55 protein-coding genes and 1 pseudogene (2 of these 56 only partly in view) are annotated in these 56,024 nt (G+C 67.4%); 36 read left to right on the forward strand and 20 right to left on the reverse strand.

Annotation, left to right across the window (positions count from 1 at the left end; translation table 11 throughout):
* From cobN to BLW38_RS03120, 4 genes are all read left to right on the forward strand, one after another.
* Window positions 1-51, forward strand: the final stretch of a protein-coding gene (cobN, locus tag BLW38_RS03105) for a cobaltochelatase subunit CobN (RefSeq protein WP_092814095.1). The gene continues 3,912 nt to the left of window position 1, outside the view; the window shows 51 of its 3,963 coding nt (coding positions 3,913-3,963); its start codon lies beyond the left edge, outside the window; the stop codon is at window positions 49-51.
* Window positions 41-835, forward strand: coding sequence for a precorrin-8X methylmutase (locus BLW38_RS03110; protein ID WP_092814098.1), 795 nt, complete (start codon window positions 41-43; stop codon window positions 833-835). Before cobN ends, BLW38_RS03110 begins: the two co-directional genes overlap by 11 nt.
* The gene (locus BLW38_RS03115; protein ID WP_092815581.1) at window positions 832-1,689 is read left to right on the forward strand and encodes a cobalt-precorrin-7 (C(5))-methyltransferase; all 858 of its coding nucleotides are present in this window, start codon (window positions 832-834) and stop codon (window positions 1,687-1,689) included. Before BLW38_RS03110 ends, BLW38_RS03115 begins: the two co-directional genes overlap by 4 nt.
* 179 nt (window positions 1,690-1,868) lie before the next feature.
* Window positions 1,869-2,837 (forward strand): CbiX/SirB N-terminal domain-containing protein, encoded by a 969-nt coding sequence (locus BLW38_RS03120; protein ID WP_092814101.1) that lies wholly within the window; start codon window positions 1,869-1,871, stop codon window positions 2,835-2,837.
* A 138-nt stretch (window positions 2,838-2,975) separates the two neighbouring features.
* Here the strand turns inward: BLW38_RS03120 and BLW38_RS03125 are convergent, their stop codons facing one another.
* Window positions 2,976-4,358, reverse strand: a complete 1,383-nt coding sequence (locus tag BLW38_RS03125) for an MFS transporter (RefSeq protein ID WP_218143023.1) — start codon at window positions 4,356-4,358, stop codon at window positions 2,976-2,978.
* A 142-nt stretch (window positions 4,359-4,500) separates the two neighbouring features.
* The gene (gene purB / locus BLW38_RS03130; protein ID WP_092814104.1) at window positions 4,501-6,024 is read right to left on the reverse strand and encodes an adenylosuccinate lyase; all 1,524 of its coding nucleotides are present in this window, start codon (window positions 6,022-6,024) and stop codon (window positions 4,501-4,503) included.
* Between the two features lie 165 nt (window positions 6,025-6,189).
* Here purB and BLW38_RS03135 point away from each other — a divergent pair, with 165 nt between their 5' ends.
* The 16 genes from BLW38_RS03135 to BLW38_RS03210 all read left to right on the forward strand — a co-directional run bounded on the left by BLW38_RS03135 (window position 6,190) and on the right by BLW38_RS03210 (window position 24,269).
* Window positions 6,190-7,782, forward strand: a complete 1,593-nt coding sequence (locus BLW38_RS03135) for a formyltransferase family protein (protein ID WP_092814107.1) — start codon at window positions 6,190-6,192, stop codon at window positions 7,780-7,782.
* Between the two features lie 108 nt (window positions 7,783-7,890).
* Window positions 7,891-9,825, forward strand: a complete 1,935-nt coding sequence (locus BLW38_RS03140) for a flippase activity-associated protein Agl23 (RefSeq protein ID WP_092814110.1) — start codon at window positions 7,891-7,893, stop codon at window positions 9,823-9,825.
* 186 nt (window positions 9,826-10,011) lie between these two features.
* On the forward strand, window positions 10,012-11,211 hold the full coding sequence (locus BLW38_RS03145; protein WP_092815584.1) for a 5-(carboxyamino)imidazole ribonucleotide synthase: 1,200 nt from the start codon (window positions 10,012-10,014) through the stop codon (window positions 11,209-11,211).
* Between the two features lie 76 nt (window positions 11,212-11,287).
* On the forward strand, window positions 11,288-11,902 hold the full coding sequence (gene purE / locus BLW38_RS03150) for a 5-(carboxyamino)imidazole ribonucleotide mutase (RefSeq protein ID WP_092814113.1): 615 nt from the start codon (window positions 11,288-11,290) through the stop codon (window positions 11,900-11,902).
* A gap of 186 nt (window positions 11,903-12,088) precedes the next feature.
* Window positions 12,089-12,505 carry an NADH-quinone oxidoreductase subunit A gene (locus tag BLW38_RS03155; protein ID WP_092814116.1) on the forward strand — a complete coding sequence of 139 codons (417 nt, stop codon included), beginning with the start codon at window positions 12,089-12,091 and terminating at the stop codon, window positions 12,503-12,505.
* On the forward strand, window positions 12,502-13,203 hold the full coding sequence (locus tag BLW38_RS03160) for an NADH-quinone oxidoreductase subunit B (protein WP_092814119.1): 702 nt from the start codon (window positions 12,502-12,504) through the stop codon (window positions 13,201-13,203). The genes BLW38_RS03155 and BLW38_RS03160 overlap by 4 nt, the downstream gene beginning before the upstream one ends.
* Entirely contained in the window at window positions 13,200-14,882 is a 1,683-nt protein-coding gene (locus BLW38_RS03165) for an NADH-quinone oxidoreductase subunit D (RefSeq protein WP_092814122.1), read from the forward strand. Before BLW38_RS03160 ends, BLW38_RS03165 begins: the two co-directional genes overlap by 4 nt.
* Window positions 14,882-15,976, forward strand: coding sequence for a complex I subunit 1/NuoH family protein (locus BLW38_RS03170; protein WP_092814125.1), 1,095 nt, complete (start codon window positions 14,882-14,884; stop codon window positions 15,974-15,976). Before BLW38_RS03165 ends, BLW38_RS03170 begins: the two co-directional genes overlap by 1 nt.
* The gene (locus BLW38_RS03175) at window positions 15,973-16,434 is read left to right on the forward strand and encodes a NuoI/complex I 23 kDa subunit family protein (protein ID WP_039400544.1); all 462 of its coding nucleotides are present in this window, start codon (window positions 15,973-15,975) and stop codon (window positions 16,432-16,434) included. Before BLW38_RS03170 ends, BLW38_RS03175 begins: the two co-directional genes overlap by 4 nt.
* A gap of 64 nt (window positions 16,435-16,498) precedes the next feature.
* The gene (locus BLW38_RS03180) at window positions 16,499-16,762 is read left to right on the forward strand and encodes an NADH-quinone oxidoreductase subunit J (protein ID WP_092814128.1); all 264 of its coding nucleotides are present in this window, start codon (window positions 16,499-16,501) and stop codon (window positions 16,760-16,762) included.
* The gene (locus BLW38_RS03185) at window positions 16,759-17,151 is read left to right on the forward strand and encodes an NADH-quinone oxidoreductase subunit J (protein WP_321166942.1); all 393 of its coding nucleotides are present in this window, start codon (window positions 16,759-16,761) and stop codon (window positions 17,149-17,151) included. The genes BLW38_RS03180 and BLW38_RS03185 overlap by 4 nt, the downstream gene beginning before the upstream one ends.
* A gap of 2 nt (window positions 17,152-17,153) precedes the next feature.
* Window positions 17,154-17,456, forward strand: a complete 303-nt coding sequence (nuoK, locus tag BLW38_RS03190; RefSeq protein WP_218143024.1) for an NADH-quinone oxidoreductase subunit NuoK — start codon at window positions 17,154-17,156, stop codon at window positions 17,454-17,456.
* 1 nt (window position 17,457) lies between these two features.
* Window positions 17,458-19,509 (forward strand): NADH-quinone oxidoreductase subunit L, encoded by a 2,052-nt coding sequence (gene nuoL / locus BLW38_RS03195; protein WP_092814134.1) that lies wholly within the window; start codon window positions 17,458-17,460, stop codon window positions 19,507-19,509.
* Window positions 19,506-21,029, forward strand: a complete 1,524-nt coding sequence (locus BLW38_RS03200; protein WP_177167408.1) for a complex I subunit 4 family protein — start codon at window positions 19,506-19,508, stop codon at window positions 21,027-21,029. Before nuoL ends, BLW38_RS03200 begins: the two co-directional genes overlap by 4 nt.
* Entirely contained in the window at window positions 21,029-22,594 is a 1,566-nt protein-coding gene (locus tag BLW38_RS03205; protein ID WP_092814137.1) for an NADH-quinone oxidoreductase subunit N, read from the forward strand. Before BLW38_RS03200 ends, BLW38_RS03205 begins: the two co-directional genes overlap by 1 nt.
* Window positions 22,595-22,676: 82 nt before the next feature.
* Entirely contained in the window at window positions 22,677-24,269 is a 1,593-nt protein-coding gene (locus tag BLW38_RS03210; RefSeq protein ID WP_092814140.1) for a DHH family phosphoesterase, read from the forward strand.
* A gap of 33 nt (window positions 24,270-24,302) precedes the next feature.
* Here BLW38_RS03210 and BLW38_RS03215 read toward each other — a convergent pair whose 3' ends face one another.
* Window positions 24,303-24,656, reverse strand: coding sequence for a helix-turn-helix transcriptional regulator (locus BLW38_RS03215; RefSeq protein WP_092814143.1), 354 nt, complete (start codon window positions 24,654-24,656; stop codon window positions 24,303-24,305).
* Between the two features lie 25 nt (window positions 24,657-24,681).
* On the reverse strand, window positions 24,682-25,485 hold the full coding sequence (locus tag BLW38_RS03220) for an NRDE family protein (protein WP_092815593.1): 804 nt from the start codon (window positions 25,483-25,485) through the stop codon (window positions 24,682-24,684).
* Between the two features lie 247 nt (window positions 25,486-25,732).
* Here BLW38_RS03220 and BLW38_RS03225 point away from each other — a divergent pair, with 247 nt between their 5' ends.
* Both BLW38_RS03225 and BLW38_RS03230 read left to right on the forward strand, forming a co-directional pair.
* Window positions 25,733-26,077: a glutaredoxin family protein gene (locus BLW38_RS03225; protein ID WP_092814146.1), complete on the forward strand. Its 345-nt coding sequence runs from the start codon at window positions 25,733-25,735 to the stop codon at window positions 26,075-26,077.
* Window positions 26,078-26,255: 178 nt separating this feature from the next.
* Window positions 26,256-26,825 (forward strand): DUF7110 family protein, encoded by a 570-nt coding sequence (locus BLW38_RS03230; RefSeq protein WP_092814149.1) that lies wholly within the window; start codon window positions 26,256-26,258, stop codon window positions 26,823-26,825.
* Window positions 26,826-26,995: 170 nt separating this feature from the next.
* On the opposite strand, the gene BLW38_RS03235 is transcribed toward BLW38_RS03230, so the two are convergent.
* From BLW38_RS03235 to BLW38_RS03250, 4 genes are all read right to left on the reverse strand, one after another.
* A complete protein-coding gene (locus tag BLW38_RS03235; protein ID WP_092814154.1) occupies window positions 26,996-28,012 on the reverse strand; it encodes a presenilin family intramembrane aspartyl protease PSH in 1,017 nt (338 codons plus the stop codon).
* Window positions 28,009-28,239, reverse strand: coding sequence for an H/ACA ribonucleoprotein complex subunit GAR1 (locus BLW38_RS03240; protein ID WP_092814157.1), 231 nt, complete (start codon window positions 28,237-28,239; stop codon window positions 28,009-28,011). The genes BLW38_RS03235 and BLW38_RS03240 overlap by 4 nt, the downstream gene beginning before the upstream one ends.
* The gene (gene srp19 / locus BLW38_RS03245; protein WP_092814161.1) at window positions 28,236-28,520 is read right to left on the reverse strand and encodes a signal recognition particle subunit SRP19; all 285 of its coding nucleotides are present in this window, start codon (window positions 28,518-28,520) and stop codon (window positions 28,236-28,238) included. The genes BLW38_RS03240 and srp19 overlap by 4 nt, the downstream gene beginning before the upstream one ends.
* Window positions 28,521-28,618: 98 nt before the next feature.
* Window positions 28,619-29,779: a PGF-CTERM-anchored ABC transporter substrate-binding protein gene (locus tag BLW38_RS03250; protein WP_092814164.1), complete on the reverse strand. Its 1,161-nt coding sequence runs from the start codon at window positions 29,777-29,779 to the stop codon at window positions 28,619-28,621.
* Between the two features lie 59 nt (window positions 29,780-29,838).
* Between BLW38_RS03250 and btuC the strand changes: the two genes are divergently transcribed.
* Together btuC and BLW38_RS03260 are read left to right on the forward strand one after the other, a co-directional pair.
* Window positions 29,839-30,945: a vitamin B12 ABC transporter permease BtuC gene (btuC, locus tag BLW38_RS03255; protein WP_092814167.1), complete on the forward strand. Its 1,107-nt coding sequence runs from the start codon at window positions 29,839-29,841 to the stop codon at window positions 30,943-30,945.
* Window positions 30,946-30,968: 23 nt separating this feature from the next.
* Window positions 30,969-32,315 (forward strand): heme ABC transporter ATP-binding protein, encoded by a 1,347-nt coding sequence (locus BLW38_RS03260; RefSeq protein WP_092814170.1) that lies wholly within the window; start codon window positions 30,969-30,971, stop codon window positions 32,313-32,315.
* A 4-nt stretch (window positions 32,316-32,319) separates the two neighbouring features.
* Here the strand turns inward: BLW38_RS03260 and BLW38_RS03265 are convergent, their stop codons facing one another.
* The 8 genes from BLW38_RS03265 to dph5 form a co-directional block, all read right to left on the reverse strand.
* A complete protein-coding gene (locus BLW38_RS03265; RefSeq protein WP_092814173.1) occupies window positions 32,320-32,826 on the reverse strand; it encodes a hypothetical protein in 507 nt (168 codons plus the stop codon).
* A gap of 8 nt (window positions 32,827-32,834) precedes the next feature.
* A complete protein-coding gene (locus BLW38_RS03270) occupies window positions 32,835-33,398 on the reverse strand; it encodes a DUF7342 family protein (RefSeq protein WP_092814176.1) in 564 nt (187 codons plus the stop codon).
* A 108-nt stretch (window positions 33,399-33,506) separates the two neighbouring features.
* Complete coding sequence (locus BLW38_RS03275; RefSeq protein ID WP_092814179.1) at window positions 33,507-34,160, reverse strand: metal-dependent transcriptional regulator; 654 nt, start codon at window positions 34,158-34,160, stop codon at window positions 33,507-33,509.
* 181 nt (window positions 34,161-34,341) lie between these two features.
* On the reverse strand, window positions 34,342-35,052 hold the full coding sequence (locus BLW38_RS03280) for a phosphoglycerol geranylgeranyltransferase (RefSeq protein WP_092814182.1): 711 nt from the start codon (window positions 35,050-35,052) through the stop codon (window positions 34,342-34,344).
* Window positions 35,053-35,193: 141 nt separating this feature from the next.
* The gene (locus BLW38_RS16780; protein ID WP_092814186.1) at window positions 35,194-35,706 is read right to left on the reverse strand and encodes a carboxymuconolactone decarboxylase family protein; all 513 of its coding nucleotides are present in this window, start codon (window positions 35,704-35,706) and stop codon (window positions 35,194-35,196) included.
* Window positions 35,707-35,907: 201 nt separating this feature from the next.
* Window positions 35,908-38,628, reverse strand: coding sequence for a DNA topoisomerase I (locus BLW38_RS03290; protein ID WP_092814189.1), 2,721 nt, complete (start codon window positions 38,626-38,628; stop codon window positions 35,908-35,910).
* Window positions 38,629-38,862: 234 nt separating this feature from the next.
* Complete coding sequence (locus BLW38_RS03295; RefSeq protein ID WP_092814193.1) at window positions 38,863-40,149, reverse strand: threonine synthase; 1,287 nt, start codon at window positions 40,147-40,149, stop codon at window positions 38,863-38,865.
* A gap of 99 nt (window positions 40,150-40,248) precedes the next feature.
* Window positions 40,249-41,049 carry a diphthine synthase gene (gene dph5, locus BLW38_RS03300; RefSeq protein ID WP_092814197.1) on the reverse strand — a complete coding sequence of 267 codons (801 nt, stop codon included), beginning with the start codon at window positions 41,047-41,049 and terminating at the stop codon, window positions 40,249-40,251.
* 206 nt (window positions 41,050-41,255) lie between these two features.
* Between dph5 and BLW38_RS03305 the strand changes: the two genes are divergently transcribed.
* From BLW38_RS03305 to BLW38_RS03315, 3 genes are all read left to right on the forward strand, one after another.
* Window positions 41,256-42,506 (forward strand): RNA-guided endonuclease InsQ/TnpB family protein, encoded by a 1,251-nt coding sequence (locus BLW38_RS03305; protein ID WP_092814200.1) that lies wholly within the window; start codon window positions 41,256-41,258, stop codon window positions 42,504-42,506.
* 238 nt (window positions 42,507-42,744) lie between these two features.
* The gene (locus BLW38_RS03310) at window positions 42,745-43,869 is read left to right on the forward strand and encodes a hypothetical protein (RefSeq protein WP_143040790.1); all 1,125 of its coding nucleotides are present in this window, start codon (window positions 42,745-42,747) and stop codon (window positions 43,867-43,869) included.
* 75 nt (window positions 43,870-43,944) lie between these two features.
* On the forward strand, window positions 43,945-45,720 hold the full coding sequence (locus tag BLW38_RS03315; protein WP_092814206.1) for a DUF7504 family protein: 1,776 nt from the start codon (window positions 43,945-43,947) through the stop codon (window positions 45,718-45,720).
* A 247-nt stretch (window positions 45,721-45,967) separates the two neighbouring features.
* Here the strand turns inward: BLW38_RS03315 and BLW38_RS16785 are convergent.
* A pseudogene (locus tag BLW38_RS16785) lies at window positions 45,968-46,075 on the reverse strand (restriction endonuclease); the annotation flags it as partial.
* Window positions 46,076-46,128: 53 nt separating this feature from the next.
* Here BLW38_RS16785 and BLW38_RS03320 point away from each other — a divergent pair.
* The 5 genes from BLW38_RS03320 (at window position 46,129) to BLW38_RS03340 (ending at window position 50,263) form a co-directional block, all read left to right on the forward strand.
* A complete protein-coding gene (locus BLW38_RS03320; protein ID WP_092814209.1) occupies window positions 46,129-47,412 on the forward strand; it encodes an NAD-dependent epimerase/dehydratase family protein in 1,284 nt (427 codons plus the stop codon).
* A complete protein-coding gene (locus tag BLW38_RS03325; protein WP_092814212.1) occupies window positions 47,409-48,401 on the forward strand; it encodes an NAD-dependent epimerase/dehydratase family protein in 993 nt (330 codons plus the stop codon). Before BLW38_RS03320 ends, BLW38_RS03325 begins: the two co-directional genes overlap by 4 nt.
* A 203-nt stretch (window positions 48,402-48,604) precedes the next feature.
* Window positions 48,605-49,588, forward strand: coding sequence for an NAD-dependent epimerase/dehydratase family protein (locus BLW38_RS03330; RefSeq protein WP_092814215.1), 984 nt, complete (start codon window positions 48,605-48,607; stop codon window positions 49,586-49,588).
* 74 nt (window positions 49,589-49,662) lie between these two features.
* The gene (locus tag BLW38_RS03335) at window positions 49,663-49,896 is read left to right on the forward strand and encodes an antitoxin VapB family protein (protein WP_092814218.1); all 234 of its coding nucleotides are present in this window, start codon (window positions 49,663-49,665) and stop codon (window positions 49,894-49,896) included.
* A complete protein-coding gene (locus tag BLW38_RS03340; RefSeq protein WP_092814221.1) occupies window positions 49,877-50,263 on the forward strand; it encodes a PIN domain-containing protein in 387 nt (128 codons plus the stop codon). The genes BLW38_RS03335 and BLW38_RS03340 overlap by 20 nt, the downstream gene beginning before the upstream one ends.
* A gap of 31 nt (window positions 50,264-50,294) precedes the next feature.
* Here BLW38_RS03340 and BLW38_RS03345 read toward each other — a convergent pair whose 3' ends face one another.
* The gene (locus BLW38_RS03345) at window positions 50,295-51,152 is read right to left on the reverse strand and encodes a TrmB family transcriptional regulator (RefSeq protein ID WP_092814225.1); all 858 of its coding nucleotides are present in this window, start codon (window positions 51,150-51,152) and stop codon (window positions 50,295-50,297) included.
* Window positions 51,153-51,324: 172 nt separating this feature from the next.
* Here BLW38_RS03345 and BLW38_RS16645 point away from each other — a divergent pair, with 172 nt between their 5' ends.
* Window positions 51,325-51,447 (forward strand): hypothetical protein, encoded by a 123-nt coding sequence (locus BLW38_RS16645; RefSeq protein WP_281241159.1) that lies wholly within the window; start codon window positions 51,325-51,327, stop codon window positions 51,445-51,447.
* Between the two features lie 142 nt (window positions 51,448-51,589).
* Here the strand turns inward: BLW38_RS16645 and BLW38_RS03350 are convergent, their stop codons facing one another.
* Complete coding sequence (locus tag BLW38_RS03350; protein WP_092815596.1) at window positions 51,590-52,030, reverse strand: universal stress protein; 441 nt, start codon at window positions 52,028-52,030, stop codon at window positions 51,590-51,592.
* A gap of 219 nt (window positions 52,031-52,249) precedes the next feature.
* Here BLW38_RS03350 and BLW38_RS03355 point away from each other — a divergent pair, with 219 nt between their 5' ends.
* A complete protein-coding gene (locus BLW38_RS03355; protein WP_092814228.1) occupies window positions 52,250-53,020 on the forward strand; it encodes a diphthine--ammonia ligase in 771 nt (256 codons plus the stop codon).
* A gap of 121 nt (window positions 53,021-53,141) precedes the next feature.
* On the opposite strand, the gene BLW38_RS03360 is transcribed toward BLW38_RS03355, so the two are convergent.
* On the reverse strand, window positions 53,142-54,116 hold the full coding sequence (locus tag BLW38_RS03360) for a sugar phosphate nucleotidyltransferase (protein ID WP_092814231.1): 975 nt from the start codon (window positions 54,114-54,116) through the stop codon (window positions 53,142-53,144).
* Between the two features lie 130 nt (window positions 54,117-54,246).
* On the opposite strand from BLW38_RS03360, the gene BLW38_RS03365 reads away from it, so the two are divergent.
* On the forward strand, window positions 54,247-54,555 hold the full coding sequence (locus tag BLW38_RS03365; RefSeq protein WP_092814234.1) for a transcriptional regulator: 309 nt from the start codon (window positions 54,247-54,249) through the stop codon (window positions 54,553-54,555).
* Between the two features lie 34 nt (window positions 54,556-54,589).
* Window positions 54,590-56,024 carry the 5' portion of a sensor histidine kinase gene (locus tag BLW38_RS03370; RefSeq protein ID WP_245710036.1) on the forward strand. Its footprint extends 272 nt past the window's final position, so the window shows 1,435 of its 1,707 coding nt (coding positions 1-1,435); it begins with the start codon at window positions 54,590-54,592; the stop codon falls past the right edge of the window.

Raw genomic sequence — 56,024 nt, forward strand, 5'->3', positions numbered from 1 at the left:
ACACGTGCCGGCGACGAGCCGGTTCCGGAGGTGTCGAGCGATGACGACTGAGAACGCAGCCGGTACTGGCGGTCCGGACCGGGAATACGCCGACCTCGGCGCGACCACCGAGAACGCGATGGCGATCGCCGAGACGAGTATGGACCGGGTCCGGGAGATCGTCCCCCACGAGACGCTCGCCGACCGGATCCGGGGGAAGTCGGTTCACGCCACCGGCGATCCGGAGTTTCAACACCTGATCCGGTTTACGGGCGCAACTGATGACGACGAGCTGGCCGCCGATGCGGCGATCGCCGACGGCGGGCCGGCCGACGCGGACGACCAGCCGGTCCGCGCCGGCGCGCGGGCGGTCCTCGACTCGCGACCGATCGTGACCGACATCACGATGGTGAAGGCCGGGATCACCGGCCGCGGCCACGACTGTCCGGTCCGGAAGGCGATCGGGAACGGGACCGAACTGGCCGAGCGAACCGGGATGACCCGCACCGCGGCCTCGGTCCTCGAGCTCGACCGGGATGGCGTCTACGACGACGCGATCGCGGTCGTGGGGAACGCGCCGACCGCCGCGCTCGCGCTCGCCGACTGCATTGAAGACGGGACTCGCCCTGCGGTCGTCGTCGCCACGCCGGTCGGGTTCGTCAAGGCCGCCGAGAGTCGGGCCCGCCTGCGGGAGGTCGCGGCCGCACACGGCGTCCCGACCATCACGAACGTCGGGCGCCGCGGCGGCAGCGGGCTCGCTGCCGGCCTCACGAACGAGCTGATCCACGTCGCCAGCGACGTCCGACAGGGGGCGATCGACGCCGCGTGGGTGCCGGAGTCGCCGGAGACATCGTGAGCGATCCGTACGACCTCGAGACCGGTCCGGACCCGGCGACGCTGGCGGCCGCCGAACCGGAACCCGACGGCACTCCCGAAGCCGACGGAGCCGTCTCGGACGAATCGGCGACCGGCCCGACGGACCCCGGCGTTCCTCCGGTCTACGCGGTCGGGATCGGTCCGGGAAACCCGGAATACCTGACCCCCCGTGCGCGCCGAGCGGTCCGGGAGGCGGACGTCGTGGTCGGCTTCGAAACCGTCCGTTCGTTCCTGACCGACGCGATGTCGGTCGACGCCGAGGTCCTGTCCTGCGGCTACCGCGACGAAGCCGACACGCTGGCCGCGTTCGCCGACCGCGTCGCCGACGGCGCGGCCGGAACCGCCGTCCTGATGGGTGATCCGAACCACTCCGGCTACCAGTTCGTCGGGAAGGTCCAGTCGGCCGTCGATCGACCGGTGCGAGTGATACCCGGAATCTCCTCGTTACAGATCGCGGCGAGCCGGGCACGGACGCCGATGGAGGCGACGACGTTCGTAACGCTGCACAAGAGCGGCGACGTCGACGAGGACCTCGCGCGGTTGCGGGATGACGTCGGTGACCGACATCTGCTGGTGCTTCCCCGCCCGTTCGATCTGATGCCCGAAGACGTCGCGGCGGACCTCCTTGAGACGGCCGACGCCGATCCGTCGCTCGAGGCCCTCGTTCTCGAGCGGCTCACTCATCCGGACGAGCAGATCACCCGAACGACGCTCGGCGAACTCGCCGCCGCCCGAACCGATGGAAGCGCAGCGAGTGAAACCGGGGAGGAGGGAAGTGCCACCTCTACGTTCTCCGATCTCTCCGTCCTCGTGGTCCGGGCGCCGATCGGGTGAGGGCCTCCTTCGAGCGTGGACCGTCGTCCGGTTGATCCGTCCGGTTGATCCGTCCGGTCGACCCGTCCGGCTGACCGGTCCGGTCAACCTGCCCGGCGCGACCACAACCTATTTGGGGTCCGTGACCCTCGCCTTTAGCAAGTTGAATTGGTGTAGATAAAGTTAATTTGTAGAAACCAATGAGATCTGAAACACTTCTGCTCATCGGTCGTGACACGCGCGGTGCCCGCGAAACCTTCCGCGTACACGCCGATCGGCTCGCCGATCGCACCGGTATCGACGTCGAGATCGCCCGTTACGCCGAGGAACCCGGGCGGGAACTCCGCGATCGGTTCCGTAACATCGACGCCGACGTGACGTACGCGGTCCCGATGTGTGCCGCTCATGGCTACGACACCGTCGACGCCATCCCGGCGGCGCTGTCCGCGATCCCCGGCGACGTCAGGTACTGTGACCCCGTCGGAACGAGCCCGGCAACGACGGACGTGATCGCGGCGCGCGCCGACGCGGCACGATCGCGGGCGGGGGCATCGACCGCTGCAGGTCGCGGTTCCACGGACGCGCATTCGGACGCGGCTGCGGACCCGGACGTCTCGCTGGTGCTCGTGGCGTTCGGCAGCAGCTCGAAGCCACACGGACGCCGGATGGCGGAGTATCACGCGAACCGACTTCGCTCCCGATCGGCGTACGCCGAGGTCGTCCCCTGTTACCTCCTGCAGAATCCCGCCGTCGAGTGCGTGCGGTACGCCGTGACCGGCGATCACATCGTCGCCGTTCCGCTGTTCGTGAGCCGGTCGGCGGCGACGGAGGACCGGATCCCGGCCGAGCTCGAACTCGATCGCGGCGGGATCGCCTACGGAGACCCCTTCGGCGACCATTCCCGATTCACCGACGCGATCTACGCCGAGGTCGAGAGACAGCGCGCGCTCACGGCACAGGATTCGGAGGATGCATCCACCGATCAACCCACCGATCAACCCACCGATCAACCCACCGATCAACCCACCGACGAGCCCAACCGATCGTCGATGCTCAGATCCTCGACGACGAAACCGCCGATCGTCACCGACGGTGAGGGCACGCGGGACTCCCGAACGCCCCCCGACTCCGAGGACCCATCGCGTTTCGGACCGGTCGATCGACGATAGCGGTCCGTGTGGTCGTCGCGGTCGTTGTGGTCGTCGCGGTCGTTGCGGTCGTCGCGGTCGTGATCGACGGACCGTCCATAACGAGGATCGAGTCCCGGGTTCTCCACGGGCAAGACGATCTCTTCGTCGGATGTCCCCTCAGGCATACGCCTCGAACTCCTCGCCGAAGACGAGGAAGTAACCGGTGCCGACCACTCCGATCGCGGCCGCGATCGTGAACGCGACCTCCGGGCTGACGAACTCCCAGAGAGTGCCCCCGAGCGCGGCGCTCGGGATCACGATCGTGTTCCGCAGGAGGTAGTACGTCCCGGTGACGCGCCCGCCGGAGCCCTGCTCGGCGGGACCGACGATCAGCGCCTTGTGCGAGGGCAAGCCCGCGAACCGAAGCCCGGAGAACGCGAAGACAAGCACCATTGCCCACTGGAGCGGGACGAGGGGTGCGAGCACCCCGGGCGCGCCGATGAGAATGACCGGAAAGAGCACGTAGACCGCAAATCCCAGCGCGACGACCGGCTTGAGCCCGACGCGCTCGGCCGCCTTGGCCGCCGGGATCATCGAGCCGAGCGCGATCAACATCTCGACGCCGAGCAGATAGCCGAAGAAGGCGGCCGGCGAGAGATCGATCGCGTACGAAAAGCCGGCCAGCGAGACCGTCGTCTCGAACCCGACCGCGTAGAACCGCGTTATCACCAGCACGAAGAAGACGTACACCATCCCGTTCGCGAACCGGACGAGCGTGTCGCCCACGAGCAGCGGACGCAGCGGACCGGGCATTTCGCGCAGATCTCGCTGGATCCGCCCGATCCCCTCGAACGAACCGCCGATGGAATCCGCATCGGCCGCATAGAGAACGTGCTGGGCGACCGTGCCGACGACCCCGAAGACGACCGCCACGGCGAGGACGTACTGAAAGCTCACCGTGAACGCCGGATGGAAACCGATCAGCACGGCCGCGAGTACCGGTCCGACGAGGAACGCCGTCCGACGGAACGTCTCGGTGCTCGCGAACCCGGCAGCCAGCCGCGACGGATCGGTGGCCTGCTTGACGACCGCGAACGTCGCACCGAGGCCGAATGACTTCCAGGCCTGTGCGAGGACCAGCCCGACGAAGATCCAGATCCACGGCTCGATCGTGACGCCGCCGACGCCGATCGGGCCGAGACCGGGCGCCACGAGCCAGACGAGAAAGCCGAGCGTCGACAGCAACCCGAACAGGGTCAACGCGTACCGTGACCCGATCCGGTCGGAGATCGCCCCGCCGGGATAGGGGTACACGGCCGAGATCACGTTCCCGAAGGTTCCGAACAGTCCCACGACGAAGCCGCTCGCGCCCAGCGCGACCATGTACTCCGGGAGGTACCGGTTCGTCATCTGGAACCCGAGACTGAAGGCGAACATCGCCAGCGACAACACGAGCACGTCCCGCTCGAGGGCGAGAAATCGACGGAACGGTCCGAACGCATCGGACCACCCCTCGTCCCGAGTGGTCTCGTCGTCAGGGGAACCCCCGTCGCGTGTCACCGTGTTCCTCCCACTATACGGTCAGTTCGCGGATGGGGGGTAAAAGCGTCACGCCGATCGGACACCCGAATTGTCCCGGAGTTTTCGGTCTTCCGAACGATCCGTGATTCGCTATCGTCGTGTACGGTTTATCTCCGGAGCGTCACTCGCGGACGTCCGCGTCGACCTCGTCCACGAGGTCCGCGCCGAGGCCGACGTACCCGGCCGGTGTCAGGGCGTTCAGCTCCTCGCGGACGGACTCGTCGACGTCGAGGTCCGCGAACAGGTCCCGGAAGTCCGCGAGCGTGACCGTCTTCCCGCGGGTGAGTTCCTTGACGCGCTCGTACGCGTCCGTGTCCCCTTCCCGCCGGAGGATCGTCTGGACCGCCTCGCCGATGATCGCCGGCGTCGCCTCGAGCTCCTCGCGCATCACCTGCTCGTTCGGAACCACCTTTCCCAGTCCGTCGGCGGCCTTCGAGTAGCCGATCAGGCTGTGGGCGAGGGCCGCGCCGACGTTGCGTTTGACCGTGGAGTCCGAGAGGTCACGCTGGAGCCGGGACGTGGTGACGTAGTCGGCGAGGAACGTGAGGTCGGCGTTGGCCTTCGAGAGGTTCCCCTCGCTGTTCTCGAAGTCGATCGGGTTCACCTTGTGGGGCATCGTCGAGGACCCGGTCTCGCCCGCGACGGTCTCCTGGCCGAGATAGCGGTCGGAGACGTAGAGCCAGGCATCCAGATCGAGGTCCCGAAGGACGTTGTTCACTCCGCGGATCGCGTCGAAGACGGCCGCGATGTCGTCACAGGGGTTGACCTGGGTCGCGAGCGGGACGTGTTCGAGCCCGAGATCCGCCACGAACGTCCGGGAGAACGCTCGCCAGTCGACGTCCGGGTAGGCCGCCTCGTGGGCGGCGTAGGTTCCCGAGGCACCGGCCAGCTTGCCGGCGATCGCGTCCGTCTCGCGCCGGAGCCGACCGAGCGCCCGCCCGAGCCGCGCCGCGTAGACCGCCATCTCCTTGCCGAAGGTCGTGGGCGTAGCCGGCTGGCCGTGGGTGCGCGCGAGCATCGGAACGTCCCGGTACTCGTGGGCCAGATCGACGAGCTCGTCGCGAACCTCGCGGATCGCCGGCACGAGCACGTTCTCGACGGCGGGTTTCACGAGCAGCCGATGTGCGAGGTTGTTGACGTCCTCGCTGGTCAGCCCGAAGTGGATCCACGGGAAGAGCGTCTCGGCGTCGTCGATCGGGGGATCTCCGGCTTCACCGTCAGTCGATGCCGCATCCACCGCACCCACCGCATCCGTCGCCTCGGTCAGTCGGATCCGGAGGAAGTACTCGACCGCCTTCACGTCGTGGTTCGTGGCGTCGTATCCCCTCGCACCCCGGACCTCGAGGTTCTTGATGAGTCGAGCGTCGTCGGCGTCGAACGTCCGGTACGTCGCCCGGATCGCGGCACGGGCGTCGGCGTCGAGATCGATCGGCGTCGCCTCGAGGTCGGCCAGCGCGATCAGGTACTCCGCCTCGACCCGCGTTCGAGCCCGCATCAGCGCCGCCTCGCTCGCGTACGGCGAGAGCGGTTCGGTTCGGCGCGCGTATCGTCCGTCGAGCGGCGAGACGGCGGCGAGGGGGTCCTCGCGGGACAGTCCCGCGATCCCTCGATCGTCGTCCGTCGCCGACCGAGACTCGTCGGTCATACCCGTTGCTGTCCGGGGACGGCGCAAAAGCGTGTCGATGGTCGTGCACGGGTGTGGATATATCCGGCCACCACAGCGCTGTCGATGCCCAAATATATCCGTGTTCGTGGATACATACCGACAGCGGACCGCAATTCATATACTCCATCGCGCGGACCCTCGCGTATGAAGATCGCCGGGTTAGCGAGCAATCGCGGACGGAACTTGCTGCACATCGACGACGTGGCGCCGGGTGGCGCCGAGCTGTCCGTCGCGTTGACCAACCAGGAGGGCGCGCCGATCGTCGAAGCGGCCGCCGAGCGGGGGAGCCCGACCGAGGTCGTCGTCCGGGCGGACGACGAGTCGCGGGCCGACCACGAACGGCGCATCCTTGATCGGCTCGGGAACTACGACGTCGACCTCGTCTGTCTGGACGGCTATATGCGAGTGCTGACCGAGACGTTCCTCGAGAACGCGCCGACGACGATCAACGTGCACCCGTCCCTGCTGCCGGCCTTCCCCGGATCGGACGCGCACGAGCAGGTCCTCGAGGCGGGCGTTCGGACGACCGGGTGCACCGTCCACGTGGCGACCGAGGACGTCGACGCCGGTCCGATCCTCACCCAGGAACCGGTTCCCGTCTACGAGGACGACGACGCGGCGAGCTTAAAGCAAAGAGTGCTATATGAATCCGAGTTTACGGCCTACCCGCGGGTCGTTCGGTGGTTCGCGGAGGGACGCGTCGACATCGACCACGAGGCCGAGACCGTCTCGATCGAGGGCGACACCGGCGGTGACTTCCCGACGCGCCGGCTCGTCTCCGAGGATCGGGGCGAGCAGCTCCGGTACGGCGAGAACCCCCATCAGGACGCCGCGCTGTACGTCGACGACGCCTGCGAGGAGGCATCGGTCGTCGGCGCCCCCCAGCTGAACGAGGGCGCGAAGGGAATGGGGTATAACAACTACAACGACGCCGACGCCGCGCTTTCGCTCGTCAAGGAGTTCGACGAGCCGGCGGCGGCGGTGATCAAACACACGAATCCGGCGGGCTGTGCCACGAGCGACACGCTCGCGGACGCCTACGACCGGGCGCTGCGAACGGACGCGAAGTCGGCGTTCGGCGGGATCGTCGCGCTCAATCGCGAGTGTGACGCCGAGACGGCCACCGCGATCACCGATTCCTTCAAGGAGGTCGTCGTCGCGCCCGGCTACACCGACGCCGCGCTCGACGTGCTCCGGGAGTCGGAGAACCTGCGCGTGCTCGACGTCGGACCACTCGGGGAGGGAGAGGACCGGTTCAGCGAACCGTTGACCGAAAAGCCGCTCGTTGGCGGTCGACTCGTGCAGGAACGTGACCATCAATCGCCGACCGCCGACGATCTGGAGATCGTTACTGAACGTGAGCCCACCGACGCGGAGATCGAGACGATGCTGTTTGCCTGGAAGACGCTCAAACACGTCAAATCGAACGGGATTCTCTTTGCGACCGGCACCGAGACGGTCGGGGTCGGGATGGGGCAGGTCTCCCGCGTCGACGCCGTCACGCTCGCCGCGATGAAGGCCGAAAAGGACGCGGACGGGAAGTCCGCCGACGGAGCCGTGATGGCCTCGGACGCGTTCTTCCCGTTCCCGGACGGGATCGACGAGGCGGCCGATGCCGGGATCGAGGCCGTGATCCAGCCCGGCGGGTCGGTCAACGACGAGGACGTCATCGAGGCGGCCAACGACCACGGGATGGCGATGGCGTTCACCGGATCCCGGAGCTTCCGGCACGACTGACCGGACTGACGTCGGTGTTCGGGCTGCAGTCGTGGCGGAGCGGGAACACGGTGGTGCCGATTCGAACCGGAACACAAGAATTGTAACCTCGCACACGGACCCTCGGGTATGTCGCCACCGGAGCACCGGGACGGAGTCGATCAGACCGATCGGACCGATCGGACTGGTCGTGCCGACGCCGCGGGGCGACGTACGCTCGGGGCACTCGCGGCCGTCACGATCCTCTCGCTCGTGCTCCGGCTGTACGATCTCGGCGGGCGGGTCTTCCACTGGGACGAGGGGCGCGTTGGGTACTGGACGCTCCGGTACGTCGAAAGCGGCCATCTGGAGTACGAGCCGATCATCCACGGCCCGTTCCTCCGGATCGTCAACGCGGCCGTCTTCGGCGTCCTGCCGCCGACTGATGCGTCAGCACGGCTGGTCGTGGCCCTCGTCGGCGGCCTCCTCCCGCTTTCGGTCTGGCTGTTCCGGGCGCACCTCGATCGGTGGGAGCTCGTTTCGGTCGCCGGGCTGCTGGCGTGTTCTCCCCTGTTGGTCTACTACTCGCGGTTTATGCGCAACGACGTCCTCGTGGGCGGATTCGCGTTCGTCGCGCTCGGGTTCACGGTTCGGGCGATCGACACCCGCCGTGCCCGGTACCTGTACCCCGGTGCGGTTGCGCTGTCGCTGTCGCTCGCGACCAAGGCGAACACGATCCTCTACGTCCTCTGTTTTCTGGGAGCGGGCGCGCTGATCGCGGATCATCGGATCGTCCGCCGCGTCATAGAGAACGTCGGCGCCGACGGCGAGGTGGGCTCGGCGTCCGGGAACGGCCCGACCGCTGGGAACGGATCGGTGTCCGGGAACGGACCGGCCGCTGGGACCGATCGCGGCCGGGCGATTCGACGTGACGTGGCGGCCTGGATCCGTGCGCGGTGGCGTGGCGTTGCGACCGTTTCCGGACGGTGGCATCCGGTCGGCTATCTGCTGGGTCACGCCGTCGGCGTCGTCGTCGCCTTTCTCGCCGTCACGGTGTTCTTCTACGCGCCGCGGCCGCTCCTTCACGAAGCGGTCGGATCGCCGGGTCTCTGGCCGACCGTTCTCCACGAGGCCACGGTGGGGTCAGCCGAGAAACTGGCCGACCTCTGGCTCACCGGCGAGATGCAGGATAATCCCTACCTGCAGTTCCTCCACCACGAGCTCGAGACGCTCACGTACACGGCACCGGTCACGCTCGCCTTCGCGGTCGTCGGATTCCTCGTCGACGGCCACGTTCGTGGTCGCGGGAGGGTCCCCGCCGGTCGCCGTCGCGCGCTCGTCGCCTTCGCGACCTACTGGGGACTCGCGAGCCTGGTCGGCTATCCGGCCGCGACCGACATCAACGCACCCTGGTCGGCCGTCCACATCGTGCTCCCGTTGACGATTCCCGCGGGCGTGGGCCTCGCGTACGTCGCCCGGGAGGGGTGGGCGGCGGTCGAGCGACCGTCGACGCCGTGGTCCGCTCCGCGGGTCATCGATCGGGAGACGGCGATCCTCGCGGTGTTCGTCCTGCTGGCCGCGACCGCCGGCGTGATCGCGCCGACGGCGACCTACTGGAACTCCACGAACCCCGACCACACCGCGGCGGTCCAGTGGGCCCAACCGCACAACGATGCGCGATCGACGATCGCGGACGTCGAGGCGGTCGCGGCGGCTCACGACGACGGGGTCGATATTCTGTTCGTCGGGACGCACACCTCGGACCGGGAGAACGTGATGTACGTCGGCAACGAGTCGGCAGCCGATCGGGACGGTGCGCCCGGCGGGTGGTACGACCGGCTTCCGTTGCCGTGGTACTACGAGCGCGCGGGCGCGACCGTCGACAGCGTGAGCGCCGACGCCGACCGGGCTACGGCGTTGGCGGATCCGCCGCCGGTCGTGATCGTTCACGAATCGGGCCGGGCCGCCGTGGCCCCCCATCTCGAGGGCTATCGCGTCACCGCCCACGAGTTCCGGCTGTGGAACTTTCGGCTCGTCTTCTTCATCGAGGAGGCGGCACTCCGTGAGGCCGGTCGGCTCGAGTGATCGGTCCGCATATCGACGTGTCTCGAATACGCTGACCGGTCGGCGTACCGACTTGTCTGACCGGTCGGCGTACCGCGTGTGATCGATCCACAGGAGTGATCATTTTTTCCCCGAATTCGGGACGATCGATCCAGCTATTCGGCGTATGTGGTAATCCTTATGCGGTCCCGTTCGAAAGCCCCGCGCGTGACAGTCACGCTACCAGGACCGACGATCGGGATCGTCGGCGGCGGACAGCTCGGGCGGATGATCGGCGAGGCCGTCGCCCGCCGCGGGATCGAGGTCGTCGTACTCGACCCGACGCCGGAGTGTCCCGCGGCGCCGGTGGTCTCCGAGCAGATCGTCGGTGCCTTCGACGACGAGGCGGCGATCCGGGAGCTCGCCGATCGGGCGGACGTGCTCACCTACGAGATCGAGCTGGCCGACCCGGACGTGCTCGAGACGGTTGCGGCGGAGCACGACCTGCCGGTCCATCCCGATCCCGACACCCTTCGGACGATCCAGGACAAACTCGTCCAGAAGTCGGCGCTGGCGGACGCCGGGATCCCGGTCCCGCCGTTCGAGGCGGTCTCCTCGGCGGCCGACCTGGAGTCCGCGCTCGACCGGTTCGGTGAGGTGATGCTCAAGGCCCGCACGGGCGGGTACGACGGGCGCGGGAACCGCCCCGTGACGGAGGTCGGAGCGATCGATGCGGCGCTCGAGGAACTCGGCACGAACGCGATGGCGGAGGCGTTCGTTCCCTTCGAACGCGAACTCTCGGTCATCGGCGTCGTGGGCGCCGACGACGTTCGGACCTACCCGGTGACGGAGACGATCCACCGCGAGGAGATCCTTCGGGAGAGCGTGACGCCGGCACGGACCGACGACGGCGTCATCGATCGGGCGGAGACGGTCGCTCACGACGTGCTCGAGTTCCTGGACGGGCGCGGCGTCTACGGCATCGAACTCTTCGAGACGCCGGACGGGGAGATCCTCGTCAACGAGATCGCGCCGCGGCCGCACAACTCCGGCCACTGGACGATCGAGGGCGCGCGAACGTCCCAGTTCGAGAACCACGCCCGCGCGGTTCTCGGCTGGCCGCTCGGACCGACGGACCTACGCGAGCCGACGGTCACCGCGAACGTCCTCGGTGACGTCGACGGAACGGGGCCGGCACGGCTTCGCGGCGTCGACACGGTCCTCGAGGCGCCGGACGTCGACCTTCACTGGTACGGCAAGGACGACGTCCGCCCGCTCCGGAAGATGGGTCATCTGACCGTGACGGGCGTTCCGGGATCACGCGTCGACGCCGACGCGATCTCAGCTCGCTCGGAGCGACTGGATCGCGCACGCGACCTCCGTAACGCTGTGACGTTCGCATCCGTCGACACACCTGATACCGAGTGATCGACGACACCCGATACCGAGTGACCGACCGCGAACACCAACCGACCGCGAAACCGATCGACGCCGACCCGACACAATGACGACCCCACAGGACCTCATCGACCGACTCGAGACGGAGGCTGCACAGGACGCCGACCCGGAGACGACCCCGGACGTCGGCATTATCATGGGATCGGATTCGGATCTGCCCACGATGGAGGGGGCCTACGAGGCTCTCAACACCCTCGGGTTCGCCGAACAGACCGACTTCTCGGACCCGCCGTCGAGCCGCTTCACCTACGAATCGTACGTCGTTTCGGCCCACCGGACGCCGGAGCTAATGTATGCGTACGGGGAGACCGCCCGTGATCGGGACCTCGACGTCATCATCGCGGGTGCCGGCGGCAAGTCCGCCGACCTGCCGAACATGACCGCCTCGATAGCCTACCCGATCCCCGTGATCGGCGTGCCCATCCAGGAGAAGTCTGTCGACTCGGTCATCGGGATGCCGACCGGCGCGCCGATCGTCGCCGTCGACGCCGGCAAATCGTTCAACGCGGCTCTCTCGGCCGCACAGGTGCTCGCACGTGAGCACGACGCCATCGAGGATCGGCTCATCGAGTACCACGAGGATCTCACTACCGACGTCGCGGACGTCTCGATGGCTCTCCACGACCTCGGGATCGACGGCTTCCGCGATCGGGACGCCTGACCGCTCCGGAGATCAGGACGTCCGACCGTTCCGGCGATCGAGTGCGGATCGATCAAGGGGTGGACGACGATCGAACGGGCGACGATCGAACACGCCAGCCCGTGAACCTGCGTCTCACACCCGCGCGTACGAGAATCAACGCTTATGTAGGGTCCAACCAAACCCACGCACGTTACGGAGACCTGTATGAGTGATTGGATAGCTATCGGCGCATTGGCGGTTGTCGGGATCGGCATCCCGCTGGGGATGATGGGGGTCTCGGCGTTGCTCCGTCCAAGCGTGCCGGAACAAGGCAAACGAACCATCTACGAGTCCGGGGAGGTACCGACCGGCAGCGCGCACATCCGGTTCAACATCCAGTACTATATGGTCGCGCTGTTGTTCCTCGTGTTCGACATCGAGACGGTCCTGCTGTTCCCGTGGGTCGTCATCTATCGTCCCGCGCTCGAGGCGGGGATCCCGATGGCACGGCTGCTGGCACCGATGTTGGCATTCGTCGGCATCCTTACCGTCGGACTCGTGTGGGCGTGGCGCAACGGCGCGGTCGAATGGATGCGCAGTCCCCGTGCAACGCGCCGAAAGACGAAACGTAACCAACCATGAGCAGCGATCAACCATTTATCACGGACGATTCCGCGGTGGTGACAGAGACCCGCGACGCTCGGATGGGCGAGGGCCGCGGCGACCGATTCAACTCGCGGCTTCGGGAGGCGTTCGGCTCCTCGCCGTTCATCCTCACGAAGTTCGACAAGTTCCTCAACTGGGCCCGTGGGTCATCGATGTTCATGCTGCAGTTCGGGATCGCCTGCTGCAGCATCGAGATGATGCACACCTACGCGGTCAAACACGACCTGGACCGGTTCGGGTCCGGCGTCCCCCGCGCGTCGCCGCGGCAGGCGGACGTGATGATCGTCCCTGGGACGATCGTCTCCAAGTTCGCCCCGCGAATGAAGCGCGTCTACGACCAGATGCCCGAGCCGAAGTTCGTCGTTGGGATGGGCTCGTGTACCATCTCCGGCGGCCCGTTCCAGGAGGGCTACAACGTGATCAAGGGTGCCGAGGAGGTCATCCCGGTCGACATCCACGTCCCGGGTTGTCCCCCGCGTCCGGAGGCGCTCGTCTACGGCGTCGCCAAGCTCCAGGAGCGTATCGCCAACGGCGAGGCAAGCCCGGTCACGGTCAAACCCTACGAGCTCGAGCAGTTCTCCGACCTCGAACAGGACGAGCTCGTCGAGCATCTGACCGACCAGATCGACGAGGACGACCTCGTGATGCGATACAACTTCGCTGATTCGCCATGAGCTTACAGAACCCCGACGGGGACCTCGATCCGGCCGACGAGGCGTCGGTCGTCGCCCAACGAGACCCCGACGAACTCGCCGAACTCCTGGGCGATGCGGTCATCGGCCGCGAGGAGCACCTCAACGCACCCGGCTTCGTGATCCGCCCCGATGCGGTCCAGGACGTCCTCTCGACGCTCAAGGAGGCGGCCGGCTACGACCACCTCTCGGTCGTCACCGCCCAGGAGTACGAGAACCGCTATGAGTCGATCTACCACCTGAAGAAGTTCGCCGACCCGACCCAGGAGGTCAGCGTCGTCGTGCCCGCGGACAAGGAGGACCCGGTTTCACAGTCCGCCGAACCGGTCTTCCGGACCGCCGACTGGCACGAGCGAGAGGCGTATGACCTCGTCGGGATCGAGTACGACGACCACCCGGACCTGCGACGCATCCTCCTGCCGGAGACCTGGCAGGGGCATCCGATGTCGATGGACTACGACAAGGACCAGCCGCAGGTCGTTTCGCTGCGTGAACACGCCAACCCGCTGCAGGCGGACCACCGGGAGGACGAGTCGGACACGATGTTCATCAACATCGGTCCTCACCACCCGGCGACCCACGGCGTGTTGCACCTCAAGACGACCCTCGACGGCGAGCAGGTCGCCGATGTCGAATCCGACATCGGCTACCTCCACCGCTCGGAGGAGCAGATGGCCCAAAGTGGCACCTACCGGCACCAGATTATGCCGTACCCGGACCGCTGGGACTACATCTCGGCTGGGCTGTTGAACGAGTGGGCCTACGCCCGAGCCGCCGAGGACCTCGCGGACATCGACGTGCCGGAGTACGCGCAGGTCATCCGGACGATGGGTGCCGAGCTGTGCCGGATCGCCGCGCATATGCTCGCGGTCGCCACGTTCGCGTTGGACATCAACGGCGACTTCACCGCGACGTTTATGTACGCGATCAACGATCGCGAGCAGGCGCAAAGCATCCTCGAGGACCTGACCGGTCAGCGGATGATGTTCAACTACTTCCGGCTCGGCGGCGTCGTCTGGGATCTCCCCGAGCCCCGCGAGGAGTTCTTCGAGAAGACGCGCGCCTTCCTCGATCAGCTTCCCGGGTCCGTCGAGGAGTACCACGACCTGTTGACCGCCAACGAGATCCTCCAGATGCGAACGATCGACACGGGGATCCTCCCGCCGGAGGTCGCGAAGGACTACGGCGCGACCGGTCCGGTCGTGCGTGGCTCCGGCGTCGATTACGACCTGCGCCGCGACGATCCCTATGGCTACTACGACGAGCTCGACTGGGACGTCATCACCGAGGACGGCTGTGACAACTACAGCCGGCTGCTCGTGCGGCTCCAGGAGGTCGAGGAGTCCGCGAAGATCATCGAACAGTGCATCGACCTGCTCGAGGACTGGCCCGAGGAGGACCGCACCATCCAGTCGAACGTGCCGCGCACGCTCAAACCCGAGGACGACACGGAGATCTACCGCGCCGTCGAAGGGGCGAAAGGCGAACTCGGGGTCTACATCCGGGCCGATGGAACCGACAAGCCCGCCCGGTTCAAGATCCGGTCGCCGTGCTTCTCGAACCTCCAGACGCTGCCCGAGATGGCCAACGGGGAGTACGTCCCCGACATGGTCGCCGCGCTCGGCAGCCTCGACATCGTGCTCGGGGAGGTGGACCGCTGATGGCGGCCGGTTCCCTCCTCGACGTGGCCCCTGCACAACTGTTCCCCGAACAGGTGACGAACGCGCTCGGCCTCCCCGGCGTCATCGGCGAGGCCGTCGGCGCGCTCATCGCGGCCTTCCTTGTCGGGAACATTATGCTCGCGTTCACCGGCGTCGCCGGTCCGTGGGCGAAACGGAAGATCACCGCCGCGTTCACCGACCGGATCGCGGTCGACCGCATCGGCCCGTTCGGGCTGCTCATCATCCCGGCGGCGGCGGTACAGCTGCTTGCCAAGGAGCTCATCATCCCTGAGGGCGCGGACCGACCGTCCTACGACCTCGCGCCGCTCGTTCTCCCGGCATCAGCGATGCTCGGGTTTTCCGTGATCCCGATGGGACAGCTCGGGCCCCTCAACCTGCAGCTTGCGGACCCCGAAGTCGGCTTCGCGTTGACGTTCGCGTTCGCGTCGATCGCCTCCATCTCGCTGGTGATGGCCGGCTACGCGTCGAACAACAAGTACTCGCTGCTCGGCGGCCTTCGCGCCGTCGCCCAGAACCTCGCGTACGAGATTCCGCTCATCGTGACTGCGATGTCGGTCGTGATCTTCACCGGTAGCCTCCGGACGAGCGAGATCGTCGCCGCCCAGCAGCAGGCACTGTTCACGGTGGCCGGCGTTACGGTTCCGTCGTGGTTCGCCATCGTGAACCCCTTCGCATTCGGGCTGTTCGTCGTGGCCAACCTGGCGGAGATCGGTCGCAATCCCTTCGACATTCCGGAGGCCCCGACCGAGATCGTCGCCGGGTACCAGACCGAGTACTCCTCGTCGTACTTCGTGTTGTTCTACCTCGGAGAGTTCCTCCACATCTTCCTCGGCGGCGCGATCCTGACTCTCGCCTTCCTCGGCGGCGCCTCGGGCCCCGGACCCGCAAGCATCGGGTTCGTCTGGTTCGTGGTGAAGGTCTGGGCGTTCTTCCTGTTCACCCAGTGGTGCCGCTCGGCGCTGCCGCGGGTCCGTATCGACCAGCTGATCGAGATCGGCTGGAAGGGAATGCTGGTGTTGTCGTTCGCGAACCTGATCCTCACGGCGGTGCTCGTGGGGGTGATCGCCTCATGATCGGATTGTTAAAATCGATGGCGACCACGATGAAACACGCGCTCGACGGGACGACGTTCACGGTGGAGTATCCGGACGTCGCCCCCGACGTGAGCCCGCGGTTCCGTGGCGTCCACAAGTTCAGTCAGGAGCGGTGTATCTGGTGTCGACAGTGCGAAAACGTCTGTCCGAACGACACGATCCAGATCGTCCAGGACGACCAGCGCAACGGCGAAGAGTACAACCTCCACATCGGCCAGTGCATCTACTGCCGACTGTGTGAGGAGGTCTGTCCCGTCGACGCGATCCTGTTGACCCAGAACTTCGAGTTCACCGCGGACACGAAGGACGACTTCGTGTACAACAAAGAACAGCTCAAGAACGTCCCGTGGTACAAGGGGATCGACCCGCTCAACTCCCGGAATCCCGACCGTGGTGCATGGGTCGGAGAGGGAGACGGGGAGGTCGATTACCAGTAGCCGCGGAGCGACGGCGGAGTCGCTCTCGAAATCTACAAAAGGTATCTCATAGGAGTCACACACAATGGTCCTTGACACCATCGCGTTCGCGCTGTTCGCCCTGGTTACGTTGGCGTGCAGCCTGGGCGTCGTCCTCGCACGGGACGTCTTTCACGCGTCCCTGCTTTTGGGCGCCGCCCTGTTGAGCGTCGCGGTGCATTACGTGATGTTGCAGGCGGAGTTCATCGCTGCGATGCAGGTCCTCGTCTACGTCGGCGGGGTCCTCATCCTCATCACGTTCGCCGTGATGCTCACGCGTACCGACGACCCGGAGGTGAGTAGCGTATGAGTGATAACCCGGACACACGCGAACGTGGCGGGCCCGACGAGTACGACGTTGCAGACCGGGGGCTCGTCCCCGGCCTGGCGTCGCTGCTGTTGTTCGGCGTCCTCGCCGTGACGATCCTGAACGCCGACTTCGGCACACCCGCCGGTCTGGAGGCCGGCGACTACGGGATCACCCACGGCATCGGATTCGCACTCTTCAACATCGACCTCGGGGCGTTTGCGGGGTCGACCGAGGGATTCCTCGCGGCCTTCTTCATCGTCGCGATCACCCTCGATGTCGCGATCGACGGCGCGTTGTACCTCGCGAAGCGCGAGTCCGACGGCTCGATCGTCTCGGCCGTCGGCGGCGCGTTCTCCCGCGGCCGCAAGGCCGGGGAGGGAGGTGACTGACCGTGGTCGCCCCCGAATACTACCTGCTGTTGGCCGCTGCCGTGTTCTGTATCGGCCTGTTCGGCGTCCTTACCCGCCGGAACGCCCTGTACTTCCTGATGAGCGTCGAGTTAATGCTGAACGCGGCAAACATCAACTTCGTCGCGTTCTCCTCGTACTACGGCGACCTCACGGGACAGGTGTTCGCGCTGTTCGTGATCGCGCTCGCGGCCGCGGAGGTCGCGATCGGGATCGGCATCATCCTGGTGTTGTACCGCAACTTCGGCGTGACCGACGTCACTGTTCCGCGGGAGATGAGGTGGTAAGATGGTAGATGCCTTCGCCTACGTTCCAGCGATCGTCGTATTGCCGTTCGTCTCGTTCCTGGTCGCGCTCGCGTTCGGGAAGTATCTCCCCAAAGGCGGCGCATTCGGCGGGATCGCGGCGACGGCGGGGTCGTTCCTGCTGTCGCTGTGGGTGCTCGCCACCGTCGCCGGCGGCGGCCAGCACACCGAGACGCTGTACACCTGGGTCTCGACCGACGGGATCGCCGCCGGGATCGGGCCCCAGGAGATCGAACTCACCTTCGGCGTCCTGATCGACCCGCTGTCGGCGCTGATGCTCGTCATCGTGACGCTCATCGCCACCCTCGTCCACGTGTTCTCGCTCGGGTATATGAACGACGAGGGCGAGCGGGATCTCCCGCGCTACTACGCCGGACTCGGGCTGTTCACGGCGTCGATGCTCGGGTTCGTCGTCGCGGACAACCTGCTGATGGCGTTCATGTTCTTCGAGCTGGTCGGCCTCTGTTCGTACCTGCTCATCGGCTTCCACTTCCGGGAGCCGGGACCGCCGTCGGCGGCGAAGAAGGCGTTCCTGGTCACCAGGTTCGGTGACTACTTCTTCCTGATCGGCGTCGTTGCCGTGTTCGCGACGTTCGGAACCGCCTCATTCGTCGGATCGGAGTCGTTCCCCGTTCTCGCCGAGCACGCGCTCAACGGGGAGTTCGATGCGTGGACGCCGTTCGGGCTCGACGTCGGGACGTGGTTCACCGCCGTCGGTCTGCTCGTGCTGGGCGGCGCGATCGGCAAGTCCGCGCAGTTCCCGCTGCACACGTGGCTGCCCGACGCGATGGAGGGTCCGACGCCGGTCTCCGCGCTCATCCACGCCGCGACGATGGTCGCTGCCGGCGTCTACCTCGTCGCTCGGATGTACGGCTTCTACGTGCTGACGCCGACGACGATGGCGATCATCGCGTTCGTCGGCGGCTTCACCGCGCTGTTCGCCGCGACGATGGGGCTCGTCAAGGAGGAGCTCAAGCAGGTGCTCGCGTACTCCACCATCTCCCAGTACGGGTATATGATGCTCGCGCTGGGCGCTGGCGGGTACGTGGCCGCGGTCTTCCACCTGATGACCCACGCCTTCTTCAAGGCCCTGCTGTTCCTGGGCGCCGGCGCGGTCATCATCGCGATGCACCACGAGGAGAACATGTGGGAGATGGGCGGCCTCAAGGAGAAGCTTCCCGTCACCTACTGGACGTTCGTCGCCGGCTCGCTCGCGCTCGCGGGGATCTTCCCGTTCGCCGGTTTCTGGTCGAAGGACGAGATCCTCTATGAGGCGCTGGTTCACGGCCTGAACGAGCCGCTGCTTCTGGGCGCGTGGGCGATGGGACTGCTCGCGGTCCCCGTCACCGCCTTCTACACGTTCCGGATGGTCTTCCTCACCTTCCACGGCGAACCGCGGACGGACACCGCGCGTGACCCGCACCCGATTCGATGGAACGTCAAGGGACCGCTCACGGTCCTCGGCGTGCTCGCGGTCGTCTCGGGCGCGGTCAACATGGTGCCGGTCCAGAAGGTGCTTGGTCTCGAGGGGATCGACTTCCTCCACTTGTGGCTCGACGGCCACTACGGCGGCTTCTCGGAGCTCACCTCCCACCACTACGCGGATCTGGGGCCCTACAGCTCCGGATACATCGCCGGGGGAGAGATCCCGACCGTGCTGATCGGCGCGGGCGTCTCGCTCGCGCTGGCGCTGGGCGGGCTCGGACTCGCCTGGAAGCTTTACAACGTTCCGGAGCCGGCCGAGCACACAGCCGCCCTCGGCGGCATCAAGACCGTACTGTACAACAACTACTACCAGGACGAGCTGCAGGTCCGGATCGCCCAGGTGACCGCCGGCGTCGCAAGCGTCGCGGACACGTTCGACCAGGGTGTCATCGACGGCGTCGTCAACGGCGTCTCCTCGGTGAGTCTGGTCTCCGGTGACCGGATCCGCCGCGTGCAGACCGGCGTCGTCACCCACTACGCCGCGCTGCTCACGCTCGGTGTGACCGGGCTGATTCTCGTCCTCGGCGTTCTCGGAGGGTGGTTCCTGTGATCATCGAAGCACTCATCGCATTCACGTTCGTGAGCGCGATGGCGGTGCTGCTCGCTCCCGACGAGTGGGCCGGCCGCCTCGCGTTCGCGCTCAGTCTGGTTCCCTTCCTCGGGAGCCTCTTCCTGTGGGCACGGTTCGACGGGAGCGGCAACGCCCTCACCGGCGGCGAGCTCGCGTTTGAGACACAGATCGACTGGATCGACGTCGGCGGCTACACGATCCAGTGGTTCGTCGGCCTCGACGGGATCAGCCTCCCGCTCGTCGTCCTGACGGCGTTCCTGGTGCCGCTGGCGATCGTCTCGGCGTGGACGCCGATCGACGAGCGTCAGAGCCAGTTCTACGGGCTTATCCTCTTTATGGAGGCGAACCTGATCGGCGTGTTCGCCGCGCTGGACTTCTTCGCGTGGTTCGTCTTCTGGGAGGCCGTCCTGCTTCCGATGTACTTCCTCATCGGGGTCTGGGGCGGTCCGCGCCGCAAGTACGCCGCGATCAAGTTCTTCGTGTACACGAACGCGGCGTCGCTCGTGATGTTCCTCGGGTTCATGGCGCTCGTGTTCAGCCTGCCGGTCGAGACGTTCGGCCTTCCCGAGGTCACGCAGTCGATCGCGGCCGGCGAGCTCGGATCCTTCTACGGGATTCCGGCGGAGACGATCGGGCTCGTCTCGTTCGTCGCGATGTTCGCCGGCTTCGCGGTGAAGGTCCCGATGGTGCCGGTTCACACCTGGCTGCCGGACGCCCACGTCGAGGCGCCGACGCCCGCGTCGGTGCTTTTGGCTGGCGTCCTCCTGAAGATGGGGACCTATGCGCTGCTCCGGTTCAACTTCACGATGTTGCCCGAACAGGCGAGCGCGCTCGCGGTCCCGATCGCCGCGCTCGCGGTGATCTCGGTGATCTACGGCGCGATGCTCGCGTTGGCCCAACAGGACCTCAAGCGGATCGTCGCGTACTCCTCCGTCTCCTCGATGGGGTACGTCATCCTCGGATTGATCGCCTTCACCGTCTACGGCGTCGGCGGCGCGACCTTCCAGATGGTCGCTCACGGGCTCATCTCCGGGTTGATGTTTATGGCGGTCGGCGTCATCTACAACGCGACCCACACCCGGATGGTGACGGACATGTCCGGACTCGCCGACCGGATGCCGGTCGCGGTGTGGATCCTCGTCGCCGGCGCGTTCGCGTACATGGGGCTGCCGCTGATGGCCGGCTTCGCCGGCGAGTTCTACGTCTTCGTGGGCTCGTTCGGCTCGCCGGTCGCGAACGGGCTGATGCCGGTCTTCACGGCGCTTGCGATGTTCGGCATCGTGATCGTCGCCGGCTACCTGCTGTTCGCGATGCAGCGGACGCTGTTCGGCCCCTTCCGGCTCGACACCGACTACGAACTGGGCCGGGCCCCGCGTCGGGAGACGCTCCCGCTCGCGGCGCTGCTCGTCGCCATCATCGTCCTCGGCATCGCCCCGGATCTGTTCTTCGAGATGATCCGTGAGGCGGTCGTTCCCGTGGTCGAAGGAGGTGTCAACTGATGAGCATCATACAGTCGTCGACGCTCGAACCGCTCGCGGCCCTGCCCGCACAGACAGGCGGGGCGCCGCTTCCCGAGTGGACGGCACTCGGCCCGATCCTTGCCCTCGTCGCGACGGGGCTGCTCCTGCTGGGCTGGGACACCGTCTTCCCGAACCGGCGGACGAACACCGAGCTCTCGGTCATCGCGGCGGTCGGCGCGCTGGTCACGCTGGCGCTATCCGGCTGGTATCTCGCGGCCGGAACCGGCCGTCCCGCAACCGGTGGTGCGATCACGCTGTTCGCGGAGGCGATCACGATCGACGGGCTCGCGCTGTTCTTCACCGCGATCGTGGCCGTCGTGACGGCGCTCGTCGCCGTCGCCAGCCGCGATTACCTGGACGACCACGAGACGCCGGGCGAGTTCTACTCGCTCGTCGTCCTCGCGGCGGCAGGGATGGCGCTGTTGGCGTCCGCGAGCTCGCTGGCGACGATCTTCGTCGCGCTCGAGATGGTCTCGCTGCCCTCCTACGCGCTCGTCGCGTACCTCAAGGAGGACCGAGGCAGCGTCGAGGCCGGGATGAAGTACTTCCTCGTCGGAGCCGTCTCCTCGGCGATCTTCGTCTTCGGCATCTCGCTCGTCTACGCCGCGACCGGCTCGCTGGTCCTGAGCGACGTCGCCGCCGCGTTCGGCGACCTCGACGATCTCGCCGGCGTTGCCGGCGTCGGCGTGGTGATGATGATCGGCGGGTTCGCGTTCAAGACCGCCTCCGTCCCCGTCCACTTCTGGGCGCCGGAGGTCTACGAGGGCGCGCCCGCACCCGTGAGCGCGTTCCTCTCGTCGGCCTCGAAGGCGGCCGGCTTCGCGGTCGCCTTCCGGGTGTTCACCGAGGCGTTCCCGATCGCGGACGCCGTGGCGGTCGGCATCGACTGGCCGCTCGTCTTCGCCGTGCTCGCGGTCCTCACGATGACGCTCGGCAACTTCGCGGCGGCCGTTCAGACCGAGGTCAAGCGGATGCTGGCGTACTCCTCGATCGGCCACGCCGGCTACGCGCTTATCGGCCTCGCCGCGCTGTCGGCCGGCGGCAGCCACAACGGCGCCGTGATGGGTGCCTCGATGGCGCACCTGTTCGTCTACGGCTTCATGAACACCGGTGCGTTCCTGTTCATCGCGATGGTCGAAAGCTGGGGCGTTGGTCGGACCTTCGAGGACTACGCTGGCCTCGGTTCGGTGGCCCCGATGGCCTCCGTGGCGATGACGGTGTTCATGTTCTCGCTTGCGGGGCTGCCCCCGTTCGGCGGGTTCTTCTCGAAGTACTTCCTGTTCGCCGGCGCCGTCTTCAACGGCTTCTGGTGGCTCGCCGCGATCGGCGCGCTCAACAGCGTACTCTCGCTGTACTACTACAGCCGCGTCGTGAAGGCGCTCTGGATCGAGGAGCCGACGGACGCACTGTCGGCGGTGGACTCGCGACCGACCGCGCTTTACGGCGCCGTGATCGTCGCCGCGGTCGCGACCGTGGTCGTGCTGCCCGGCTTCGGGCCGGTCATCGAGACCGCTGAGGCCGCCGCAACGGCGCTGTTCGGCTGAGCTGACAGCCGTCCTCCATCTCCCGGACGGCACGTTTCTCGGACGGCACCGTTTTATCTGCGGGCCCCACAGAACCGGTGTAATGGTTCGGCGCCTCGTGTTGGGTTGTAGCGGCGTCGGGCACACGCTCATCGAACATGCCCGGCAACGCCGCGGCGACGTCTACGTCATCACCGACGACACCGGCTGGGTGACGACGCTTCGGGAGTCGAACGTGCCGGCGACGGAAGCCGATCCCGCCGACGCGACGGCCTATCCCGAGCGAGCCGACGTCGTGGTGTGTGCGGCTGACGACGTCGATCGGAACCTGGCGGCCGCCCGCACCGCACGCCGAGCATATCCGGCGGCAACCCTGATCGCGTACGTGGGTGGCGAGGCCGACGCCGCAACCCGTGAGTCGATCGCGGCGACCGTCGATCGCTGCATCGATCCCGTGTCGTCGCTCACCCAGCGCGTGTTGGAGGCTGTCGATGCGGACGCCGACGAACGCATCGTCTCGCTCGTCGAGACCGTCCGGTCGCTGTCGGGGCCGCTCGCGGTGGTCACACACGACAACCCCGATCCCGACGCCATCGCGGCGGCGATCGGCCTCACACGCGTCGCCGACGCCGTGGGCGTGGACGCCGACGCCTGCTACGGCGGTGAGATATCCCACCAGGAGAACCGCGCGCTCGTCAACTTGCTCGACATCCGGTTGCGGCACCTTGAATCGGTGGCCCTCGCCGATTACGGTGGGGTCGCACTCGTCGACCATTCGCGTCCGGGGATCAACGATAGCCTTCCGACGGACACCGATGTCGACATCGTGATCGACCACCATCCCCCCCGGGGGCCAGTCGAGGCGCGGTACATCGATGTCCGGCCGGACCTCGGCGCGACGAGCACGCAGATCGCCCAGTATCTCGACCGGCTCGGGATCGAGCCCGATGAACGGATCGCGACCGCGCTGCTGTACGGGATCCGGATCGATACGCGGGACTTCACGCGGGAGGTGGCGATCGCGGACATCGAGGCCGCCGCGGCGATCCTCGGGGCGGCCAACGTCGAGACGCTCGAACGCGTCGAGACGCCGACGGTGAGCCCCGAGACGTTCGAGACGCTCGCGCGGGCGATCCGCGAACGCGAACTCGAGGGGTCGGTCGTCGCCTCCTGTGTCGGCGAGATCGCCGACCGGGACACGCTCGCGCAGGCCGCCGAACGGCTCCTCGATATGGAGGGCGTCACCGTCACCTTCGTCTACGGCTTCCTCGACGACACGATCTACGCCTCCGCGCGAGCCCGCGGGGCCGACGTCGATCTGGGTGAGACCCTTCGGGACGCACTCGGCCAGATCGGGTCGGCCGGCGGCCACGCGGATATGGCCGGCGCACAGATCCCGCTTGGCATCCTCGGGGCGGTGGAGGGCGACTCGACCGACTCGCTCGTCGACGTCGTTCGCGAGAGCATCTCCGGTCGATTCTTCGAGACGATCGCCGACGCTCCGACCCCGCCGACGGCGGACGTCGACCTCGCCAGGGTGCCGGCACCCGCCGATGAAGGCGGGGAGCACGGAGATTCTGATGCGGAGACCGCCGTCGTCGGGGATGGAAGTGAGGACGGTGCCGACGAGGATGCGAACGTCGATGGCGGGAATTCGGACGTGGACGGCGAGAATTCGGACGCCGACTCGGAGTGATCCGCCCCGAGTGATTCGGTTCCGCGGTGGTCGTCAGTACTCCTCGTAGGCGAGGTTCATCATCCACTGGGAGAACGCGTCGGACTGGGGGTCGATCTCCTCCTCACCGATGAACGGGGAGAGTATATCGCCCGCCATCAACAACGAGAAATCGAGATCGCGCGCGCTCGGCTCGAGGAAGTAGGTGTTGTGTCCATCATAGACCGTCTCCTCACGCTCGATGAGGTCTGCTTCCGCCAGCGCTTCGGCGATGCGGCTGCCCTTTCGCGAGGAGACGTCGAGTTCCTTCCAGAAGTCGCTCTGATGGATGCCGCCGGTCTCGCGGATGAGCTCGAGTCCGGCGCGTTCATCCGCCGAGAGATCGGCCTCGAGTTCGGACACGCTCATACCCGTCCGTGGGCCCGCGACTCGCTTAAAGGTGGCTTTCGCCGCCGGCGTTCGCGGTCGCCGCGGCGAACCCCGGCGGAACGGCGATCGGATCGTAGGCGGCCGTACACGGCGGGCCGTCCGCATACCGGAACGCCGGATCGTCCCCAGTTCGGACGAGGGTACTCGATCGAGTACCGAACGTCTCGCCGTGTATGCAGACGTCGACGTCGTGGTCGCCGAGCGTCTCGCCGAGCCGATCGAGCCATACGGCCGCCGACTCGCCGGGCTCGGGGCGGGCCCGCTCGGCCATCGCACGCGCCGACGTCCGCTGTCGGGTTCCGGCGTCCGATCGTCGGTCTGGGATCGCGAACCGTGGGCGCCCGTTGATCACGCCGCCGACGTTGCGGAGGACGTGCACCCCGGGATCGAGCCGCCTCACGCGCAGCCGGCCGTCGTTGACGAGGAGGAACGCGGCGGTCGAGTCGGCAAGAACCAGCGAGAAGCCGGCGTATGACCGGCCGTGATCCTCGATCTCGGCACGAACGTGGGAAACCGCCTCCCGGGCCGTGGCACGGTCGAGGCAGTCGTCGACCAACAGCCCTCTGGACCGGTCCCCGTCGATCGGTGTCGCGAGCCAGCGGTTGGTGAGCAGGACGTACAGGCCCGTCTCAGTCAGCCCCATCCACGTGCCGCCAGCCTCCCGATCCCGCGGCGCGATGACCGCCGGCGACCGGTCGGGGCGGAGCTGTGGCGGCTCGGCGGGACGGTCCAGCTGCTCGTCCCTGTTCGCCCCGACAGCGATCGGCGTTCCCGGGAAGACGTGCCAGGCGAGTGCGAGCGTACACACGTCGTGTCCTCGACGGGCAACCGGCAAAAACCGTCCGGTGGTCCCGGTCGATTCGTCCGGTTCCCGGGGCGCGGCGTGGCATCGCGCGACATCACGTGTCGTTGGGTGTCGTTGTGTAGTTTCGTCGACCGCCATACGGACGGTCCGTCGATCGGGATGCTACCGGAGTTCTCAACGGCGACGGACGGGTTGTGTACCGGTAGTCGACAGCGCAACCCCTTTGGCTCACGGCGACGTACTCGGCAGTATGACGTTCACACCCGACAGCGAGGCCACGAGCGAGGAGGTCGAATCCCGCGTCGCCGAGGCGATCGCGGACAACGACGTCGTGCTCTTCATGAAGGGAAACCGATTGATGCCCCAGTGTGGGTACTCCAAGCGCGCCGTCGCGCTGATCGCCGACCACGTCGACGAGTTCGAGACGGTCGACGTCCTGCCGGCGCTGCCGGAATACCGGGCGGCGCTGTCGGAGCACAGCGAGTGGGAGACGATCCCCCAGACGTTCGTCGACGGCGAGTTCGTCGGCGGCAGCGACGTGCTCGCCGAGCTCGAGGAGCGCGGTGAACTCGCCGATGCGCTGACGACGACGTAGTTCGACGCCCGCCGAGATTCGATCGTGGTGAGTAGTCACCGTGGTACCTCTCCATCCCGCTGCAGTCCCCGGATCCAGCAAAGGGTAGACCCTATAAGGCTCGGTCCCCTACCGATCAGCAGGTACAGTCGCAGTGTCGGCGCTGTGACGAACCATCATCCATTCCCCCATTTCAATCATGTCAGGCTGCGTGTTCCGACTCCATTCGACGCTCGAACTGCCACTCGAGGACGTAGAGGATCACTTCGACAGCGATCCGGAGCTGCCCCCGGAGATCGACGATGTCGAGATCACTCGCCGCAACAACACGCTGATACTCAAGGCGGTCTCCGACGACGAGAGCATCAGCAAGTACACGCCGACCGCCCAGCTCAAGGCGTCGGTCACCGAGACACGGGTCTACGAGGAGGAACCGCCGCGGGCCGGCGGTCCCCAGTGGATGGACGATGAGGAGGAGGAGATCCCCTCCGAACTCGTCGAGTTCGCCTGTTTCAAAGGCGACCGCGAGACGGTGTTACAGAACACGGCGCTGCAGTATCCGATGTTCCTCGTGTTGCGTGACATCGCGCTGAAGGCCGAAAAGGGCACGCTCACGGCGATCACCAACACCGATGACGAACTCCACGCGACGCGGATCGTCGAGGGCGAGGAACGCCCCGCCACCGTCGAGGTCGTCGAGAACCCGCAGGGCAACGGCGAGGGCAGCGGCGGCGTCAACTGGCGCGACAACGAGTTCATCTCCGAGTAGCGATCCCGAAACCGCGGTGTCGCCGTCGGTTCGTCCGCTCCGTCCACCGACTCACAGCCCCGGTCTCCGTCCACCGAGTACGGCCACGGTACTCCGATCGTCGTCAGTCTCTGGACTCTTTCGTCACCGAGGGAGTCGCGTCTCCGGAACGGTCGCCTCCCCGAAACGCCTCACACGAGTCCAGCGATCCCGAGCGCCTCGAGGAGCGGCACGCCGGCGGCGATCGACCCGAGCACGTAGCCGCCGATGGCGCCGCCGTTCAACAGCGGGAGGCCGGCGTGCGCCCGGCCGCGCAGCACCCACCGGAGCAACACGAACAGCCCGAGGAAGACCCCGCCCATCGCGAAGAGGGCTGGAAGGTTGAGGCCGAGAACCGGCACGTTCAGGCTCGGCGCCGGCGAGAACGTCGCCGCGCTGGCAACCAACACCGCCGGAATGACCGCATCGCCCAAGCCGATGAAGAAGGCGTCGCGGCCGTCGTCGTCGGTGGCGGTATCGCCGGCATCGGTGGCGTCGGCGTCGCGATCGATGTCGGCATCGACTTCGGCGTCGGCGTCGGTCTCGTCGACCGTGTCCCCGTCGTCGTGAACGTCCGCCGCGCCGGAGAAATCGTCCGCGAGCAACGAGTAGGACAGCGACAGCGGGATCACGAGGATGACGGGGATCCGAAGGTCCATCACCCCTTCCGCCAGCGAGAGCATGTGCTCGGTCCCGTAGACCGAGATCGCGTCGTAGACGGCCAGCACGCTCAACAGCAACAGGGCCGGCAGGATGCCGAAGGAGATGCCGAACAGCCCCGCCGCGCCGGCGCCCATCAACACGCCGGCGGTATCGATCACGTACCACTCGGGGTGGACGAGCAGCGCGATCGACACCGCCGCCGACAGGCCGATCGCAAGCAGCGGGGACACGAGCGCGGCGAAGACGTACCACGCCAACAGGCCGGCGCTGCCGACGATCACGTATCGGACCAGCTGGTCGAGATCGAAACGGAACGCCGCAAGCATCAGTCCGGTCGCGACCAGGATCGCGGCGATGTACGCGAGGGAGTTCGTCGGATCCTGGGGGTTCTCGACGGGTTGGTAGCCCTGTTCGACGAACTCGGGGACGAGCACGAGCGCCCCGAGCTGCACGAGGAGGAACAGGAGGCCGGCCACCGCCATCCCGCGGAGCTCGCGTGGCGTCATCGGGCGTACAGCGTCCCCCCGACGAGCGCGGCGAGCGTGATCCCGTCGTTCGGCGTCACCGCCACGTAGGGGCGGTCGACCGGGCCGAACACGTCCACCACGCGCCCGACGGTCGACAGCGAATCGTCGATCACGACCTCGCCGATCGACGGCGGGGCCTCGCCGTCCCCGCCGCGGGCGATCGCCAGCCCCTGCGCCGTTCGCACGACGCTGCCGACGCGTTTCACGAGTCGTCCCGCAGGAGGCCGGCGTAGGCGGCGACGGCCTGCACGAGGTCGTTCTTCGTCGTGTCCTCGGTGCCCTGCGCGAGGACCCGCCCGCGCGGTTCGTACTCGCGGGAGTAGGTGACGTCGCGTTCGATCACGGCGTCGTAGCCGATCTGCTGGACCGCCTGAGCGATTTCGTCGACGGTCGGGTTCGACAGCGCCTCCTCGGCGGCGACGCGGCGGCCCTCCGAGCGGGACAGCTCCGCGTCGAGATAGGCGGGATAGATGACGTTCTCGACCATATCGATCCGCCGGGCCCGGCCCGTAAGGTCGTTTCGACTGCCGAGATGGAACGGGACGAGGAGGCGGTCGTGGAACGAAAGGTGCGACCCGCGCGGCGCTACGACCGTCGTCGGCCGCTCTGCAGGCGCGCGACGAGCGCCGTCACGAGCAGCGCGATCGCGGCGACGGCCGGCCCGAAGCCGGGTGCACCGACCCCCGAGCTGCCCCCCTCGTCGTCACCCTCGCCATCGTCCCCGGCGGTGGTCGTCGTGGCGTCGGTCGGCACTGCCGTAGCCTCGGTGGACACCGCCGATCCCTCCGTCTCGACCGGTTCCGACGTCGCCTCGGCTGCCTCCAGCTGCGCCGAAACGTTCTCGACCGTGTAGACGACGCTCCGCGGCGCCGGCTGGTTGACCCACTGAACGTCGACGTGGATCGTGTTCCCCTCTTGGCCGGCGGTCGTGCTCGCGTACGGCTCCTCGTCGACGATGTCGGTATCGCGGTCAGTGATGAGGATGTACTCGGGATCGAACTGCAGAACGACCTCCGGAGACAGCTGCGGGTATCCCGTGTGGTTCCGCGCCGCGACGTTCTCCGCGCCCGCCACCGAGAGCATCTCGTCGATGAAGGTGTCGCCGGCAGCGACGTACCCGCTGCCGAGCGGATAGAGGATCGTCGGCCGATCGCCGTCATCGACCGACAGCTGCGCCTCCTCGACGCGCTCGTTCATCCAGACGTTGGTCGCGGCGGCACCCTCACAGTTCCCCGTGAGCCGCCCGATCGTGGTCGTCTTCGCCGCAATGTCCTCGATCGAGTGCGCGCGTGGGAGGTGAAAGACCGGGAGATTTTTGTCACGAAGATCTTCCAGTTGCTCCGCGTTAGTTGAGTTCGGAACCAAGACGAGGTCTGGCTGTGTACCCCTGACCTTTTCGATGCTGACGCCGAACTCCGAGGAGACGTCGGTTCGCGAATCGGCGCCCTTGAGGTACGAGGCGTACCGCGTCACCCCGACGACCTGCTCCCGGCCGCCGATCTCCCACATCGTCTGGGCGGCCGAGGGGTTCGTCGTCGTCACGCGCTCGGGACGCTCCTCGAGCCGGAGCGTCTCCCCGGAGGCGTCGGTCAGCTCGACGGGGAACGAACAGGCGTCCGCGGTGGCCGTCTGCTGCTGTGTCGTCCCGTCAACGGTCGGCGAACCCTGTGCCGCGACGGGCGCCGCGACCCCGGCACACAGGAGAACGGCGACGAGGCTCGCGACGAGTATCGATCGTGGTCGCATGGCGGTCCTCGGCCGTAGCCCAATAAATATTTACCTACTGCAAGCCGGTTTGAGAACGAATGAGGATCGTGGCGCGGACGGCGAGCTGGTGTCTGGGACTGGCGGGGCTGCTCGCCGCCGCCGTCACCGTCAGCGCCGCGCTCGGCCCGGTTCGGGTTCCGCCCGTCGAGGTCACGAAGGTGCTGTTGAACGCGCTCGCCGTGCCGGTCGGCGCGGAGGTCGAGACGCGTTCGATGCCCGGCCCGCTGTTCGTGCCCGCGATCGAGTTGCGCTACGTCTCGCCGTTCGCGTATCCTGTCGCGGACCTCCACCGGCAGATCGTCGTTGCGATCCGCCTGCCCCGGATCCTGCTTGCGGCGGTCGTCGGCTTTGCGCTTGCGGCGGCGGGAACGGTGATGCAGGGGTTCTTCCGGAACCCGATGGCCGACCCGTCGATCATCGGCGTCTCATCGGGGGCCGCGGTCGGCGCCGTCGCCTTCATCGTCGCGCCGGCGATGCTCCCCGGGTGGCTCCACTGGCTGGGACTACAGGGGATGGCGTTTCTCGGCGCGCTCGCGGCCGCCTTCGGCGTCTACGCGATCGCGACGCGGAACGGCCGCACCCCGGTCGCGACCCTCCTGCTTGCGGGGGTGGCCGTCCAGACGTTCCTCGGCGCGGTGGTCTCGTACCTCCAGCTGCAGGCCGAGGAGAGCCTCCGGCAGGTCGTCGGGTGGCTGATGGGCCACCTCGCGGGCGCGAGTTGGGCGGAGGTACGCGTCACGCTCGTGGTCGTGCCGGTCCTGTTCGCGGTCCTGCTCGTGTACGCGCGCGACCTCAACGTCCTCCTGCTTGGCGAGGAGGAGGCACGCGGACTCGGGATCGCCGTCGAGCGCACGAAGCGGATCCTGCTGGGCGTCTCCGCGCTGATCACGGCGGCCGGCGTGGCCGTCACCGGCGTGATCGGCTTCGTCGGCCTGATCGTTCCCCATATGCTTCGGCTCGTCGTCGGACCCGACCACCGGATCCTCCTTCCGACAGCCGCCCTGGCGGGGGGCTCCTTCCTCGTGATCGCGGACACGGTCGCCCGACTCGGCAGCGCCGAGATCCCGGTCGGCGTGGTGACCGCTGCGGTGGGCGCGCCCTTCTTCCTGTTCCTGCTCCGGAAGCGGGAGGTGCACGAGCTGTGAGCCCGCCTCGCGACGCTCGGCTGATGGCGGACGACGAGGCGGAGGCCGGGACCGACACGTCGGCGACCGGCTCCACGGTCGATGCCGACGATGCGCGACCGTACCTCGAGGCGACCGACGTGACCGTCTCCATCGGCGGCACGACCGTGCTCGAGGGGGTCGATCTGGCGGTCGAGACGGGCTCGTTCCTCGGCGTGGTCGGGCCCAACGGCGCCGGCAAGACCACGCTTCTGCGCACGCTTCGGGGCAGCCTGGCGCCGGACCGCGGTCGCGTCCGCGTCGACGACGAGGACCTCACGACCCGCTCCGCCCGAGCGGTCGCCAGGCGCGTGGCATCGGTGCCACAGGACACGACCCTCTCGTTCGACTTTTCGGTCGAACAGGTCGTCGGGATGGGCCGAACCCCCCACCGATCGCGGTTCTCGACCGCGGACGCCGACGACCGCGAGGCCGTCACCGACGCGATGGCGACGACCGACACCGCGCGCTTTGCGGACCGCTCCGTCGGGACGCTCTCGGGCGGGGAGCGCCAGCGTGTGCTGGTGGCCCGCGCGCTCGCCCAGGAGACCCCCGTGCTCCTCCTTGACGAGCCCACCGGTAGCCTCGACGTCAACCACACCGTCGAGACCCTCGAGCTCGTCCGCGATCTCGTCGAAGCGGGGAAGACGGTCGTCGCCGCGATCCACGACCTCAACGTCGCGGCACGGTACTGCGACGAGCTTCTGCTGCTTGCGGACGGACGCGTTCGGTCGGTCGGTACCCCCGAAACCGTCCTCTCCGAGCCCGCCCTGCGGGACGCCTTCGACGCCCGGACCGTCGTCACCGAACAGCCGGGATCGACCGCGCCGCTCGTCACCGCGCTTCCCGATCACGACCCGGACGCCGCAAGCCGCCGCGTTCACGTCGTCGGAACCGGACAGCGGGCGGCGACCGCGGTCGGCGTCCTCGTCGCGGCCGGCCACGAGGTAAGCGTCGGCGTCGTCCCGGCGGGCGATGCGGCCGCCGAACGCGCCCGCGAGATCGGCGCCGACCCGGTCACCGTTCCACCCTTCGCCGGGGTGTCGGACGACGCCGCTGCGGCCGCCACCGACCGCGCCGCGGCGGCCGACGTGACGGTCGTGGTCGGATCTCCGTTCACCGACAACCGCCGGGTCGCGACTGCGCTCCCGGGATCGCGGCGCGTCGTGATCGACGCTTCCGGGATCGAGGGACGGGAGGCGACCCTCGAGGGACTCGGCGACGCCATCGAGCTGATCGGAGCAGGGAAGAAAAGCGGTGCAGGTGACGCGGATGAGGCGGATGGGGTTGAGAGGACGGACGGGATGGAGGAGGGAAAGGCGGATCAGGCGAACCGAACGAACGATCGATGACCCGTCACCGGATCGCTTCGTCGGGAACTGACGGTTGACCGTCAGTCCACTCGAGCGCATTGAGCAGGACGACGAGGTCATCGAGTCGCTGATCGAAGACGTTCAGCGGGTGTTCATCCCGGAACGTCGCCGTCGCTCGTTGGATCGTCTCATCACGATGGTCGATCTGAAAGTGGCACGGACCCAGATCGGGATGGGTCTCGTCCTGGTGCCAGCCGATCAGCAGGTCTCGCTCCGACTCGATCCACTGGATCGCGTAGTAGTCGTGTTCGGCAGTCGCCGGGAAATCGAAAGACACCTGCAGTTCCACCGTGTCGATGGGATACGACTGGCCGAGGAACCCCGACGGGGAGAGGGCGGCTCGGACGCCGACCTTGTTTCCGGAGGAGGTGTGATACCACACCCGCTCGATCGGGGAGTCCGCTGCGGGAACCTGCGTCCGGAGTTGGTTGTGCAACCGGCCCAGAAGCGTCCGTTTGTCGAGGTTCGCCCGATTCGCGAGAAAGACCATCGATCTCCCTACTGTGAGAGCGAAACTGAGGTGTTCGAGGGACCGTCCCATTCGGGTGAAAGCGAGCGCGCATCGTCGTAGAGTTCGAGTGCGTGAGCAACCAAGCGCTTGTTGTCCGCATACCGCTCCCACTCGCGAAGCACGCGGTTGCGTTCACGGATCGATTCGCCGTCGAGGTCGGCGTCAGCATCGGCGATCGTCGCTTCCAACTCCGACCGGGAGCCGACGCCGTATTCGGCCTTCCACTCGTCGATCGCCGTCTGGATAGCCGCGACCTCCTCACGGAGTTCCTCGCGGGTATGGTCGTTTATCAACTCCGTCACCGCCGTGAGATACCGTCGTTGGTAGTTCGGCGCGTACTTCGTATGTCCGTCGTCTCCCTCGAAGGCGTGGATTTGCCCGAACTCGACGAGCATCTCCAGTTCGTCCTTCGCCGTTTGCCACGAGGAGACCTGGGCCTGATCGCGAATCCACTCCACGGACCGCGGTTGTGTAAGCGTCGTCGCGATCTTCCTGACACGCTCGCGGGCTGAGAGATCGTGGCTCCACGAGGTGAGGCCGGACTCGGGCATACGTGCTGGTAGTCACCGGCATCTATTATATCTTTGGAGCGATCTCGAATATACGAGATTCAGGGTCGGAACACGGGTTGCTCCGTTCCTCGGCGCGACCGACCACGCTCACCGTCGCCGAACGCGGATCGACGTCGCGACCGACTCCGGGAGGCTCTGCTCGCCGTCCGGCGTCCGCACGGTGACCATCCCGAAGGGGGCGACGTCGATCACCTCGAGCTCGGTGTCGGGCGTGATCCCGGCGTCGGCGAGGTACTCGAGTTCGTCATCGTCTCGGTCGGACACGCGGGCGACGACGACGGTCTCGCCGGCCTCGCAGTCGGCGAGACGGACCGAGTCGTCGGTGACCGGCTCGAGGTCGGCGCCGGGGATGGGGTCGCCGTGGGGGTCGACCGTCGGATCGTCGAGGGCCGCGGCCACCCGCCGCTCGAACGCCTCGGAGATGTGGTGTTCGAGCCGGTCGGCCTCCTCGTGGACCTCGCTCCAGTCGTAATCGAGCTGCTCGGCGAGGAACGCCTCGATCAGGCGGTGATGACGGATCACCTCGAGCGCGACCGCCTCCCCCTCCGGTGTGAGTTCGACGCCGGTGTACGGTTCCCGCTCCAGGAGCCCGCGCTCGGCGAGCTTGCCGAGCATATCGGTGACCGTCGGCGCCGTTTTGTCGACCTCCGCGGCGATCGCCGAGGTGGACACCGGCGGACCGTCCTCGGTCTGGAGGACGTAGATCGCCTTCAGATAATCCTCCATCACGTCGCTGAGCATCGATCCGGTGTTGCGGATCGGTGGGGAAATAGCTACGGATCCGTCCGTTCGGAATCGGTCCGTTCGGAATCGGTCCGGTCGGAATCGGTCCGGTCGGAGCCCGCCGCGATTTCCCTCACTCGGCGACGACCGCAATCACCCTCACTCACTCACTCACTCACTCACTCACTCACTCACTCACTCACTCCGCGTTCGCATCCCGAGCGCCCTCGACGGTCTCCCGAACCGCGTCACAGCCCTCCTCGTGGAGGAGGTCGCCGACGACGACGACGTCGGCGTGGCTCCCCATCTCGTTGGCGGTCTCGTAGTCGTGGACACCGCCGCCGTAAAAGAGGGTGGCCGAATCGAGCGCGTCGGCCGCGGCGGCGACGGTTTCGGGGTCGCCGAAGGTGCCGGAGTACTCGAGGTAGACGATCTCCTGGCCGAACATCTTCTCGGCGATGCGGGCGTAGGCGGTCACGTCATCCGCCGTGAGATCACAGTCCGCGTCGGTGTACTCGGCGACGGACGCCTCCGGGTTCAACACGATGTACGCCTCGGTGGTGGTACGGTCCCAGTCGAGGCCGTCCTCGATGCGCACCCACTCGGCGTGGGCGCCGACGATCCAGAAGGGGTCGGCGGCGTTGAACACGGTGGGGATGAGGTAGCCGTCCAGCGCCGGCGAGTCGACGACGACGGCCGGGTTCGACGGCTCCTGATACAGGGCGACGTCCTGGTCCGCGCAGGCGTCGATCACGCGTTGCATCTTCTCCTCGGTCATCCCGAGGGTTCCCCCGATCTCGATCGCGTCCGTTCCGGTTACGGCGACGTCCTCGAACGTCTCGTCCCCGTACAGCTCCTTGTCGGGGTCAACCTTCAGGACGTGATCCCACTCCGCCCACGGGTTCGTCATTACACGGGACTGTGCCGTGGGGGGCTAAAAAGGGTGCGATAGCCGGTATGGATCGGCGCGGATGGACGACGGATAACGGGCGAGGGACCGCGACTCACGGCAGCTGCGGTCGGTCCGCGTCCGGAACCACCTCGACGGCGTTCAGCACGCAGGCGAGCATCGCGTAGTAGCCGATCGTCCCGGTGAGCTCCGTGATGCCCGTTTCGCCGTACCGGTCGCGTGCCGCCTCGAAGGTCGAGTCCGAGACGGCGTGCTCCTCGATGAGTTCGCGGACGTACGAGACGAGGCACGCCTCGCGAGCCGGGAGCTCGTCGACCGTCCCCGAGCCGAATCGGGGACGACGTCGATCGTCGACCCGCTCACGCCCGCCTCGCGGGCGATCGGTTCGTGGACCGCCCACTCGAAGACACAGTCGAACGCCCGGGCGGTCGCGAGGATCGTCAACTCCCGGTCGGCGTCCGGGAGATCGCTTTCGAACCGAACGAACGCGCCGAGGTGCCCCACCCGGCCGGCGAGCTCGGGGCTGTTCAAAAGGATCGAGAAGGGTCCCCGCACGCCGCCGCGACTCTCCGCGATGGCGTCGTAGTGGTGGCGATGCTCCTCCGGAATCGTCTCCCGTGAGGGGTGGTACCGAGCGCGGTTCGAATCGGCCATACGACCAGAACCGCCATCGCGGTAATCAACGTTGTCATCCGGTTCGCGGCCGTCGTGTTGCCATCCGGTTCGCGGCCGTCGTGAACGGATCGGCTCCGGTTCGCTCCGCGTTACTGCGCTTTTGCCTGCCAGTCACGAACCCGGCCCGGATACCGTCGCCGTCGGATGGACGCCACCGCAGATGGTCGATCTCGTCGTCAGCTACTGCCCGGTCACGTCCGAGACGATGTCCTCGAGGATCTCCTCCCCCTCGTCCGGGGCCGCTTCCGCCGCCTCCGCTTCGTCCTCACCGGCGTCGGCGTCGGAACCATCGGCTGCCGTCCCGACGTCGGGGTCCGCCTGCCACTCGCGAACCGTGTCGGCGCCGACGCCGTCGACGCGCTCGGCGAGGTCGTCCGCGTCGGCGGTTGCGAGCGCCTCGACGCCGTCGATACCGGCGTCGGACAGCTTCTCCGCGGTCTTCTCGCCGATCCCATCGATCGCCTGCAGTTCGGAGCCGTGTTCGCGGGCCTGGAACTCCCGGTAGTTGCAGATCGGACAGCCGAGTTCCCAGGGTTCGTCGTCGGCGTGAACGCGAAGGTGAGGCAGGTCGTGTTCCTCGCAGGTCTCGTCGGTGATCTCGATCTCACCGCGGCGGGGTAACGGCAGCGAGTACTCACAGTCGGGGTAGCGCGTACAGCCGACGAGTCGGGAGCCCGATCGGAGCTGCTTGATCGCGAGTTCCCCACCCTCGGTGTCCCCACACTCCGGACAATCACCGATGACCGTGTCCTCGGTCGCGTCCGCCTCGTCAGCCTGACACTGCGGGCAGCCGTGGACGAACGTCTTCCGCCCGGCGAGCATCTTCACATGGTGGAGGTCGTGATCCTCGCAGGTTTCATCGAGAATGAGCGGTTTGCCGGTCGAGGGCAACGGGAGCGTGTACTCGCAGTCGGGGTAGCCGTCACACCCCACGAAGTGGGAGCCGTACCGGGACTTCCTGACGAGCAGGTCGGCGCCGCACTCGGGACACGGACCCAGCCGCTTGTCCGCCTTGAGCGACGTCCGGAGGTGGTCGCCGACCTCCTCGCGGGAGTCGCCGAGCTCCTCGAAGACGGCCGACAGCACCTCGCGTGATTCGGCGGTCACGTCCTCGTATTCGGCCTCGCCGGCGGCGATCGCCTGCATGTCCGCCTCGAGCTGGGCGGTCATCTCCTCGGAGACGATCCGGTCGGCGAACTCCTCGGCGGCCTCGACGACCGCCTCCGCGAGCTTGGTGGGACGTGGCGGATCGTTCTCGATGTAGCCGCGGTCGTAGAGCTTCTCGATCGTGTTATGTCGGGTCGCCTTGGTCCCGACGTCCCGAGACTCCATCTCCTCGATGAGCCGGGACTGGCCGTACCGCCGCGGGGGCTGTGTTTCCTTGCCCTCGAGCTCCCGGTCGGTTAACGCGAGCTCCTCGCCGGATTCCACGTCGGGAACGATCGTCTCGCTCGAGGACCGATAGGGGTAGACGTCGTGGTACCCCGGCTCGAGCAGGCGCTTACCGTTCGCCTTCAACCGAAGCCCGCCGTCGGCCGCCAGGGAGGGTTCCCGCCCCGACTCCGCCGCCTCGGGGTCCCGAAGGGCGGATCGGGAATCGGCCTCGGCGGCGATCGTGGTCGCCTCGCCGTTCGCGAGCGCGACCACGCGGAGGTGCTCCCAGGTGGCCGCCGGCGCGCAGGTGGCAAAGAAGCGGCGCACGACCAGCTCGTAGACCTCCCACTCGTCGTCGGAGAGGTCCGACGCCGCGGGGATCTCGCCGGTCGGATGGATCGGCGGGTGGTCGGTCGTCTCCTCGTCGCCCTCGGTCGGCTCGATCGCCTCCCGGTCGAGCAGCGCGTCGGCGTCGTCGCCGAACCCGGTGTCGAGGAAGGCTTCGAGCAGTTCGCGGGGGTCCAGGTCGTCGGGGTAGACGGTGTTGTCGGTCCGCGGGTAGGTGACGTACCCCGCGGTGTACAGGTCCTCGGCGATCGACATCGCGCGCTGGGCGCCGTACCCCAGGGACCCGGCGGCGCGGATAAACTGCGTCGTGTTGAACGGCACCGGCGGGTCGTCGGTGCGGGTTCGTCGTCGGATGTCGTCGACGACCGCACCGTCGGCCGCATCGAGCGCCTGCGAGAGAGTTTCGGCGACGTCCTCGTCCCAGATCCGGTCCGCCTCGTTGCTGTCGGCGTCCAGCAGGAAGTAGCTCGCCTCGAAGGGGTCGCCGCCGGATTTGGTGAGGTTCCCCGACAGCTCCCAGTAGGCTTCGGGGTCGAACGCCTGGATCTCGCGTTCCCGGTCGACGATCAGCTTGAGCGTCGGGCCCTGCACCCGGCCGACGGAGATGAAGTCGTCGCCGAGTTGGCCCGCCGACAGCGAGAGGAACCGGGTCAGCGCGGCACCCCACATCAGGTCGATCACCTGCCGGGCCTCGCCGGCGGCCGCCAGGTCGAAATCGAGCTCGTCGGGGTTCGCAAAGGCGTCTTTCACCTCGTTCTCGGTGATCGAGGAGAACCGAACGCGGTCGATCGGGGCGTCCTCGTTCACCTCGCGGACGAGCTCGTAGGCCTCCTTGCCGATCAGCTCGCCCTCGCGGTCGTAGTCGGTCGCGATGACCACCCGGGAGGCGTTTCGCGCGAGCCGCCGCAGGGCGGCGACGATGCCCTCCTGGGTCGGCTCCGTGCTGACCGGGGCGTCGATTAGCTCGACGGGCTCGACGTCGCGCCAGTTGCCGTACTCCGGGGGGAAGTCGACCCCGACGACGTGGCCAGACAGGCCGATACAGCGCTTGCCGCCCCACTTGTAGACGTTCACGCCGTTCACCCGGTCGGATTCGGCGGACTCCCCGCTGAGGACGTCCGCGATCCGCCGGGCGGCGTTGTCCTTCTCCGTGATGATCAGTTCGGGGCCGCGACTCATTGCCGGCAGGTAGGCAACTGTCTCGCGTAAACCTTTCGTGCCGGTGGTGTCGGTGGTGGCCCGATGGTGCCGATGGTGCCGATGGGGTCCGATGATGCTGATGGTGGTCCGATGATGCTGATGGTGGTCCGATGATGCTGATGGTGGTCCGATGATGCTGATGGTGGTCCGATGATGCTGATGGTGGTCCGGTGACGTGCCGGTTGTGGCGGTCGATCCGCGGACGGGGTCCCCTCAGATCCCCTGACCCATCAGGTGGCTACGCAACACGTCCGGCGTCTTGAGTCCGGCTTCGGTGTTGAGCAGGACCACAGTCTCATCGCCCGCGAAGAACCCGTCCTCGGCCAACTCCCAGGCACCAGCCGGGGCCGCGCCGCCGGCGGCACCCATCTCGAGGATCTCGTGTTGGGCGACCGCCACGGCGCTTTCGAGGACGTCGTCGTCGCCGGCGGTGACGCCGCGCCCGTCGCTCTCGCGGATGGCCTCGACCGCCCACGCGCCGCCCGCGGGGTCGGCTATCTCCAGCTCGCCGCAGATCGTGTCGGGCGTGTCCCACGGCTCCGGCTCGTCGATCCCGCGTTCGAGCGCGGCGGCGATCGGCGCACATCCCTCGGCCTGTGCCGCGACGAGCCGCGGTCGGTCCTCGATCAGGCCGAGCGTTTCGAGCTCCCGGAAGCCCTTGGCGATCCCCACGACGAACTCGCCGCTGCCGGTCGGGATGACGACCACGTCCGGAGCGGTCCAGCCGAGATCGGCGGCCAGCTCGTAGGCGGTCGTCTTCGCGCCCTCGTGGCGGAACGGCGTCGCGAACTCGGTCAGGTCGGTGTAGTCTGTCGCGAGCTGCTCGTCGACCGCCGCGACCGCGTCGGGATGGCGCCCCCCGACGACGCGCATCTCGCCGCCGTGGACGTTCGTCATCGCCTTGTTCGAGAAGGCACATCGCGAGGGGACGAACGCGTACGACCGCAGCCCGGTCTGTCCCGCGTAGGCCGCCATCGACTGGCCCGCGTTCCCCGGGGAGGCACAGACGAGCGGCTCGATGACGCCGGCGTCACCCGCGTCCGTCGCGACATCGCCGCCGTCCGCGTCCAACTCCGAGACGGCAGTCATCGTCACCGACAGGCCACGGTCGAGGGCGGTCCCGGTCGGGTTGCGCGCCTCGTCCTTGATGAACACGTCCGCGACGTCGAGTTCGTCCGCCAACCGATCGGCCGCGACGAGCGGCGTACCGCCCTCCCGCGCCGACAGGGCCGATGTCGCCGGGAACGGGAGAAGCGCGTCGAACCGCCACATCCCGTCCGCGGTCGTCCCCGCATCCGCGGCGGTCCCCGCATCCGCGGCGGCGTCCCCGATCGCGGTCGGATCGATGGCCGCCTCGACCGCGGCCGGATCGACGGCGTCGTAGTCGTAGGTCGGATCGAGCGGTCCGCCGCAGTCGGGACAGCGGGCCGCGGCCACGAGGTCGTGGTCGGCCCCGCAGTCGTGACAGGCGAGTCCCGTATAGGCGTCAGTCGTCTCCATAGGCGCCCTTGCTGGTGGGGCGACTAATCGCTTCCCGTCCGCGCCGCTCGTGGGGAGCGACCCGATCGATCCGGCGCAGGGTTACCGATACGCCGTCCCCTACCGATCCGGCAGCAGATCGGCCGGTGCATCGGCAAGGCCGGCCAACGCGTCGACCTCGACGTGGTGGAGGTCGCCGGGGATCACGAGCAGGTGGAGCGGGTCACCGAAGTCCCGGTCGGCCAGCGCGGAGAGGCGGTCGGCGGCCACGACCGCGTCGGGGCTGCCGGCGCGGGCGACGACGACGCCGAGGACGTCCGCCCAGTCGTCCGCGAGCATGGCGGCGGCGTGGTCTGCGGTCATATACTCCTCGTGGTCCGGGTCGGGGCCCCGGGGGCCGATTCCGACCTTGATGTCGAGGTAGACGACCGTGTGGAGCCCGCGCTCGCGGTTGGCCTCGATCGTCTCGATCACGCTGTCGGGAACGCCGTCGCCGCCGTGGGCGTACGGGAACGGGAGCGTGACCGCCTTGCCGAACCGGTAGTTCTGCAGGCCGGTCAGCGAGGAGGCGGCCGACTGGGCGGTCACCCCGTGGATCACGCGCGTGTCGATCCCGCGTTCCTCGGCGCGAAGCCGGAGGTCGGTGTGGGTCGTCGAGACCATCGTGTCCCCGGCGGTCAGAAAGACCGCGTCGCCGGCCGCGGCCGCCTCCAGGATCGGGTCGGGGTCCTGCTCGACCCCGGCGCGGTCGCGCACCTCGATCGTCGTTCCGTGTGCCGCTTCGAGGTCGTCGACGTCCGCGCCGACGAGCCGGCTCGTGTAGAACTCCGCGAACGCGCGGTCGGCCGCCCGCAGCGCGTCCCGCCCCTCGACGGTGATCGACCGCTCGTCGTAGAGCCCGAGCCCGATGAACGTGAGCATACCGACCCTCGACGGCGCGGACGCTTATAAACGCCGACCTGGAGATCCACCAGGAGATCAGCAAATTCGAGGTGGAGCCCCCGACCTCACAGAGCGAACCAGTGAGCGAGTAGGTCGGGGAGGAACCCGATATGGGACGACACAACCGACAGACTGCGACCACTCGACTCCCAAACGTATAAATACCGTAAAATACACTCTGAAGTATGGACGTGCGTCGAACTTCCGTCGTGAAACTCGCCGTTTCCGACGAGCAACGCGATGCACTCCACCGAACCGCCGACCAATACCTGTACTGCGCCAACCGAACCGCTGACTACTGTTGGTCCGAAGCAACATACACGGAGTGCAAGACCAACAAGCGAGAGGTCCGCGACACACTCTACTCCGAACTCCGGGAGGAAACGGAGTTACAGGCACAACTCGTCCAAGCCGCGATTCGTCGCGCCGTCGAAGCCATCAAGGGCGTTGTCGAGCGATGGAAAAAGGGACAGCGCGTCTCTTGTCCCACGTTCACCGCCGAAACAATGGACTACGACGCGCGGAGCGCAACCATCTCCCGAAACAGGGTATCGCTGGCAACTGTTGAGGGCCGAGTCGAACCGTCGTTCGTTCTCCCAGCAGAGAGTCCGACACCCTACGAGCGGTACGTACTCTCCGAAGACTACGAGTTCCGCGAGAGTACCCTACGGTACGATGAGGCGACTGACGAGTTTTACCTCAATATTTCGACCCGGCGGACAGACGGTGACGACGCAGAGGGTCCTGCAGATACCGAGCACCCCGATCAAACGGTCCTCGGAATCGACCTCGGCGTCAACAATCTCGCTGTGTCCTCAACTGGCACGTTCTGGCAGGGGGACGACTACGACCACTGGTGTCGTGAGTTCGAGAAACGGCGCGGTGAGATGCAGCAGCGCGGCACGCAGGCCGCGCACAACGCCTTACTTCGACTCGGGAAACGCGAAGAAGCCTGGCGCACACAGTACATCCACACGATCGCCAACGAACTCGTCTCGGAAGCCGTCGAACACGATTGCGATGTGATCGCGTTCGAGGAGTTAAGCGACATTCGAGAGCGGCTTCCACACGCGAAGTGGCACCACGTTTGGGCGTTCCGACGCCTGTTTGAATACGTTTCCTACAAAGCCCCTGAACAGGACATCTCCGTGGAGAAAGTTGAGCCGAACCACACGTCCCAACGGTGTTCACGGACGGACTGTGGGTTCACGCACGAGGACAACCGCCAGGGGGAACAGTTCGAGTGCCAGAAGTGCGGGTATGAGGTGAACGCGGATTACAACGCCGGAAAGAACATTGGCGTGCGGTACGCCCGAAAACGGACACACAAACTCCGTTCCTCGCCCACGTCGGGGGGCGGAGACGCACTAGTAGACGTGCGTGTGAATGGTGGGATAGTGAACGGCAAGAGTCACCAGTCGATTGCTGGCGACTGATTGCCGGGAGTCCACATCAAAGCCCTCCCCTCAAGGACCGAGGCGCGAAGCACCGAGGGAGTAGGGGAGGGTAGTTTACCCTTGGGATGCGAACGACGACGGCGTCCGACGAACGCAAGACGTCGTCCGGGGCGCGGCGCCGATCCCGGCGGGATTCCCCGATACCTTTATTCAGTCGCAGAATAACATTCAGACGAACGACACGTACCGTGAGACGATGGTCCCCACCCCCGATCAGATGACCGATCTACCTGCCGACGCCGAGCCGTTCGCCGACTGGGTCGCCGAGACGGCGGCAGCCCGCGGCGTCTCCGAACAGGAGCTGTTGAACCAGCTGGTGTCCGCCCTCTGGGTGCTCGACGAGCTCGACAACCTCCGTCGTGGATCCGGGGACGGGTCCGACGGCGACGGCGAGGATCGATCCGGTTCGTCGACTGCTGAGGACTCGGTCGCCGTCCCGGGATTCGATTCGTCGGACGTCGGCACCGAGGACGCCGACGCCGAGAAGTCGGCTGCCGAGACGGCGGAAACGGGCGTTGGGGACGACGATCGTGACCATACCACCGCTTCCGTCGCGGACGATGCTGTCAGCGATGCTGCCGAGGACGACGCCGACACTGATTCCACCGAGGACGACACCGCTGCCGGGATGGCCGGTGACCGCCAGGACGTCCTCGAGGCGCTCCTGGAGTCGGCCGACGTGGCGTCGGGATCGGGGTCGACCCCTGACACGCATCGCCTGGAACGCCATCTCCACGACCTCTCGCTCGACGTCGAGGACCAGCGCAAACGCCACGATCGATATACCGACCGGATCTCCGACGAGATCACGCGGATCAACGGCCGGGTCCGGTCGCTCGAGGAGTCCACCGAGCGGTTCCTGACCGCGGACGACCTCGATCCCTACGCCACCGAGACGGCGGTCGACCGGGAGATCGGCGATCTCGAGGACTGGATCGATTCGGAGTTCGACGACATCGAGGCGCTGTTCGAACACGTGCTCTCGATGGTCGACGACCTCGAGAGCCGGCTCGACGACCGCGAGGCGGCGATTCGGTCGGCGTTCGAGTCGGAGCTCGCGTCGATCCGATCGCGGCTCGACGACCGCGACCGGCTTGCGGCGCTCAGACGAGAGGCGATGACGACCGGGATCCGGACGGCGGCGTGTGCCGACTGCGGCGAAACGGTCGATCTCGCGCTGCTCGAGGCGCCCCGCTGTCCCGACTGTACCGCGACGTTCCGGGCGGTCGAGCCGGCGGGCTGGAACCCCTTCGCGTCGGCGACGCTGCGAACCGGACCGACGGATCCCCCGGTCGACGCGTCCGACGGGGCCGACGACGATCCCCTCGACGGTGACGCGTGAGCCGGTCGCGTCGGGGGCGTGCCGACACGGGCGGGTGCGGGCCGTGTGGGTCATGATTCGGTTGGAGGTTCGGGGATGACCGGCGACGCCGCTGATGCCGACGATCCGGACGGCGACTCCGCCGACTTGCGACGGCGCGGGCGGTTCGAGCAGCTCCGAGCCCGCTTGCGCGGCGAAACCGGGGACGAGACGGCCACGGAGACGCCGGACGAGGTGGCGGGCGATGCGAGCCGTGAGGACGAGAATGCGAGCGAGGATGCGGGCGATACCGCACCCGACGACGTGGATGACCGGTGGCCAGCCGAGGTGGACCCGATTCCGACCGAATCCACGACGCCCGCCTCACCATCCACCACGGGGACGGGATCGACGACAGAGAGCGATCCTGAAACGGCCGAGCAGACTGAGCAGACCGAGCAGACCGAGAGCGATCCCGGGGGGACTGATCGCGCCGAGACGATCGACGGAGCGAAGATGACGACTGGCGCCGATTCGGAGGACGATGCGGATTCCTGGGAATGGGTGCACGACGAGGGACCACCGGAGGCGGGGGAGACCGGCGACGGAGCGCCCGACCCGGAGTCGGATACGGAGCCGGCAACGGAAACCGACACTGCTGGGGAGCCGGGAGATGCCGACGATCGCGTCTGGTCCGCGGGGGAGACGGGGACGGACGCGACGGAGACGGACGCCGTCGAGACTCAAGGGGATGTCCCCGCAGACGCCGGGGAGTCGGCGGATCGCACGTCAACGGGGCGGATATGGGACGACCCGACGTCGTCGATGTCGGCGACGACGGACACGGATTCGGCGACGACGGACACGGATTCGGCGACGACGGACACGGACTCATCGCCGAGGGACACTCGCTCAGTCGAAACGGATGAACCGGCTGAGTCGGTTGAAGCGGATGAGCCCGCTGAGCTGGCTGAGTCGGCCAAGACTGGGTCATCAGACTCGCAGGAGGCGACGGCGGCATCCGCCATCGAGGCGACGTCCACCGACTCGGATGCGGCCGAATCGGGTTCGGCCGACTCGGGGACGGCCGGCAGGGAGTCGCCGACGCCGACGTCACCGGTGGGTGACCGGGATTCCGACATCGATCACCTCGGCGAATCACTGGCTGACGCAACCGATGCATCAGTGCCGACGGGACCCACGAACGAGCCACGATCGGAGTCGGTCCCCGAGCTTCCGACGTTCGACGCGATCGAGCCGGGATCGAGCGCGCTCGTGCTCAGCCCGTTGTCGGGGCCCCTTTCGACGGCGGCCTGCGGTCGACTGCTCGATGCCGGCGAGGGGGCGGCGGCCGACGCGGTCGGGTCCGGGCCGGCCGACGAGGATGCGCCGGCGGGACCTCGCGAGCGAAACGTGCTCCTGGTCGCGGTCGAAGCGTCGGCCGCCGAGCGGATCGACGTGTGTCACCGGGCGGGCATCGACGCCGGCGAGATCGCAGCGATCGAGGTCGGCAGCCACGGCGGGTCGCGGTCGGTCGCCTCGGAGACGACCGGGGGCGGACAGTCGGTCTCGGTCACGCGCGTCTCCCGGCCCGGGAACCTCTCGAAGCTCGGCATCCTGATCACCAAACAGCTCTCCGAGTGGGAATCCGACGGGCGGCCGATCGTCTTCTGTCTGCATTCGTTGACGGCGCTGCAGCAGGCCGTCTCCGACGAGAAGCTGTTCCGGTTTCTCCACGTGTTGACCCGGCGGCTGGCCGCAAGCGGGTGTCGGGCGCATTTCCATATGGACCCCGACGCCCACCACGAGATGGTCGTCGGGACCGTTCGCCCCATCTTCGACGTCGTCGTCCGGATCGGTCCGAACGGGGCCGTCGACGTCGACCGGGAGTGAGGGACAGGTTCGAAACGACGATCCCGAAAGCCCTCGGCTGCTCGACGTCCCGCGACCGCACGAGACTGCATCTCGTTGGCCCTCGTTCGCTTCGTCGCCGGCGCACAGCGCCGGCTTCCATCGGGACCGATCCCGCACAGGTCACGAGAATCCGCTGCGCGCCTCAGACCTGGGGTGCTTGCGGGCCCGGGAACGTCACGGCGCTTTGCGACGTGAGATCGGGAGGCGTGGTCTCCCGGAGGTCCTCGCCGTCGAAGTCGAACGTCGCGATCGTCGAACGGGGCTTCTGGACGATCGGCCGTCCGACCGTCTCCGTGTGCTTGCACTCGACGATGATCGCGCGCCGTCTTCCCTCGGAGGCGACTCCACAACCTTTTACCCACTAGTTACTCAACTCCTGAGTAACCAATGACGATCCTCGTCACGGGCGCCGACGGCTACATCGGCTGGCCCACCGCGCTGCGCATCGCGACACGGACCGATGATCGCGTCCTGCTGACCGACACCTTCGGGCGCCGGGAGTGGGTTTCGGAGGTCGGCTCGACGTCGGCGATCCCGATCGCGTCGATGGCGGAGCGCCTCGACGCCGCCGAGGAGGTTCACGGCTGTGCAAACCTCTCGTTCGTCGAGGGCGACCTGACCGATCGGTCGTTCGTCGACGAGCTGCTGCAGGTCCACGAGCCGGAGACGGTCGTCCACACGGCCGCCCAGCCCTCCGCGCCCTACTCGCAGATCAACGGCGAGCGCGCGAACTTCACCCAGCACAACAACATGCAGGCCACGCGCAACCTCGCGTGGGGGCTCCACGAGAACGACCTCTCGGACACCCACCTGATCGAGACGACGACGACCGGCGTCTACGGCGCCCCCGAGTTCCCCATCCCCGAGGGCGGCGCGACGATGGAACACGACGGCGAGCGCGACGACGTCCCCTTCCCCGCGATGGCTGGCAGCTGGTACCACCTCACTAAGAGTCACGACGCCGCCAACCTCCGGCTGGCTCACGAGCAGTTCGACATCCCTGTTTCGGACGTTCGGACCGCGATCACCTACGGGACCGGAACCGCCGAGACCGCGGCGGACGACCGGCTCGCCACCCGGTTCGACTTCGACTACTACTTCGGCGTCGTCGCCCACCGCTTTGCCGCCCAGGCGGTCGCGGGCTACCCCATCACGGTCTACGGAAAGGGCGAACAGCGCAAGCCCTTCGTCGCGCTCGAGGACGCCGTCGAGGGCCTCGCCCGCCTCGCGCTCGGCGACCCCGACGATCGGCCCGCCGATCACGCCGTCTACAACCAGGTCACCCGCCCGATCTCCATCGTCGAAATGGGCACCACGATCGCCGACGTCGCCGCCGAGTTCGATCTCGGCACCGAGGTCGAACACTTCGAGAACCCCCGCGACGAGGACGAGACGCACAAGATGGCGATCGAAAACGACCGCTACCTCGACCTCATCGACGGCCAGTCGGTCACCTTCGAGGCGGGCATTCGCGACGTGATCGAGGCCCTCCTCGAGAACGCCGACACGATCGCCGCCCACGAGGACCGCTTCCTCCCCGGCGTGCTCGAGGACCGCCTCGCGGCGGAGGCGGAAACGGACGCTGACGCCGACGCCGCCGACGCAACTGACGCCGCCGACGCCACTGACACAACAGGCGACGACCAGGAGCCCGAGGTGGAGGCTCGGTGACCACCACGACCACGACCACGACCGCCCCCCGACACGTCCTCGTCACCGGCGGCTGCGGCTACATCGGGAGCGCGCTCGTGCCACGTCTGCGCGCGGACGACCGCGTTGCGACCGTCACGGTCCTCGATGACCTCTCCGGGTCCTCCCCGCGAAACCTGCTCGCAAGCGGGCTCGCGACCGACGACACGATCCGGTTCCGCCGCGGCGACGTCACGGAGTACGGCGACGTCGAGTCGGCGATGCGCCCGGCCGACACCGTGATCCACCTCGCAGCCATCACGGGTGCGGCCTCGACCCACGACCGCCCCGCGGAGACCGCCCGCGTGAACTACGACGCGACCGAGCACGTCCTCCGGGCCGCCGGCAAGCTGGGCGTCTCCAACGTCGTCTTCGCCTCCTCGTGTAACGTCTACGGGCGGGCGGCCGCCGAGGACATCAACGAGACCGTCGATCCCGACCCGATCAACCCCTACGCCGAGACGAAGCTCCGCGCCGAGGGCCTCCTCGAGGAGGCGATCGACGAGTACGACCTGACGGGCACGGCCCTCCGGATGAGCACGAACTACGGCTACGCCCCCGGCGTCCGGTTCAACCTCGTCGTCAACCACTTCGTCTTCCGCGCGCTCACCGACCGTCCCCTCACGGTCTACGGCGACGGGAGCAACTGGCGCCCGTTCATCCACGTGACCGACGCCGCCCGCGCGTACGCACACGCCGCCCTCGACCCCGAGAGCTGGGACCGCCTCGTCTACAACGTCGGCGACGACGCCGCCAACTACCGCATCGCGGAGATCGCCGAGGCCGTCCGCGAGGAACTCGACCGAGATCTCGACGTCACCTACCTCGAGGAGGAACATCCCGGCCCCTCCTACAACGTGAACTTCGACCGCCTCGCGGAGACCGGCTTCGAGACGGAGCGCTCCCTCCGGGAGGGCATCCGCGATCTGGCCGACCGCTTCGGCGAGGACGCCCCGATCGCGACGGCGTAGTGTCGCTCCCCCGCGATCGCATCCAGCATATCGGGTGGGACAGCGTTGCCGTTCACACCGATCGATCCGGCATCGTGCCACGGAGTGGCGCCGTATCACCCACCTCACGTCGTCGACGACTCACGCCGCTCTCCGGACCGACCCTCGACGACCCCCGTAGCCGAAACGTGGCCTATTTGCCGCCACGTCCCGCGACCCAGAGTATGACGAGTCAGACGACCGTCGCCGTGACCGGCGCGGCCGGGTTCATCGGCAGCAAGGTGGTGCGCCTGCTTCGGGAGGCACACCCCGACTGGGAGATCGTCGCCGTCGACAACTTCTACCTCGGCGACGTCCGCCGGATCGGCGACGTCGAGGTCGAACACGTCGACGTCCGGAACCGTGATCGGCTGGAGGACGCGCTCGCGGGCGCCGACGTCGTCTGCCACCTGGCGGCGATAAGCGGCGTCGACGACTGCGAGGACCACGCCGATCTCGCCTATGAGGTGAACGTCCAGGGGACGACCAACGTCGCGTGGTGCTGCCGGAAGACCGGGGCCGCACTCGTGTTTCCGTTCAGCATGGCGGTGCTCGGCGACCCCGAGTCGTTCCCGATCACCGTCGACGACGCCCGCGACCCGATGAACTGGTACGGGCGCACGAAGGTGCTCGGCGAGCACGCGATCGAGGACCTCGCGGACGGCGCGTTCCCGGCCCACCTCTACCTCAAGTCGAACCTCTACGGCGAACACGAGATCGACGGCCGGCGCGTCTCGAAGGGGACGGTCATCAACTTCTTCGTCGGTCGCGTGCTTGCCGGCGAGCCCCTCACCGTCTATGAACCCGGGACGCAGGCGCGAAACTACGTCCACGTCACCGACGTCGCGCGGGCGTACGTCCGGAGCACGGAGCGACTCCTCGAGGCGCTCGATGCCGGCGAGACCGGCGTGCGGAAGTACGAGATCGCCTCCGAGGAGGACCCGAGCGTGATGTCGGTCGCGAAGCTGACCGCGTCGATCGCCCGCGAGGAGCTCGGCGTCGACCCCGAGGTGACGCTGCTTGAGAACCCCCGCGAGGAGACGCTCGTCGACGCCTTCGACGTCAACATCGACGCCGCCCGGACCGATCTCGGGTGGGCACCCGAACACACCGTCGAGGACTCGATCCGTCGACTGCTCCGCGAACGCGCGGACGAGCTCGACGTCTGAGACGAGTTACGAACGACGTCCCGGTCCGTCGTTTCACCATATACATTTACGTGTACGTGTACACGATATCGGGTATGGCGACGAAAACGATCACCGTGACCGAGGAGGCCTACGAGCGGTTGCGGGAGATGAAGCGGGATGACGAGAGCTTCACCGACGTCCTCCTGCGGGTGACGGGAGATGAACGTGACGTGATGAAGGGGTTCGGGGCCTGGAAGGGGGCGGGACTCCGGGACGCGGTCGACGACGCGAGTGACGAGTTGGACGAGGACTTCAAGGACCGACAGAATGCACTGTTTAGGCGCTAACGCGTTGATCGACTATCTCGAGGGGGAGCCGAAGATCGCCACGTTTCTCGAGGAGACCGATCGCCGTCCTCTGTTCGCATCCACGATCGCGCTGCACGAGGTGTTCGTCGGCGCCGCGCGGCTGCGCGGGCGATCGGGGGTGGCGGACGCCCGTTCGGACCTCGACTGGGTCGAACCGCTGGAACTCTCGCCCGGCGGCGCGGCCGAGGCCGCCGTGATCGACGCGGAACTCCGGGACGCGGGAACGCCGATAGGGGCGATGGACACGATCATCGCAGGAACGGTCCGCGATGCGGGAGCGACGCTTGTCACGGCAGACGGCCACTTCGATGCGGTTCGCGACCTCGACGTCCGGCGGTATCGGTGAGGTACGACGAGTCGGGACACGCCGAGATGATTCACGAATACGGGTCGGCCGCGAGGGTGTCGTACTCCCAGGTGAGCTGGAAGTACCGTTCGAGCCCGGCCACGAACGACGGGTTCTCCGTGACCGCGGCCTGCCGTTTATGAAGGGGGATCTCCTCCTCCTCGACGAGCAACACGGCGCGACCGGAGTCGTACGCCATACTCGGGTCCGCGATCGTTCCGCGCCAGGGCAACCGCGTCGCGCTGAACCGGACCGCGACGTCGGGGTACTCCTCGCGGAGGCGCGCCACCGTTCGCTCCTGCACCGCGGCGTTCTCCGCGCTTAACAGCGATGGGTCCAGAAAGAGCACGCGGAGGTCCCGGCCGCGATCGATCGCGTCCGCGACGGTCGGCTCGACCGACTCCAAATACTCGAAACTCTTCGTGAGCACGTCGACGCGCTCGGCCGCGCCCCGATACAGCGACCGCGTCTCGGCCTCGCTGGGGTCGCCGACGTCGACGACGTGGAACAGCTCCTCGGTCGGGGAGATGTCCTCGCTCGCGCGCTCGTAGAGGGGCCCGAGCGTCTCCAGGAATTCCTCGCGAACCGACTCGATCTCAGCACGGTAGGATTCGTACGACTGCCGGCGGTTTTCGACGGCGCGATCGAGGATCGTCGCTGGCGGCTTCGGCTGGTACTGCTTGGGTCGTCCCGGAATGACCTTGATGTAGCCCGCGTCGGCCAGCTCGTCGAGCACGCCGTAAATACGGGCTTTCGGGATCCCCGTCGCTTCCGAGAGGTCCGGGGCGGTCGTGCGCCCGAGTTCCAGCAACCGCTCCAGCGCCCGCTCCTCGTACTCGGTGCGGTCGAGCGTCGCCAACAGATCGCTGGGATCGCGCTCGGTGGCCATATGCCGACCTGCGCCGCAAGCGTCTTTAATCCACAGTTTCCTGCGTCGACGTCGCCGACGAGTACCGTGCCTTCGTCCTGCACCGATTTCGCTCATCCCGAACGGATCCGAGATACCGGAACCGATGTCACCGACCCGAAGATTGATACCACGACGGATAGTTACTCGAAATATGAGTAACAAAGTCGTCGCCGACGACGAGCACCTTGCCGACGTCGAGGACGGAGCCGGCTGTACGGAGATCTGGGAAAAACTGAGCGCGCAACGAGCCGCGGCCGACGTCGACGAGGAGTGATCTCGCTCGGTACGAGGTATTCCCCACGAGCGCGGTCCTGTTCGTCTTCGCAGCCGTCGCGGCCGGTGCCGCGTTCGTCCTCTCGGATGAGCGACCCTCCTCTGACCCAGAACCACTCGACGCGAGCCGCCCCGATGTGGAGCTACTCGGATCGGCCGCGTCGCACGACGAAGACGGGGATCGAGGCGTTGTCGACCACGCGCTCGGAGACGCTGCCGAGCGAGACGATCTTCTCCTTGGGCGTCTTCCCGTGGGCGCCGATGACGATCAGGTCGCAGTCCGCCTCGTCGGCGTACGCGAGGACCTCCTTCCAGGGCGTCCCCGTTCGGACCGCCTCGACCGTCTCGAGCCCCTCGGCGGCGGCCCGGTCGGCGACGTCCGCGACGGCGGCCTCGCCGTCCGCCTCCAGCGAGTCCCGGAGGTCGTCCGTGGCGTCGCCCTCGGCCGCCGTCACGAGGCGATTGTCGACGACGTAGAGGGCGTGTACCGTGGCGTCGTTATCGGCCGCGATCGACAGCGCGTGCGGGAGCGTCTGCTCGACCGTCTCGGTGCCGTCCGTGGGAACGAGTACGCGATCGTACATCTCGATACCGAGTTGCACGCCCGCACTCATCAACGTCCCGACCGGTCCCCGACCACATCCGACCCACACCCGGATCGCCGTTTCCCCCGTCCACCACCCTGCAGTCATCCGCCTCCACCCTGTAGCCATCCGCCTCCACCCTGCAGTCATCCGCCTCCACCCTGCAGTCCTCACACCCGGACCGCTGCCGCTTTATCCGCGGGGCTCGCCGTCTCAAGTATGACCGACGAGTGGGTGAGCCTCTTTTCGGGCGGCAAGGACTCCGCGTGGGCCCTCCATCGCGCCCTCGAGGCGGACCTCGACGTTGCCGCCCTCCTGACCGTCCATCCGACGGGGGATTCGTATATGTACCACACGCCGGCGACGGGGCTCGCCAGCCTCGCCGCCGAGAGCATCGGCATCGACCTCCTCGAGATCGAACCGGACGACTTCGACGCCGCCGGAGCCGAGGAGTCCGGCGCACAGGGCGACGCCGAACTCGAACCGCTCGAGGCCGCCCTCGCGAGTCTCCAGCGCGGACCGGACACCGAGACGACCGTCGACCCCACCGACGCCCTGGCTCGCCGGCACGGCCCGATCGACCTGGCCGGCGTCACCGCCGGTGCCGTCGAAAGCGAGTTCCAGACGAGCCGGATCGAGGCGATGTGTGACCGGCTGGGGATCGGCTTGTTCGCGCCGTTGTGGCAGCGCGACCCGGTCGCGCTCGCCGAGGCGATGATCGACGCCGGCTTCGAGATCCGGATCGTTCAGGTGGCTGCTTACGGCCTCGATGAATCCTGGCTCGGCCGAACGCTGGATCACGACGCCCTCGCGGAGCTGCAGGCGCTCACTCAGAAGTACGGCGTCCACGTCCTCGGCGAGGGCGGCGAGTTCGAGACGATCGTCACCGACGGCCCGGAGATGGACCGCCCGATCCGGTTCGACGCCGAACCGGTCTGGGAGGGGTCACGCGGCCACCTGCGCATCGGAAAAAAAACGTGGCTTGAGTGATCGTCGGACGCGTGGCTTGAGTGATCGTCGGACCCGTCAGCGGGACCGAGCCGCCGGTCGTCGCTAGAACTGGCGCCGACTGAGAACTGCCCGTCGACCGAGATCTGGCGCCGACCGCCGTCTAGAACTGTCCGCCATCGGTGATCGAGGTGTGGGCGCCGATGAGCGCGCCCGAGAGGTCGAAGTTCTCGATCGTCGTGCCGCGGTCGATGATCGACCCGCGGATCTCCGCGTTGCGGACGCTCGCGTTCGGAAAGACGACGGCCCGGTCGAGCGTCGCGTCCTCGACGGTCGCGTCCGCCATCACGTGGACGGTCTCACCGAGCCGCGAGTCGGTCACCGTCGCGTCCTCGTGGACGATCGTGCCGCCGTCGAGTGACCACTCGATGGCGTCGAGGTAGCTCTCGGGCGTCCCGATGTCGAACCAGGCGCCGTCGAAGGTGAACGCCCGCACCGTCCGGCGCTGTTGGAGCCACTGGATGAACCAGCCGGGCTCGTCGGGGTTCTCGCCCGCCTCGAGATAGGTCGACAGGTCCCCGAGCCGGTCGGCGGGGAACGCGTAACAGGCGATGGAGACGAGCGTGCTCTTGGGGTCGTCGGGCTTCTCCTGGAAGTCGACGACGCGATCCCCGTCGAGATCGACGAGGCCGTAGGACTTCGCCTTCTCGCGGGAGCCGACGTCGTAGGCGGCAAGTGCCGGCTCGCCGGTCTCCGCGAAGAAGTCGACGAAGTCGGCGATGTCGAAGCTGATGAGGTTGTCGCCGGCGACGACGATCAGGTCGTCGTCGACGCCCTCCCGGTCGACGAGCTGGGCGAGCGCGCCGACGACGCCGAACTTCTCGGACTCGTCGGTCGTGTCCTCGATGGACAGCGTGGGCTTGTCGAAGTCGGCCTCCGCCAGGTACGTCTCGAACTCCCCGGCGAAGCGCTCGTTCGTGGAGACGAACACCTCGTCGATCCGGTCGTCGGCCTCGAGATCCGCGAAGATCTCGTCGATGACCGTGTGGTCGCCGATCGGGAGGAACATCTTCGGACGATCCTTCGTGATCGGCCACAGCCGCGTCGCGTACCCGCCGGCGAGGACAACCGCCTTCATATACTCGCCCAGACGCGAGGGGGTCGTATCATTCTTTTCGTCTCGTGGCGACCCCTCGGCCGCGCCGGGGAAACCGCCACAACTCGGTGCGCCGGGACGTATTTATCCCGGAAGCGACGTACCCCCGCGTATGTCCGTCCCCGACGACGACGACCGCACCACGCGCCAGCGGATCGCCGATCGACTTCGCGACGGCGCGGCCACCGCAAGCGGGCTTGCCGAGGAGTTCGCCGTGCCGGTGCCCGTCGTCTACGAGCATCTCGAACACGTCGCGGAGTCGGTCGAGTCCGACGAGCAGTTCCTCGCGGCACCGCCGACCTGTCCGGAGTGCGGGTTCGATCGGTTCGAGACGCTGCTGTCGCGACCCTCCCGGTGTCCGGAGTGTCGCTGTGAGCGTCTCGAGGAGCCCGCCTACCGGATCGACGGCGGAAACGGATAAACACCTTTAGCGATCCCCGCCGTTAGGTCGGATCGTGCTCGCTCAGTCGCCCGGATCGGTTCTGTTCGCTCGATCGTCCGGATCGGTCGTACTCGTTCAGTCGTTCGGGTCGGGGTCGACGCTGCTGGCGGTCTACGTGCTCGCGTTCGCCGCGGCTGCGGTCGCGTGTTTCGTGAGCGTGCCCCGGGCACGGACGTTCGACGACCCCGACGTTCGCGCCGGCTTGGTCTCGCTGCTGGTCCTGAGCGGCCTCTGGGCGACCGCTCACGTCGGGTTCCTGCTTGCCCCGCCCGGAACGATCGCGCTCGTCCTCTACGTCGCCGGTCTGGTGGCCGGCTTTTCGACGATCGGCGCGTGGCTCTACTTCTGTTCGGCCTACACCGGACGAACGATCCACCGACAGCCGATCTACCGCCGCACCGCGATCGGCATCTTCGTGGTCGTCCTCGCGGTGAAGTTCACCAATCCGATACACGAGATGTATTTCGTCGCCGAGGCGAGCGCGACGCCGTTCCCCCACCTCGGCGTCCAACACCTCATCGGCCACTGGATCGCGATGGGGCTCGCCTACGCGCTCGCGACCGTGGGGATCTTTATGCTCGTCGAACAGTTCACGCAGGTCGGCGCCGACACCACCCCGCTTGCGGTGCTCGTCGGCATCACCGGGCTTCCGCTGGTGCTCGACATCGTCGGCTACCTGAACCCCGGGCTGATCGATATGACCTACGAGCCCCTCGGCGTCGCCGTCTTCGCGGTCGGCGTGCTGTTCATCTTCTTCGACCAGTTCCAGGCGACGCGTATCGCCCACGAGACCGACGACCCCGTGATCGTCCTCGATGACGAGGATCGGGTCCGCGATTACAACGTCAGCGCGCGGCGATACCTCCCGGAGATCGCCGACCGCGCCGTTATCGGCGAGCCGCTCGCCGAGGCGCTTCCCGAACTCGCCGCCGCGATCGACTCCGACGACGACATCTGTCGGATCGACCGGGACGGCGAAACCCTGTATTACCGGATCTCCGTGGGGCCCTTTACCGCCGGGTCGCGTCACCTCGGCCGGCTGCTCACGATAGCCGACGTCACCGACCGCGAACGCTACCGGATGGAGCTCGAGCGGCAGAACGAGCGTCTCGACCGGTTCGCAAGCGTCGTCTCCCACGACCTTCGCAACCCGCTCAACGTCGCCCAGGGACGCGTCGATCTCGCCGTGGAGACCGGCGATGACGAGCATCTCGAGGCTGCCACGAACGCGCTCGACCGGATGGAGGAACTGATCGCCGACGTCCTCACGCTCGCCCGGCAGGGACAGCCGATCGGCGAAACCGAGTCCGTCCGGCTCGGGACGGTGTGTGAGGAGGCCTGGAGCGTGATCGATGCGGAACCGGCGACGCTCGAGGTGGATGCCGACGCCACGATCGACGCCGACGCCGACCGGCTCCAACAGCTGCTCGAGAACCTCTTCCGAAATT

Source organism: Halopenitus malekzadehii (assembly GCF_900108505.1).
GTDB classification, from domain to species: Archaea; Halobacteriota; Halobacteria; order Halobacteriales; family Haloferacaceae; genus Halopenitus; species Halopenitus malekzadehii.

Coding starts and splice junctions, on each gene's coding strand:
- BLW38_RS03110 (WP_092814098.1), top strand. CDS start 41: ATGACGACTGAGAACGCAGCCGGTACTGGCGGTCCGGACCGGGAATAC.
- BLW38_RS03120 (WP_092814101.1), top strand. CDS start 1,869: ATGAGATCTGAAACACTTCTGCTCATCGGTCGTGACACGCGCGGTGCC.
- purB (WP_092814104.1), bottom strand. CDS start 6,024: ATGACCGACGAGTCTCGGTCGGCGACGGACGACGATCGAGGGATCGCG.
- BLW38_RS03135 (WP_092814107.1), top strand. CDS start 6,190: ATGAAGATCGCCGGGTTAGCGAGCAATCGCGGACGGAACTTGCTGCAC.
- BLW38_RS03140 (WP_092814110.1), top strand. CDS start 7,891: ATGTCGCCACCGGAGCACCGGGACGGAGTCGATCAGACCGATCGGACC.
- purE (WP_092814113.1), top strand. CDS start 11,288: ATGACGACCCCACAGGACCTCATCGACCGACTCGAGACGGAGGCTGCA.
- BLW38_RS03155 (WP_092814116.1), top strand. CDS start 12,089: ATGAGTGATTGGATAGCTATCGGCGCATTGGCGGTTGTCGGGATCGGC.
- BLW38_RS03160 (WP_092814119.1), top strand. CDS start 12,502: ATGAGCAGCGATCAACCATTTATCACGGACGATTCCGCGGTGGTGACA.
- BLW38_RS03165 (WP_092814122.1), top strand. CDS start 13,200: ATGAGCTTACAGAACCCCGACGGGGACCTCGATCCGGCCGACGAGGCG.
- BLW38_RS03170 (WP_092814125.1), top strand. CDS start 14,882: ATGGCGGCCGGTTCCCTCCTCGACGTGGCCCCTGCACAACTGTTCCCC.
- BLW38_RS03175 (WP_039400544.1), top strand. CDS start 15,973: ATGATCGGATTGTTAAAATCGATGGCGACCACGATGAAACACGCGCTC.
- BLW38_RS03180 (WP_092814128.1), top strand. CDS start 16,499: ATGGTCCTTGACACCATCGCGTTCGCGCTGTTCGCCCTGGTTACGTTG.
- BLW38_RS03185 (WP_321166942.1), top strand. CDS start 16,759: ATGAGTGATAACCCGGACACACGCGAACGTGGCGGGCCCGACGAGTAC.
- nuoL (WP_092814134.1), top strand. CDS start 17,458: ATGGTAGATGCCTTCGCCTACGTTCCAGCGATCGTCGTATTGCCGTTC.
- BLW38_RS03205 (WP_092814137.1), top strand. CDS start 21,029: ATGAGCATCATACAGTCGTCGACGCTCGAACCGCTCGCGGCCCTGCCC.
- BLW38_RS03210 (WP_092814140.1), top strand. CDS start 22,677: ATGGTTCGGCGCCTCGTGTTGGGTTGTAGCGGCGTCGGGCACACGCTC.
- BLW38_RS03215 (WP_092814143.1), bottom strand. CDS start 24,656: ATGAGCGTGTCCGAACTCGAGGCCGATCTCTCGGCGGATGAACGCGCC.
- BLW38_RS03225 (WP_092814146.1), top strand. CDS start 25,733: ATGACGTTCACACCCGACAGCGAGGCCACGAGCGAGGAGGTCGAATCC.
- BLW38_RS03230 (WP_092814149.1), top strand. CDS start 26,256: ATGTCAGGCTGCGTGTTCCGACTCCATTCGACGCTCGAACTGCCACTC.
- BLW38_RS03235 (WP_092814154.1), bottom strand. CDS start 28,012: ATGACGCCACGCGAGCTCCGCGGGATGGCGGTGGCCGGCCTCCTGTTC.
- srp19 (WP_092814161.1), bottom strand. CDS start 28,520: ATGGTCGAGAACGTCATCTATCCCGCCTATCTCGACGCGGAGCTGTCC.
- BLW38_RS03250 (WP_092814164.1), bottom strand. CDS start 29,779: ATGCGACCACGATCGATACTCGTCGCGAGCCTCGTCGCCGTTCTCCTG.
- btuC (WP_092814167.1), top strand. CDS start 29,839: ATGAGGATCGTGGCGCGGACGGCGAGCTGGTGTCTGGGACTGGCGGGG.
- BLW38_RS03260 (WP_092814170.1), top strand. CDS start 30,969: ATGGCGGACGACGAGGCGGAGGCCGGGACCGACACGTCGGCGACCGGC.
- BLW38_RS03265 (WP_092814173.1), bottom strand. CDS start 32,826: ATGGTCTTTCTCGCGAATCGGGCGAACCTCGACAAACGGACGCTTCTG.
- BLW38_RS03270 (WP_092814176.1), bottom strand. CDS start 33,398: ATGCCCGAGTCCGGCCTCACCTCGTGGAGCCACGATCTCTCAGCCCGC.
- BLW38_RS03275 (WP_092814179.1), bottom strand. CDS start 34,160: ATGCTCAGCGACGTGATGGAGGATTATCTGAAGGCGATCTACGTCCTC.
- BLW38_RS03280 (WP_092814182.1), bottom strand. CDS start 35,052: ATGACGAACCCGTGGGCGGAGTGGGATCACGTCCTGAAGGTTGACCCC.
- BLW38_RS16780 (WP_092814186.1), bottom strand. CDS start 35,706: ATGGCCGATTCGAACCGCGCTCGGTACCACCCCTCACGGGAGACGATT.
- BLW38_RS03290 (WP_092814189.1), bottom strand. CDS start 38,628: ATGAGTCGCGGCCCCGAACTGATCATCACGGAGAAGGACAACGCCGCC.
- BLW38_RS03295 (WP_092814193.1), bottom strand. CDS start 40,149: ATGGAGACGACTGACGCCTATACGGGACTCGCCTGTCACGACTGCGGG.
- dph5 (WP_092814197.1), bottom strand. CDS start 41,049: ATGCTCACGTTCATCGGGCTCGGGCTCTACGACGAGCGGTCGATCACC.
- BLW38_RS03305 (WP_092814200.1), top strand. CDS start 41,256: ATGGACGTGCGTCGAACTTCCGTCGTGAAACTCGCCGTTTCCGACGAG.
- BLW38_RS03310 (WP_143040790.1), top strand. CDS start 42,745: ATGACCGATCTACCTGCCGACGCCGAGCCGTTCGCCGACTGGGTCGCC.
- BLW38_RS03315 (WP_092814206.1), top strand. CDS start 43,945: ATGACCGGCGACGCCGCTGATGCCGACGATCCGGACGGCGACTCCGCC.
- BLW38_RS03320 (WP_092814209.1), top strand. CDS start 46,129: ATGACGATCCTCGTCACGGGCGCCGACGGCTACATCGGCTGGCCCACC.
- BLW38_RS03330 (WP_092814215.1), top strand. CDS start 48,605: ATGACGAGTCAGACGACCGTCGCCGTGACCGGCGCGGCCGGGTTCATC.
- BLW38_RS03335 (WP_092814218.1), top strand. CDS start 49,663: ATGGCGACGAAAACGATCACCGTGACCGAGGAGGCCTACGAGCGGTTG.
- BLW38_RS03340 (WP_092814221.1), top strand. CDS start 49,877: ATGCACTGTTTAGGCGCTAACGCGTTGATCGACTATCTCGAGGGGGAG.
- BLW38_RS03345 (WP_092814225.1), bottom strand. CDS start 51,152: ATGGCCACCGAGCGCGATCCCAGCGATCTGTTGGCGACGCTCGACCGC.
- BLW38_RS16645 (WP_281241159.1), top strand. CDS start 51,325: ATGAGTAACAAAGTCGTCGCCGACGACGAGCACCTTGCCGACGTCGAG.
- BLW38_RS03350 (WP_092815596.1), bottom strand. CDS start 52,030: ATGTACGATCGCGTACTCGTTCCCACGGACGGCACCGAGACGGTCGAG.
- BLW38_RS03355 (WP_092814228.1), top strand. CDS start 52,250: ATGACCGACGAGTGGGTGAGCCTCTTTTCGGGCGGCAAGGACTCCGCG.
- BLW38_RS03360 (WP_092814231.1), bottom strand. CDS start 54,116: ATGAAGGCGGTTGTCCTCGCCGGCGGGTACGCGACGCGGCTGTGGCCG.
- BLW38_RS03365 (WP_092814234.1), top strand. CDS start 54,247: ATGTCCGTCCCCGACGACGACGACCGCACCACGCGCCAGCGGATCGCC.